The sequence below is a fragment of the Enterovibrio norvegicus FF-33 genome (assembly GCF_000286835.2).
GTDB classification, from domain to species: domain Bacteria; phylum Pseudomonadota; class Gammaproteobacteria; order Enterobacterales; family Vibrionaceae; genus Enterovibrio; species Enterovibrio norvegicus_A.
Window position 1 is genome coordinate 2,370,721 of the sequence record NZ_AJYD02000038.1, and the last position, 57,671, is coordinate 2,428,391.

At 47.0% G+C, this 57,671-nt stretch carries 52 protein-coding genes (1 of these 52 running past the window's edge); 29 read left to right on the top strand and 23 right to left on the bottom strand.

The genetic code is table 11. The features are described from left to right. Window positions 1–676 (bottom strand): LysR family transcriptional regulator (locus A1OO_RS18580; RefSeq protein ID WP_017004046.1); only part of this gene is annotated, 676 nt, incomplete at its 3' end. Window positions 677–789: 113 nt separating this feature from the next. Between A1OO_RS18580 and glyA the strand changes: the two genes are divergently transcribed. Further along, window positions 790–2,124, top strand: coding sequence for a serine hydroxymethyltransferase (gene glyA / locus A1OO_RS18585; RefSeq protein ID WP_017004047.1), 1,335 nt, complete (start codon window positions 790–792; stop codon window positions 2,122–2,124). A 208-nt stretch (window positions 2,125–2,332) separates the two neighbouring features. On the opposite strand, the gene punR is transcribed toward glyA, so the two are convergent. After that, complete coding sequence (gene punR / locus A1OO_RS18590) at window positions 2,333–3,235, bottom strand: DNA-binding transcriptional activator PunR (protein WP_017004048.1); 903 nt, start codon at window positions 3,233–3,235, stop codon at window positions 2,333–2,335. Window positions 3,236–3,272: 37 nt separating this feature from the next. On the opposite strand from punR, the gene punC reads away from it, so the two are divergent. Further along, the gene (punC, locus tag A1OO_RS18595; RefSeq protein ID WP_017004049.1) at window positions 3,273–4,613 is read left to right on the top strand and encodes a purine nucleoside transporter PunC; all 1,341 of its coding nucleotides are present in this window, start codon (window positions 3,273–3,275) and stop codon (window positions 4,611–4,613) included. 63 nt (window positions 4,614–4,676) lie between these two features. Here punC and A1OO_RS18600 read toward each other — a convergent pair whose 3' ends face one another. The 6 genes from A1OO_RS18600 to htpX all read right to left on the bottom strand — a co-directional run bounded on the left by A1OO_RS18600 (window position 4,677) and on the right by htpX (window position 12,615). Further along, window positions 4,677–5,249, bottom strand: a complete 573-nt coding sequence (locus tag A1OO_RS18600) for a class I SAM-dependent DNA methyltransferase (RefSeq protein ID WP_017004050.1) — start codon at window positions 5,247–5,249, stop codon at window positions 4,677–4,679. A gap of 195 nt (window positions 5,250–5,444) precedes the next feature. Further along, complete coding sequence (locus A1OO_RS18605; protein ID WP_017004051.1) at window positions 5,445–6,767, bottom strand: DUF1501 domain-containing protein; 1,323 nt, start codon at window positions 6,765–6,767, stop codon at window positions 5,445–5,447. Further along, the gene (locus tag A1OO_RS18610; protein WP_017004052.1) at window positions 6,764–8,290 is read right to left on the bottom strand and encodes a DUF1800 domain-containing protein; all 1,527 of its coding nucleotides are present in this window, start codon (window positions 8,288–8,290) and stop codon (window positions 6,764–6,766) included. The genes A1OO_RS18605 and A1OO_RS18610 overlap by 4 nt, the downstream gene beginning before the upstream one ends. Before the next feature lie 433 nt (window positions 8,291–8,723). Next, window positions 8,724–11,024 carry a penicillin acylase family protein gene (locus A1OO_RS18615; protein ID WP_017004053.1) on the bottom strand — a complete coding sequence of 767 codons (2,301 nt, stop codon included), beginning with the start codon at window positions 11,022–11,024 and terminating at the stop codon, window positions 8,724–8,726. 230 nt (window positions 11,025–11,254) lie between these two features. Continuing rightward, window positions 11,255–11,611 (bottom strand): VOC family protein, encoded by a 357-nt coding sequence (locus tag A1OO_RS18620; RefSeq protein WP_017004054.1) that lies wholly within the window; start codon window positions 11,609–11,611, stop codon window positions 11,255–11,257. 122 nt (window positions 11,612–11,733) lie between these two features. Further along, window positions 11,734–12,615 (bottom strand): protease HtpX, encoded by an 882-nt coding sequence (gene htpX / locus A1OO_RS18625; RefSeq protein ID WP_026023949.1) that lies wholly within the window; start codon window positions 12,613–12,615, stop codon window positions 11,734–11,736. Window positions 12,616–12,897: 282 nt separating this feature from the next. Here htpX and A1OO_RS23655 point away from each other — a divergent pair, with 282 nt between their 5' ends. Continuing rightward, window positions 12,898–13,071 (top strand): hypothetical protein, encoded by a 174-nt coding sequence (locus A1OO_RS23655; protein ID WP_016959598.1) that lies wholly within the window; start codon window positions 12,898–12,900, stop codon window positions 13,069–13,071. A gap of 104 nt (window positions 13,072–13,175) precedes the next feature. Here A1OO_RS23655 and bioD read toward each other — a convergent pair whose 3' ends face one another. From bioD to bioB, 4 genes are read right to left on the bottom strand one after another with little or no spacing between them, the layout of a single operon-like run. After that, the gene (bioD, locus tag A1OO_RS18630) at window positions 13,176–13,856 is read right to left on the bottom strand and encodes a dethiobiotin synthase (protein WP_016959599.1); all 681 of its coding nucleotides are present in this window, start codon (window positions 13,854–13,856) and stop codon (window positions 13,176–13,178) included. Continuing rightward, window positions 13,849–14,664 carry a malonyl-ACP O-methyltransferase BioC gene (gene bioC / locus A1OO_RS18635; RefSeq protein WP_017004055.1) on the bottom strand — a complete coding sequence of 272 codons (816 nt, stop codon included), beginning with the start codon at window positions 14,662–14,664 and terminating at the stop codon, window positions 13,849–13,851. Before bioC ends, bioD begins: the two co-directional genes overlap by 8 nt. Continuing rightward, window positions 14,661–15,863 carry an 8-amino-7-oxononanoate synthase gene (gene bioF / locus A1OO_RS18640; RefSeq protein WP_017004056.1) on the bottom strand — a complete coding sequence of 401 codons (1,203 nt, stop codon included), beginning with the start codon at window positions 15,861–15,863 and terminating at the stop codon, window positions 14,661–14,663. The genes bioC and bioF overlap by 4 nt, the downstream gene beginning before the upstream one ends. 15 nt (window positions 15,864–15,878) lie before the next feature. Continuing rightward, window positions 15,879–16,931, bottom strand: a complete 1,053-nt coding sequence (bioB, locus tag A1OO_RS18645; RefSeq protein WP_026023950.1) for a biotin synthase BioB — start codon at window positions 16,929–16,931, stop codon at window positions 15,879–15,881. A 127-nt stretch (window positions 16,932–17,058) separates the two neighbouring features. Here bioB and bioA point away from each other — a divergent pair, with 127 nt between their 5' ends. The 8 genes from bioA to A1OO_RS18685 all read left to right on the top strand — a co-directional run bounded on the left by bioA (window position 17,059) and on the right by A1OO_RS18685 (window position 25,285). Further along, the gene (gene bioA, locus A1OO_RS18650; RefSeq protein WP_017004057.1) at window positions 17,059–18,327 is read left to right on the top strand and encodes an adenosylmethionine--8-amino-7-oxononanoate transaminase; all 1,269 of its coding nucleotides are present in this window, start codon (window positions 17,059–17,061) and stop codon (window positions 18,325–18,327) included. Between the two features lie 73 nt (window positions 18,328–18,400). After that, a complete protein-coding gene (locus A1OO_RS18655; protein WP_017004058.1) occupies window positions 18,401–18,964 on the top strand; it encodes an LON peptidase substrate-binding domain-containing protein in 564 nt (187 codons plus the stop codon). A 67-nt stretch (window positions 18,965–19,031) separates the two neighbouring features. After that, on the top strand, window positions 19,032–19,664 hold the full coding sequence (locus A1OO_RS18660; protein ID WP_016959605.1) for a sigma-70 family RNA polymerase sigma factor: 633 nt from the start codon (window positions 19,032–19,034) through the stop codon (window positions 19,662–19,664). Beyond that, entirely contained in the window at window positions 19,657–20,331 is a 675-nt protein-coding gene (locus A1OO_RS18665; protein ID WP_016959606.1) for a ChrR family anti-sigma-E factor, read from the top strand. The genes A1OO_RS18660 and A1OO_RS18665 overlap by 8 nt, the downstream gene beginning before the upstream one ends. 334 nt (window positions 20,332–20,665) lie before the next feature. After that, window positions 20,666–21,904, top strand: coding sequence for a serine/threonine transporter SstT (gene sstT, locus A1OO_RS18670; RefSeq protein ID WP_017004059.1), 1,239 nt, complete (start codon window positions 20,666–20,668; stop codon window positions 21,902–21,904). A 293-nt stretch (window positions 21,905–22,197) separates the two neighbouring features. Further along, on the top strand, window positions 22,198–22,746 hold the full coding sequence (locus tag A1OO_RS18675) for an ECF-type riboflavin transporter substrate-binding protein (protein ID WP_017004060.1): 549 nt from the start codon (window positions 22,198–22,200) through the stop codon (window positions 22,744–22,746). Window positions 22,747–22,754: 8 nt separating this feature from the next. After that, window positions 22,755–24,449 (top strand): ABC transporter ATP-binding protein, encoded by a 1,695-nt coding sequence (locus A1OO_RS18680; RefSeq protein ID WP_017004061.1) that lies wholly within the window; start codon window positions 22,755–22,757, stop codon window positions 24,447–24,449. Continuing rightward, window positions 24,446–25,285, top strand: coding sequence for an energy-coupling factor transporter transmembrane component T family protein (locus A1OO_RS18685; RefSeq protein WP_017004062.1), 840 nt, complete (start codon window positions 24,446–24,448; stop codon window positions 25,283–25,285). The genes A1OO_RS18680 and A1OO_RS18685 overlap by 4 nt, the downstream gene beginning before the upstream one ends. Window positions 25,286–25,420: 135 nt before the next feature. Here the strand turns inward: A1OO_RS18685 and mlc are convergent, their stop codons facing one another. Then, the gene (gene mlc / locus A1OO_RS18690) at window positions 25,421–26,635 is read right to left on the bottom strand and encodes a sugar metabolism global transcriptional regulator Mlc (RefSeq protein WP_016959611.1); all 1,215 of its coding nucleotides are present in this window, start codon (window positions 26,633–26,635) and stop codon (window positions 25,421–25,423) included. A gap of 258 nt (window positions 26,636–26,893) precedes the next feature. Here mlc and queE point away from each other — a divergent pair, with 258 nt between their 5' ends. After that, window positions 26,894–27,556 carry a 7-carboxy-7-deazaguanine synthase QueE gene (gene queE, locus A1OO_RS18695; protein ID WP_016959612.1) on the top strand — a complete coding sequence of 221 codons (663 nt, stop codon included), beginning with the start codon at window positions 26,894–26,896 and terminating at the stop codon, window positions 27,554–27,556. A gap of 86 nt (window positions 27,557–27,642) precedes the next feature. Here the strand turns inward: queE and queD are convergent, their stop codons facing one another. Continuing rightward, complete coding sequence (queD, locus tag A1OO_RS18700) at window positions 27,643–28,005, bottom strand: 6-carboxytetrahydropterin synthase QueD (protein ID WP_017004063.1); 363 nt, start codon at window positions 28,003–28,005, stop codon at window positions 27,643–27,645. A 416-nt stretch (window positions 28,006–28,421) separates the two neighbouring features. Between queD and asnS the strand changes: the two genes are divergently transcribed. Next, window positions 28,422–29,822: an asparagine--tRNA ligase gene (gene asnS / locus A1OO_RS18705; RefSeq protein ID WP_026023951.1), complete on the top strand. Its 1,401-nt coding sequence runs from the start codon at window positions 28,422–28,424 to the stop codon at window positions 29,820–29,822. Between the two features lie 367 nt (window positions 29,823–30,189). Next, window positions 30,190–31,383: an amino acid aminotransferase gene (locus A1OO_RS18710; RefSeq protein ID WP_017004064.1), complete on the top strand. Its 1,194-nt coding sequence runs from the start codon at window positions 30,190–30,192 to the stop codon at window positions 31,381–31,383. Between the two features lie 118 nt (window positions 31,384–31,501). Here A1OO_RS18710 and folE read toward each other — a convergent pair whose 3' ends face one another. After that, the gene (folE, locus tag A1OO_RS18715) at window positions 31,502–32,158 is read right to left on the bottom strand and encodes a GTP cyclohydrolase I FolE (protein ID WP_017004065.1); all 657 of its coding nucleotides are present in this window, start codon (window positions 32,156–32,158) and stop codon (window positions 31,502–31,504) included. A 223-nt stretch (window positions 32,159–32,381) separates the two neighbouring features. Between folE and moeA the strand changes: the two genes are divergently transcribed. The 8 genes from moeA (at window position 32,382) to A1OO_RS18755 (ending at window position 40,618) form a co-directional block, all read left to right on the top strand. Beyond that, window positions 32,382–33,617, top strand: coding sequence for a molybdopterin molybdotransferase MoeA (moeA, locus tag A1OO_RS18720; RefSeq protein ID WP_017004066.1), 1,236 nt, complete (start codon window positions 32,382–32,384; stop codon window positions 33,615–33,617). A gap of 77 nt (window positions 33,618–33,694) precedes the next feature. Further along, entirely contained in the window at window positions 33,695–34,444 is a 750-nt protein-coding gene (moeB, locus tag A1OO_RS18725; RefSeq protein WP_017004067.1) for a molybdopterin-synthase adenylyltransferase MoeB, read from the top strand. 133 nt (window positions 34,445–34,577) lie between these two features. Then, the gene (locus A1OO_RS18730) at window positions 34,578–36,197 is read left to right on the top strand and encodes a putative bifunctional diguanylate cyclase/phosphodiesterase (RefSeq protein WP_017004068.1); all 1,620 of its coding nucleotides are present in this window, start codon (window positions 34,578–34,580) and stop codon (window positions 36,195–36,197) included. A gap of 220 nt (window positions 36,198–36,417) precedes the next feature. After that, window positions 36,418–37,239 (top strand): phosphate ABC transporter substrate-binding protein, encoded by an 822-nt coding sequence (locus A1OO_RS18735; RefSeq protein ID WP_017004069.1) that lies wholly within the window; start codon window positions 36,418–36,420, stop codon window positions 37,237–37,239. Between the two features lie 115 nt (window positions 37,240–37,354). Further along, complete coding sequence (gene pstC / locus A1OO_RS18740) at window positions 37,355–38,287, top strand: phosphate ABC transporter permease subunit PstC (protein ID WP_017004070.1); 933 nt, start codon at window positions 37,355–37,357, stop codon at window positions 38,285–38,287. Window positions 38,288–38,292: 5 nt separating this feature from the next. Continuing rightward, complete coding sequence (gene pstA, locus A1OO_RS18745; protein ID WP_016959624.1) at window positions 38,293–39,138, top strand: phosphate ABC transporter permease PstA; 846 nt, start codon at window positions 38,293–38,295, stop codon at window positions 39,136–39,138. A gap of 17 nt (window positions 39,139–39,155) precedes the next feature. Further along, window positions 39,156–39,911 (top strand): phosphate ABC transporter ATP-binding protein PstB, encoded by a 756-nt coding sequence (pstB, locus tag A1OO_RS18750; RefSeq protein WP_016959625.1) that lies wholly within the window; start codon window positions 39,156–39,158, stop codon window positions 39,909–39,911. 260 nt (window positions 39,912–40,171) lie between these two features. Beyond that, complete coding sequence (locus A1OO_RS18755) at window positions 40,172–40,618, top strand: META domain-containing protein (protein ID WP_016959626.1); 447 nt, start codon at window positions 40,172–40,174, stop codon at window positions 40,616–40,618. A 54-nt stretch (window positions 40,619–40,672) separates the two neighbouring features. Here A1OO_RS18755 and A1OO_RS18760 read toward each other — a convergent pair whose 3' ends face one another. Next, window positions 40,673–42,277, bottom strand: a complete 1,605-nt coding sequence (locus tag A1OO_RS18760; protein WP_016959627.1) for a CHASE domain-containing protein — start codon at window positions 42,275–42,277, stop codon at window positions 40,673–40,675. Between the two features lie 242 nt (window positions 42,278–42,519). Further along, complete coding sequence (gene metE / locus A1OO_RS18765) at window positions 42,520–44,790, bottom strand: 5-methyltetrahydropteroyltriglutamate--homocysteine S-methyltransferase (protein WP_017004071.1); 2,271 nt, start codon at window positions 44,788–44,790, stop codon at window positions 42,520–42,522. Window positions 44,791–44,894: 104 nt separating this feature from the next. On the opposite strand from metE, the gene metR reads away from it, so the two are divergent. Beyond that, on the top strand, window positions 44,895–45,806 hold the full coding sequence (gene metR / locus A1OO_RS18770) for an HTH-type transcriptional regulator MetR (protein WP_017004072.1): 912 nt from the start codon (window positions 44,895–44,897) through the stop codon (window positions 45,804–45,806). A 16-nt stretch (window positions 45,807–45,822) separates the two neighbouring features. Here the strand turns inward: metR and A1OO_RS18775 are convergent, their stop codons facing one another. Next, window positions 45,823–46,017: a DUF4250 domain-containing protein gene (locus A1OO_RS18775; protein ID WP_016961446.1), complete on the bottom strand. Its 195-nt coding sequence runs from the start codon at window positions 46,015–46,017 to the stop codon at window positions 45,823–45,825. A 159-nt stretch (window positions 46,018–46,176) separates the two neighbouring features. Then, window positions 46,177–46,851 carry a hypothetical protein gene (locus A1OO_RS18780; RefSeq protein ID WP_016961445.1) on the bottom strand — a complete coding sequence of 225 codons (675 nt, stop codon included), beginning with the start codon at window positions 46,849–46,851 and terminating at the stop codon, window positions 46,177–46,179. Window positions 46,852–47,149: 298 nt separating this feature from the next. Here A1OO_RS18780 and A1OO_RS18785 point away from each other — a divergent pair, with 298 nt between their 5' ends. Then, complete coding sequence (locus tag A1OO_RS18785; protein ID WP_017004073.1) at window positions 47,150–48,322, top strand: GGDEF domain-containing protein; 1,173 nt, start codon at window positions 47,150–47,152, stop codon at window positions 48,320–48,322. Between the two features lie 4 nt (window positions 48,323–48,326). On the opposite strand, the gene A1OO_RS18790 is transcribed toward A1OO_RS18785, so the two are convergent. Further along, a complete protein-coding gene (locus A1OO_RS18790) occupies window positions 48,327–49,541 on the bottom strand; it encodes an MFS transporter (RefSeq protein ID WP_017004074.1) in 1,215 nt (404 codons plus the stop codon). A 179-nt stretch (window positions 49,542–49,720) separates the two neighbouring features. On the opposite strand from A1OO_RS18790, the gene A1OO_RS18795 reads away from it, so the two are divergent. The 4 genes from A1OO_RS18795 to A1OO_RS18810 all read left to right on the top strand — a co-directional run bounded on the left by A1OO_RS18795 (window position 49,721) and on the right by A1OO_RS18810 (window position 54,719). Further along, the gene (locus A1OO_RS18795; RefSeq protein WP_017004075.1) at window positions 49,721–50,590 is read left to right on the top strand and encodes a LysR family transcriptional regulator; all 870 of its coding nucleotides are present in this window, start codon (window positions 49,721–49,723) and stop codon (window positions 50,588–50,590) included. 4 nt (window positions 50,591–50,594) lie between these two features. Beyond that, complete coding sequence (locus A1OO_RS18800; protein WP_017004076.1) at window positions 50,595–51,131, top strand: DUF6942 family protein; 537 nt, start codon at window positions 50,595–50,597, stop codon at window positions 51,129–51,131. 146 nt (window positions 51,132–51,277) lie between these two features. Then, window positions 51,278–52,264, top strand: a complete 987-nt coding sequence (locus A1OO_RS18805) for a DUF2860 domain-containing protein (RefSeq protein WP_017004077.1) — start codon at window positions 51,278–51,280, stop codon at window positions 52,262–52,264. Between the two features lie 133 nt (window positions 52,265–52,397). After that, complete coding sequence (locus A1OO_RS18810; protein ID WP_016961438.1) at window positions 52,398–54,719, top strand: YgiQ family radical SAM protein; 2,322 nt, start codon at window positions 52,398–52,400, stop codon at window positions 54,717–54,719. Window positions 54,720–54,780: 61 nt separating this feature from the next. On the opposite strand, the gene A1OO_RS23660 is transcribed toward A1OO_RS18810, so the two are convergent. Continuing rightward, entirely contained in the window at window positions 54,781–54,936 is a 156-nt protein-coding gene (locus A1OO_RS23660; RefSeq protein ID WP_016961436.1) for a hypothetical protein, read from the bottom strand. Between the two features lie 297 nt (window positions 54,937–55,233). Between A1OO_RS23660 and aqpZ the strand changes: the two genes are divergently transcribed. Next, window positions 55,234–55,926, top strand: a complete 693-nt coding sequence (gene aqpZ / locus A1OO_RS18815) for an aquaporin Z (protein ID WP_016961435.1) — start codon at window positions 55,234–55,236, stop codon at window positions 55,924–55,926. A gap of 114 nt (window positions 55,927–56,040) precedes the next feature. Here the strand turns inward: aqpZ and A1OO_RS18820 are convergent, their stop codons facing one another. Beyond that, window positions 56,041–56,466 carry a VOC family protein gene (locus tag A1OO_RS18820; RefSeq protein WP_016961434.1) on the bottom strand — a complete coding sequence of 142 codons (426 nt, stop codon included), beginning with the start codon at window positions 56,464–56,466 and terminating at the stop codon, window positions 56,041–56,043. Window positions 56,467–56,636: 170 nt separating this feature from the next. After that, window positions 56,637–57,671: the 3' portion of a D-2-hydroxyglutarate dehydrogenase YdiJ gene (ydiJ, locus tag A1OO_RS18825; protein WP_026023952.1), read on the bottom strand. Its footprint extends 2,019 nt past the window's final position; only the last 1,035 of its 3,054 coding nucleotides appear in the window; its start codon lies off the right edge, out of view; its stop codon occupies window positions 56,637–56,639.

Genomic DNA, 57,671 nt, shown 5'->3' on the forward strand with positions numbered 1-57,671 from the left:
CTCCATGTCCGTCTAGTACCGACTGTAAGATCAAACCATACAGACTTGAACGGCGCATTTTCGCTACCCCTTTGGCAATGACTTTCTCGTCTTGCCAGAATCGCCAATCATCATGCCAATTCATATCTTGATAAAGAACTGGCGTCACCGCTTTATAGGCTTTTGATGCCACAGGGATCAGCGTCTCTTTCCACAAGCATTGCCAGTTTTTACCTGGATCATGCTGAAAATAGCCAATGGCAATATCCGTGTCTTGGGGGTTGCCCGACACCGCAGAAACAGCCGTAATTTCGATCTCGTTATCTGGAAAATCATGCTGATAAACACCCAGCCTTTTTTGCAGCCAAAGCTGAGCAATAGCATGCTGCGTGATTAACTTTACTGGGGCTAATCGACCGTGCTTAATCCAATCCACATAGTTTTCTAACGACGAAAGTGATGTTTTAACAAGAAGTAAAAATTCTTGGCCTTTGGCGGTCAAGGTCACGCCTTTTCCATGCCTCGCGAAGAGTTGCACTCCGATGGTGCTTTCCAATTTTTTGACTTGATACGCAACGGCTGACGCTGTGAGAAAGAGCTCTTCACCCGCCCTGGCAAAGCTTTCATGTTCAGCGGCAGATTCAAAAGCCACGAGCGCATCAAGCGGCGGTAATTGCGGATAACGTTGAGATCGCATTGTACTTATGCCCAAATTCATTTTTGCCTTACACAAAAAATAATCCATTTGAGATAACTCTGCTGTCGCGTTTTGATAGAAGCATCAAAAAAACATGACAGGGGAGCAGCAGTATGACATTTCACGCAAAACCTTGGGTAAACGACACCTTGAATCAATTTGCTGATCAATCACTTCAAGAGTTTGATCTCAACAACGGCCAGGCGCTGGTCTCTGCCATCTATGCACTAGCAGACGAAAGCCGCACCATTCATGAAAAACAGTGCATTAACCTCAACCCTGCTACCAATATCATGAACCCTAAGGCTGAAGCACTATTGGCTTCTGGCATTGGCTCTCGCCCTTCTCTCGGTTATCCCGGTGACAAGTACGAGATGGGGTTAGAAGCCATTGAGCAAATTGAGCTGATTGCCGCGCAGCTTGCCTGCGATGTGTTTGAAGCCAAGTATGCTGAAATCCGTGTTGCTTCGGGTGCCATGTCGAATTTGTATACATTCATGGCGACCTGCAAAGCAGGCGATACCGTGTTAGTGCCACCCGCATCAATTGGCGGTCATGTTACGCATCACAACGCTGGAGCAGCGGGATTGTACGGCTTAAATATTGTGGAAATGGCGGCAGATGCTTCGCATTACACGGTAGATCTGGATGCGCTGCGAGAACAAGCTCATGTGCTTAAACCCAAGCTCATCACCATTGGCGGAAGCTTAAACTTGCTACCACACCCAATCACGGAAATTCGTGCGATTGCGGATGAAGTGGGCGCTTATGTGTTGTTTGATGCAGCGCACCAGTGCGGGATCATTGCGGGAAAAAGCTGGCCTAATCCACTCAACGAAGGCGCGCATGTGATGACAATGAGCACCTACAAAAGCCTTGGTGGACCACCAGGTGGTTTAATCGTTTCCAATGATATAGAACTGATGGAGAAAATTGATGCGATTGCGTTTCCGGGGCTAACGGCCAATTTTGATGCCGCGAAATCTGCGGCTCTGGCAGTGTCATTGTTGGATTGGAAAAGCTACGGCGAAACTTATTCTGAAGCCATGATCGACACCAACCAAGCACTAGCAAAAGCCTGCCAAGCGGAAGGTTTACCTGTGTTTCAAGTTGAAACACCAAATGGGCTGACACCTTCCCTTTCACATCAGTTTGCCATCATTTCAGCCCCCTTTGGTGGCGGGCAAACCATGGCGAAAAAACTGAGAAAGGCCAACATCCTAACCTGTGGCATTGGCCTTCCAATCGACGCTGTTGATGGTGATATGAATGGTCTGCGTTTTGGTACTCCCGAAATCGTGAGAGCCGGATTCACCGTCAATGACATGCCAGCAGTCGCTAAACTGATTGCCGATTGCTTGTTTGAAAGACGCCCTAATGAAGACATTGCAAACGATGTATCAGCGCTTCGAGAAACATATAGTGAGCTCGCTTATGTGTTGAATTAACATCTTATTACTCGAGCAATTATGTAACCATATCAACGTTAAAAGCGAAAAAAGAGCAACCAAAAGCAACGTCAATTCGATTATCTATGGCTAGATAATAAGCAAGCGACACCAAGCATTAGTCTACTAACGAGCTATCTTAATTTACGTTATAAGTACAACAAAGTTAGAAGACTAATGCTTGGCCGCTATTTCAAGTTATGCCAACTCACTCCAACCACTCTCTATGCGCTTTTTCAGCGTCACCCAAATAATCCAAGATCCAATTCACAGCAGGGTTTTCTTTATCTGTTCTCCATGCAATGCAGCACGGGCTTCTTGCTGGCGGCTCAACCAGTGTTTTTTCAACTAACTCCCCTGTTTTCAAATATAACTCTGCCATATGTGACGGCATGGCGCCGATACCTAAACCTGACCGGAAACATTGAATCGCACTATGCCAATTGGGAACGGTTAAACGACGTTGGTTATCCAGCAGCCAAGTGGCGCGTTTGGGTAGAATACGGGAAGTGTCTTCAAGACAAATGGCCGGATAGCCAAGAAGCTGTTCATTTCGTAACGGTTCGCTTTCTTTGGCTAAAGGGTGGTCTTTGGATACCACAAATCGCCAAGTCAGGATCCCCATATCGCGATAACTGAGGTTTCCGCTAACCGGCACCGCAGCCGTTGCGCCGATGGCGATATCTGCTCTGTCGTAGGCCAATGCATCCCACACGCCGTTAAACACTTCCATGGTAAGCAACAATTCCACGTCAGGGAACGCATCATAAAAATCACGCACCAATGAATCCACGCGATCTTCACGCACCACGTTATCCAACGCCAAGGAAACGCTTCGCGTCCAGCCATTAGCGACACGTTGAGTTTGATCTCGGATCTCGTCCATACGCTTCATCAAGTCACGCGCTTCAACAACGAAAAACTCGCCTGCTGGCGTTAAACGCACTGCACGGTGCAATCGCTCAAATAAATTCACAGCAAGTTTGTCTTCCATTTGTCGAATGGTATAGCTCACTGCGCTTGGCACCTTGTGCATTTCTTCAGCTGCCGCAGAGAAACTCCCTCGCCTTGCAACCGCGTCCACTACCTGAAGATCTTGATAAGAAAACATAAATTCTGCCTTTGAGCCTGCCACTGTTAATTATCAAATGTGCCACTCGACGCTTCACATCAAATATTTTGAAAGCAATGGCGAAATTTTAGCGTTTCACAGCGCTTTTCGCTACCGCTACACTCCACAACCAAGTAAATCCGAGAATAATGAACGGACAAGTGAAATGAAAAATTCTGTTCCAATGACAACGATGATTTGGTTCGCAGCGCTGAGCATGCTCGGCTTCCTCGCGACCGACATGTACCTGCCCGCTTTTGAAAACATCCGCCTTGAGATGGGTACATCGCAATCTATGATTGGCCTGTCGCTGACCGTATTCCTTTTGGGTATGGCGCTTGGACAGATTGTTTATGGCCCAATGTCTGACCGTATTGGCCGAATTAAAGTGCTCGTTGGCGGTATGGCGCTGTTTAGTGTGGCAACCATTGCCTGCTTTATGGCTAACAGCATTGAAGTTTTCCTTGCTGCCCGTTTTGTGCAAGCTCTGGGGGCGTGCAGTGCGTCTGTGATTTGGCAAGCCGTGGTGATTGACCGCTACGATAGCAAAACATCACAACGTGTATTTGCTACCATCATGCCGTTGGTTGCTTTGTCTCCGGCACTTGCGCCTCTGCTAGGTGCAGGCCTTGAAGCTCAGTTCGGCTGGCGCAGTATCTTTATTGTTCTGGTCGGCTTAGGTGCTTTGTTGGTTATGGCTACACTACGCCAACAAGAAAGTGCGCCCGTGATCAACAGCGATGAGAAAATTGGTGCGAAGCTGGTTAGCGATTACAAGCACATTATTAGCTCACGCAAGTTTATCGGTAACATGCTGGTATTTGCAGGCTGTTCAGCCGCATTCTTTGCATGGCTGACAGGCTCTCCGTTTGTCATGACTGAGATGGGTTACAGCGGTGCTGACATCGGCATGAGCTATGTGCCACAAACTATCGCGTTTATTGTCGGTGGTTACAGCTGTCGTGCGCTACTGAATAAATTCGACGGATCAGTACTTCTGCCTTGGTTTGTGGGTCTATTTATCGCCAGTGTTGCCGTTATCTTCGCGATTTCTTGGCAGACAGACGTGACTAACATTTGGCCTGTCCTGATCCCGTTCTGCTTCTTGGCAGCGGCAAACGGCGCTATCTACCCTATTGTGGTGAACAAAGCGCTAGAAGAGTTCAAACATTGCAGCGCAACGGCAGCAGGTTTGTTGAACTTCCTGCAAACCATGATTTGTTTCGTGGCAAGTGGCATTGTGTCGGCGTTGGCAGTGAGCGGTTTGCTTACCGTATCCGCCGTGATGATGGGTGCTGCTGCAAGTGTAGGTCTTGGTCTGGTATTAAGCTGGAATGGCAACCGTGTGCCGTTCGAGGACAACGCACAAACGGCGTAATTGTTCTCAAGGTTACCTTGCCTGTTTACATAAGAAACCGCCTTTTCGAGGCGGTTTCTTCGTTTAATCGATGCGTTGTCCTACTGCCATTAATACGCGCATGTCACCCATACTGAAGGGATGAGAAGTAGAAACAAGGTTAATGCCTGCGTGAATGTAAGCATCTTCAATCTCACTTGCCTTAAAGCCTACACCCGAACTTTCACTCTTTTCCCAATCCCATTGCACCAACAAACCTTTGTCTGCCAACAGCATCGCCAGCAGCGCGATGGTTTCGGGATAATCCGGCACAAAGGCCAATGATGACGACGCTACGATCAAATCAAAACGCTTACCCGCCTGTCGACACTCACGAACGAGCGCTTCATCAACTACACCTGCCACAGTGTTCACGTTTGGTAGCGCTTTCGCATCTAATACACCGATCATCTTTGAAGCGGGATCTATAGCAGTAATGAACGCCGCTTCTGGTGATAGCTTTTCGGTCAATAACCCCGTCCCGCAACCAAAATCCAGAATGGTGAGTTCTTTAATATTCACAACATCAGTTAATGAGCGGACAGCATTATCTGAATAGGCGATGACCGCTTGGTTGCCATCCCATCCTTCAGCCATATCATCCCAGCTTTCGCTCATTTCATTTTCCCTAATGCTTTGTGAATAAGCTGAAAATACTAAGGCAATTCGAGTCTTATCGCTATAAACGTGTATTTACTTAGTGCTTTACTGAGCGTTTTGTCCAATCTCACCCCCCTTTATGTCTCTATAAGTACAAATACATCGACAAAAAAGCCAGAGCACTTGGCTCTGGCTTTTTGTTTACGATAGACGTTACGACGCCACGGAGTCAGCTCGCATTGGCCCACCGAACTTAGTCAAGGTGGGGAAAACAGTGTTCAGTGCACTGTTATTTAGCCCCAGCCACTTAACCATATGTGCGGCGTATTGCTCATGGCTAATGGATGGAATAAGTCGTCCATCGCCATTGTCGTCTTGACCGTTTCGGGTGAAGTCAGGATATGTACCGAAACACTGCTTACCTGCAGTGTTTCCGCCAAAGATAAACTGACCGCCACCCCACCCATGATCAGAACCTTTACGTGCATTGTCGTGCATGCTGCGGCCAAACTCTGACATTGTGAAGGTCATAACGTTGTCGGTCAGCCCTTCTGCATCTAGCGCCGTATAGAAGCCTGCAATGGCCTCAGAAAACTCCTTCATCAGTTCGTCTTGGCGACGTACTTGATTATCATGGGTATCGAATCCACCAATAGAGACGTAAAACACCTGACGGTTATGTCCCAGCATTTGCGCCGCATCGATCATCTGTTTAATGGCGCGAAGTTGGCTTCCCAGATTTGACGCTGGAATGCGTTTATCTTGCGGAATTGACGCGATTATCGGTTCCATCTGCTGCTGGGCGTCAACGGCCTGTTTAACCATATCTGCATACCCAGCCACTAACGGTGAATCATAGTGTTGAGTTGCCATGGTTTCATAACTCGTGCGGATAACATCACTGGTCAATGCTTGAAGCTCTTCAAAGCCATTTTTATTCACAAACATTTTGTCAGAATTAAAGCTATCGAGCAGCGTATTTGGCCCAGTGTAAAAGCTGTTTGGAATACCAGACATATCACGCATCAGGACATCCATTGACATTCCTAGCCAACCTTGCCCACTGTAACGATCACCCTGCCAACTGTGCTGCCACACTTCTTGCTGTTTATTGTGCGCAAACAAATACGGTGGCAATTCTGCTTTCCCACTAACAATGTCTTCTTTTTGGGTGGGCTCTAGCAATGGCCCTACATTCATCGCCAGGCTCACCTTTCCCTTTTGGAATATCGGCATCAGCGGCTTTAAAGATTTGTGTAGACCAAACTCGACATCGTTTTTATCTCGGATATCGATAGGTAACAAACTTTGCCGAGAAACTGCGATACCCTTTCGAGATGAGGCGTATTTGTTGTAGTTGGTACTATCCATTGGAAGCACCTGATGGAAAAAGTCATTCCCCCCATTTAAGAACACACATACCAATGCTTTATAATCTTCTGCGTCTTCGGCAATAGCACTAAAACTCATGGGCGCAGATACTGTCGCGCTCACTGCCCCGATTGATTGAATAAAGTGGCGTCGTGTTAATTTCATGCGCGATTCTCCTGAACGTGAAAATACGGGGAAGCCAAAGCAATAAATAACAGGCGTTGCACCCATTTGCCGGGATGAATATCGATTCCGTTATAGTGCTCTCTTAACACGCGCTTAAGTGGTTCGGGCATGCTTCCATTGAAGAACCGTTCTGAAACCTCTTGTGTAAACCCTTCAATGTCTTTGTTTTGAATAAGTACTTTCAAGCTTTCAACATCAATATAAAGCTGTTTTTTTAATGGCTTATTAATGTCCTGAAGATTCAGTCTTAAAATGCCATAAATGAAATTATGCACGTAGATAACATGTGACCAATCAACGATTTGTAACTCTGGCGCGACCAAATTGTTATCAGCTACCACACCTTTAGGGGCATAGTCCGGTAAATAAAAATTAAATACCGATGGCGAGCCTAGCGGATACTGATTACAGGTTTTCAGATAAATCAGATCCGATTCTACTAATGCACTTCCGCCGCCAGGTAGCACATCCAGTGCACGATAAACGTACACCAGCGACAGCCAAGGCTCTCTGACCTTACTCATTGACTGTGGCGGTGCTGTGTAAACCTCATCATCAGTCAAAATTGCCCATACGACGGCTTTCAAATCGCCTGTTTCACCCTCGCCATTATCGTCAAATACCTCAGAAACACGACGGACATAATCTGATGATGGGTTAGAGCTAACCAGCTTTTGAATCAAATTTTTGCAGATATTTGGGGCGGTCGAAGGGTGGTGAAGCAACAGCTCCATCACTTGATCCATTTCCTGATCAGCGGGAACATTTTTGGCAAAGTGATGACCTAATATGTGTTTTTCACCACGGTCATGATCGCTTTCATTCGCTGCCATCGGTGTCATCAGATGCGAATCAGTATGGCTCCAGCCTGTGAACACACGGGCTAACTCTTGAATATCTTTTTCGTGATAGCAAGGCTTTGGCGAACCATTGGCATCCAAAATCAGGCTTCCATCGGAAGCGCGCTGATAAAGACCTACGGAGAAAAGTTGTAGGATTTCTCTGGCATAGTTTTCATCAGGACGACGACCTGTTTCTGGATCGCCTATTTGGTTCCCTACCATAGTCAGATAGTGACCCATGACGGGAGACAACGACACAGCCTTGAGCAAATCGCGATAATTGCCAAACGCATGCTCACACAGTAAGTCGTTATAGTTGGCAACGGCAGGAGTATGATTAATCAATGTCGCATCTTGATCTGAAGCGACAAAAATCTGAGTCAAAGCATAAGCAATACGTTGCCTTAATTGATCATCGGCGTAAAACGCGATATCTAACCAAGCACGGATACGTGTAGAGCGCGATGGCATCTTTCCATAGTCTTGTGCGTCGAACTGTTTTTCACATTGTGACAAATGAGAAGTGACAGGAAGGCTGACCTGTTCGTCAAACCATGCTTTAGCGCGTTTATCAATCATCGCATGTGCTTCGCCGCGCTTCGGACCAAATGTCGCCAGATCCAGCCAACGTGAGGCATGCTGAAAAGAATCAAATTGCATATCGAATACCCTTAATTTGGTCGGGCATTCCTGATACTTATTATTTTTATTAAGTATCAACTTCGAATCACCCGAATCGCAAACAAGAATATTCATATTTCTTACCCTAAAACATAGTAGTGACTAAATTATTAGTCACCACTCTAATTAAACGCCAAGGTATCAATATTAATACATTGATGATATTGATTATTTACACGCTTTTGTGAATGAAACCCAACAAAGTCTCGATAGTGCAACACTATCCGTTAATTTCTCTCATCAATTTGATTAATATAACAATAAATAAACTCACCATTTGTTAAGTAATCAGACAACTGCTCATCAGACAGCTATTTAATAGTGTAAGCACAAAGGGACGTTTAATCTTCAGGGAAAGGTTAAAACAAGAGGAGGCGGTAAATGACACGATATCCGATATACCCAAATAACCTTAGGAAGCTGGACTGAAAACGATTTGATAGTGCGGCTGGGCAGGCAGTAATGGCGTTGAGGCTTGCTCGATATACGCATCGAACCCTGAACGGTAAAAAGGAGAAAGCGGATGACCACTTTGCCCACCAGGTAGGGTCAGAATACCATTCACCTCGTCTCCGGGTTGGACAATTAAACGCTGTGAGGCACCAGATGCCTTCCCTTGAACGGCTGGCATATATCGATCGCCAAACGCTTCAGCTTTAGGCATATCTAGCAGCTTGCTCAATATGGGAATTTGGCGACTAAACGGGTGCTGAACATTGAGTGTGTTGATACTCCCCCAGCGCAGGGCCTGCAGTGAGCCATCAACATGCCCTGTTGTATCTACCATCAGATCATCACGCATCGTCACATACGCTGCAGTGAGGAAACGATTCCAATCTGCGTGTCCAGCGGGTAACCAACTTGCTGGTTTTTCATCGACCAATTGCCATAACGCTGGCTCTAATTGCCTTTCCAGCAAGCCCAAGCTGAGTCCATTTTCGGCAAGTTGTGTTTCTATTGGAGCGAACAAGATATCCATTAAAGTATCGCGGTACTTTCTCACTAACGTATAACCGACAGAATCAGCACATGCGCAGCGCTGCCAGTTTTCCAACGCGGTAATATCGTCGTTAAAGCGCGCTGGTTCTCGCTGTAAATTAGTGAGCAACACACGGTGCCATCGATCCAAGAAGAAGGCTTCATTGTCTAGCTGGATTCGATAGAAGTCCTCCGGATCAAATACGTCTTTTTCGAACAATCGCTGTTTTATTTGTACGCTTCTCGCGCCCAATGCATAGCCACCATTACCAAAACGGGCATCTTGCTTGGTGCTCACGACCCTACTGTTCCCTGTCCATACCATCGAACGTTTTGGGTTGATGATAAAGGGCACATCGCGCGCTTGTTGACCCCACGCTTTGTCATATAGAAACGAAGGAAGAGGTATTTGAGCGGGTTTTCGTCTGTCAGGCATTGCGCCTGTTGCTTGCCATCCGATGTTGCCATCTTTGTCGGCGACAACCATGTTCTGAACCGGAATGCCTGTTTCCTTGCTAACTTCAAAAGCAGATTCAACTGTTTGAGCAGTTTCTAAATTCAATAGGTTCAAATTCACAGCATAGTCTTGGTGTGCTACCCAAGAGAGTGCGAATTTTTCCCCATTAACAATTTTCACAGGCCCAAATTCGCTCATTTCGAGCAGGTATTTATGCTCCCCTTTTTGCGTGGGAATACTTTCTGACACCAAGGCCGTTTTGTCATCGTCAGCTAACCTGTACCAATCCGCGGTATCTATATAGCCATTCGTAAAACCCCAGGCTATATGGCCGTTTGAGCCAACCACTACCGCGGGGGCACCCGGTAAGGTGACACCCGTGATCTGGCGGTCATCACTGTCTTCTTTATAGTTAAGTTGAGCACGATACCAAATGATAGGAACTTGAATACCAAGATGCATATCATCCGATAGCATTGCGCGACCATCACGAGTTAATGCTCCCCCTACCGCCCAGTTGTTACTGCCAACAACCGCTGAATCATCGATGTCTCGCGTCATGGCTGCGGTAACAATTTCAGCAGAAAGGGAAGGTATCCGTACTTTTTTGAGAGGAAAACGGCTGCCATCCAGTGCCGCTTGATACTGGCTAGGCTGGGTCACAAACCCAACCATGTCTTCACCAAAGCTATCTTCGAGCGCACCCATAGTGAGGTCTCTATTTAGGCTTCGGCCTTGCAGGTCAAGATACATACTAAATATCGCAAGTAACGAGTCCTCAGGAAGCCAAGGCTTTCGCTCCGCTTGCGTCACCACATACTCAAACGATGGGAAAGTTGCTTGTGCAAGGGCATCATTCACGCCGTGGGCATAGGCATTAAGCTGCTGCTTTTGCGCCGAAGGCAACATAGCCACTATCTCGCGACTGCGTTTTCTGAATTGGTGAAATCGCGTACTTTCATCAAGAGACAATGCCGCATCGCCAAATAGCTCAGATAACTCCCCGGCAGCATTCCGTCGCAGTAAGTCCATTTGAAAGAAACGATCTTGTCCGTGCGCATAGCCTAATGCGTAAGAAGCATCTGTACGATTATCGGCAATGATGATCGCTGTACCAAGTTCATCGCGCTGCAGATAAGCCGTGTCGGATATTGTTGTGGCAGTGGAGACCCCCGACAGCGCAGGCAGGCTCAATGCGAGACCGCCATAAACGATAGCAGTGGCAAGCAGCGCTATTAGAATCGCAGCAATAAACAGAAATCTAATTACTTTAAACATGCCCCTTCCCTGGCTGTTTTACGTTTTCATCTATGCAACGTCTCGGAAGTGTTCGCCAATACACGGAAATCAATATGGTAAATAAAACGCTCTGAAAGACTTTTAATAATGCTATCGCGTGTTGCCTATGGATTGTTTAAAAAATAAACACCTTTGCAACAGAGATCGACAAAAGAAAGCGGTTGCAAATACAACCGCCAATAACATTCACCAATACTCATATCTACCCTTTAATGACTGTGAAGGCCAACCCTATTCCCTTCACTATCTTCGATATGGGCATAGACACCAAAATCACCAATCGGGGTTTTTGCTTTTAAAATGGCACTGTCGGATATACGTGCCAAGACTTCATCTATGTTTGCGACGCTGAAATAAATCATGGTTGATGATGCTCCAGGCGTATTTTCTTCACAGGCTATAAGCGTTCCTGTCGCACCATAGCCTCCTTCTTCAACAGGAAACCACGCCATATGGACACCACTGACTTCCTGCCGCTTCAATGTCATACCCAACGTCTTCTCATAGAAGCCAATCGCTCGCTCCATATCTGTCACTGCAATTTCAAACCATCCAACCGGATTCATATCTACCTCTATGTTTTCTTCCTAGCGTCCTATCAAACTAGCTGAAGAAACACGATCCCGAACTAAAAACAAAAACGCCTCCAATAAATGGAGGCGTTTTAGCAAGGTTAAGACAGGGGTGATTACAAATGATCACCACGACGCAATGCGTCAATACGCTTATCAAGTGGTGGATGCGTCATGAAGAATTCGCTCAATGATTTTTTACCATTGATGCCAAACGCCATCATTGACCCTTCCAAACGGCTTTCGTGGCTCACTTTTAGCCTTTCCAGTGCCGCGATCATTTTCTCTTTGCCAACCAGTTTGGCAGAACCTGCGTCGGCTTTGAATTCGCGATGACGGCTAAACCACATGGTCAAGATGCTCGCCAACATGCCAAATACAATTTCAAGCACCGAGGACACGATGAAATACACCATGAAGCTGCCACCACCTTCACCTTCTTCGCTGTTGTTGTTCATGCCACTGATGGCACCAGCAATTAAGCGAGAGATGAAGATAACAAAGGTGTTAACCACACCTTGCATCAGCGTCATCGTGATCATATCACCATTGGCAACATGACTAATTTCATGAGCCAATACGGCTTCGGCTTCGTCACGAGTCATGTTTTGTAGCAGACCACTTGATACCGCAACCAATGACGCATCACGTTTTGCGCCAGTGGCAAATGCGTTAATGTCGTCAGAGTAGTAAATAGCCACGGTTGGCATGCCGATACCGACTTGCTGAGCCTGACGACTCACTGTGTTCATCAACCAATGTTCAGTTTCATTGCGTGGGTGTTCAATCACTTCGCCACCCACCGAACGCAGCGCCATTGATTTTGACATCAACAATGACACCAGTGACCCACCAAAACCGAACAATGCGGCCATCAGCAGCAAGCCAGACAAACTGCCCGGTTGCATGCCTGTTACGGCATAAACGATGTTTAACACGATGCTGAATACAAACAGCACCGCTAGGTTGGTCATTAAAAATAAAGCTATGCGTTTCATTACTAGTTTTGTCTCCGAAAAATTGAAGCGCTATGGATGAGATAGTAGGGTCAAACCGCGGAAAAACAACCCTATGTAGCAATTTGTAACGTAAATTATTGCAACGCTATAATTGGTGCTACTTTTTAACAGCACGCTGAACGGCTTCTTCATTTGTCTAAATTAGACTTTGGTCGAGTTGAAAAGAAGCCGTATCAGGAATAGTGTGTCGTAAAGGGTGAGCGTGTTATTGAACACGCTTAAGTACTCCACAGTGGAATGCGGTTCTAAGGAGAGGAAACCATGGCTGATAAAGAAAATTATCGTGTTGCAATCGATATCCTTTGCTGTCACTTAGGCATGAGCTTTGATGAGGCGTGTACAGAGTTGGGGCTTGCTGACGACGAGAACCAAAAACTGAAACAGGTATCTGATGTTCAGCAATCGCTGATGGGTCTGCTTGAAGACAATAAATAAGCTATTGTTGCAGTAGCAAGCTAGCCATTTGTGGCAAAACGAATATTAAAAGCCAGCATTGCGCTGGCTTTTTTCATTATTCTGGCACTCGCAGATTTTGACGTTTACAGCCCCAAGGGTGCAATGTCGATGTAGCCGCTCAAATCTCTGGATTTGATGGATGGCATGTAAGGGATCTCTCCCAGCTTTGGCACTTTCAGGTGATGTTCTAGCGTTTTGACGATATCACTGTAATGCTCCGTGCCAGGATTAATGCGGTTAGCCACCCACCCCACAACTTCCAGCCCATCACGACGAATCGCTTCAGCGGTTAAGTAAGCGTGATTTAAACACCCTAATTTAATTCCAACGACCAAGATAACAGGGAGCTTTTCCTCTCCAACCCAATCTGCCAATGTGCTGTCATAACTTACAGGTACGCGCCAACCGCCCGCGCCTTCGACTAACGTAACATCTGCTTTGGTTTGAATATTCCTTAAACCGTCACTCAGTAACGCAAAATCAACACTGCTATTTTCAATCTCAGCGGCAATATGAGGAGAGCACGCGGCTTCTAGTAGACATGGGTTTACATCTTGATAGCGAACGTCAACAGTCGAGCATTCACGAAGACGTATAGCGTCCGAATTCATTGGGCCTTGCTCTGTCTCTTCGCTGCCTGCGGCAACAGGTTTATAGCCAACGACACTGTAACCCGCTTTAGACACGGCTTGCATGATCGCCATCGAGGCGACCGTTTTACCTACTTCTGTGTCTGTGCCTGTCACGAAATAGCTTTTAGTCATTATTTATCGCTCCGAAGCAAACTTGATATGTTGCGGGGACGAAACCATCTTCTAACTGAAATTCCCGATAGGTGTTTTCCAATTGAATAAATGTTCGCTTGCCAACGAGTCCCGCTTCTCTTCCCTCAGATAGATGTGTCGCGCCAATACCTTTTAGGTCTTTCATCAGTGCGAGTGCTGAGGGGTATCTTTCTATTAACGTCTGGCATTCTAAGTGGTGATTCGCACTTCCAGCTTGCGCAAGCGCAAGGTTTACCTGCTTTAGCGTCAGAAATGTGTTCACGTGTTGACGTGAATCAACTTGGCTCCATGCCTGTTTTAATTCATACAGCGAACCATCGAGTAACGTGGAGAACAAAATCGTCCCCCCAGGCCTCACAACTCGCTTCATTTCTTGCAAAGGCACCGACAGATCGTTGCACCATTGCAGCGCCAAGGATGTAAATACAACATCAACACTGTTATCGGCAAATGGCAGTGACTCTGCATCTCCAGACACATACTGCAACGCGTCTCCACAACGTGCTCTCGCGTGCTCTAGCATTTGTTCGGACAGATCCAGCGCGATAACCTGCGCGCCGTGCTTCGCGATTTGCTCACTAAAATATCCGGTCCCACAGCCTAGATCGAGCACGGTTTTTTCTTGCCAATCCGGCAGCAGTGACATCAATTCATGACCAACACGTCGCTGAAACGCAGCACTTTGGTCGTATGTTGCAGCGGCGCGGCTGAATGCGTCTTTTATGGCGTTTTTTTCCTCGCACAAAGCGAGTGAGGCGTCGAGATGTAACGATACGGCTTGGCTCATGCGCCCTCCTCTATACAACGACGGAGTGAAGCGGCGAGATCGCTGACCTGCGCTTCTGATTGGTTAACGGATAGCGTAATGCGAAGACGCGCTGTATTGGCTGGCACGGTGGGCGGACGAATCGCTCCCGTCAAAAAACCGGTTTGTTTCAGACTCTGCGCGACGGTTTGCATCCGTTCAACCGAACCTAATACGACAGGTTTAATCGGTGTGATGGTATTGATAACTTCAGAGCAATCAGAAAGCGCTGAATGAAAACACGCCGACAACACCGCGAGCTTCTCCCTGCGCCATGACTGTGATTTCACCATAGAAAGGGCGTGAGACAAGGCATAGGCCTGTGCAGGCGGCATAGCTGTGGAGTAAACATAGTGACGAGCAAACTGCGTAAGGTACTGATGCACAGACTCGCTACACATGACCGCTGCCCCCATCATGCCAAACGCTTTACCAAAGGTGACAATCAGGATATCTGGCTTCACATTAGCAATGTGCGCGCTTCCCTGTCCTGCATCACCCAGCACACCAATGCCATGTGCATCGTCAACCATCAGCCATGCGTCGTGCGCTTCACAACGAAATTTGATGTCAGCCAATGGCGAGAGATCGCCATCCATACTGAATACGCCTTCCGTGACCACAAAACGCGCTGGTGCATTGGCATTCGAACGCAATAACGCATCCAGCTTTTCAATGCTGTTGTGGGTAAAACGCTGCATTTTAGCTCCTGACAACATACCCGCCTCCATTAAGGATGCGTGGTTCAGTTTGTCTTGCAGCAATACATCGCTTTTCTCAAGCAGCGAAAAAATCACGGCTTGATTAGCTGAAAAACCGCTGTTGAAAAGAATTGCCTGATCAAATCCTAACCAGTCACAAAGCGCTTGTTCGAGGTCTTGGTGAGCATAGGTAAACCCCGTCACCAAAGGCGAAGCTGTACTTCCTGCACCATATTTCGTCAACCCTTCTTGCCACGCCGCAATTACGCTAGGGTCTTGCGCCAGCCCCAAATAGTCGTTGCCGGAAAAGTTGAGATACGACAGGTTATCGCCATCAACGAGCTTTGCACCTTGATGATGGAAAGCACTCACCTTTCGTAAAAGATGTTGCTCTCGACGCGCATCGAGTTTTTTCTCAATACGACGTTGAAGCTGACTAGATGGACGCTGACTTTTTTCAGGCCTTGATTCTACGGGCATGGTTTAGACGCGCCTTTAAACGTTAGCTTCGTAGAACAGATCGTCCTTACCCGGACGCGAAGCAACGCGCTCTGCCACTTGTGACAACAAGGTTTCTTCTTGAATTTCATCGGGTTTTTGAACAGCTTGCTCTCGGTTTACACCCAGCTTCTTGAAAAGCTGCATATCAGCATCTTCGTCAGGATTTGGGGTTGTGAGCAACTTGCAGCCATAAAAGATAGAATTTGCACCTGCCATAAAGCACAGCGTTTGCATCTGCTCGTTCATGTTCTCACGACCCGCAGAGAGACGAACTGCCGACTGCGGCATGATGATCCGAGCGACTGCGATAATACGGACAAAATCGAACGGATCCACATCTTCAACTTCTTCGAGTGGCGTGCCTTTCACTTTAACCAACATGTTAATCGGCACACTTTCTGGGTGATGCGGTAAGTTGGCTAACTCCACCAGCAGCCCCGCACGATCACGTGCATTTTCACCTAAACCAATGATGCCACCAGAACAGACTTTCATACCTGCGCCACGCACATGAGAAAGTGTATCTAAGCGATCTTGGTAAGTACGAGTCGTAATGACATTACCGTAATACTCAGGAGAGGTATCAAGGTTGTGGTTGTAATAATCCAAACCAGCACCCGCCAGCTCTCCCGCTTGATCTGGCGTCAACATGCCCAGCGTCATACAGGTTTCAAGTCCCAAGCCCTTCACGCCTTGGATCATTTCTTTCAAGTAAGGCATATCTCGCGCTTTAGGATTTTTCCACGCCGCGCCCATGCAAAAACGTGTTGCGCCTGAATGCTTCGCTTTTTCGGCGGCTTCAAGAACACGTTCAACTTCCAATAAGCGTTCTTTTTCGACGTCCGTACGATAATGCGCGCTTTGCGGGCAATATTTACAATCTTCTGGACACGCACCCGTTTTGATTGAGAGCAGTGTACTCACTTGTACCTGGTTTGCCGCTTGATACTGTCGATGAACCTGCTGTGCTTCAAACATCAGATCCATAAAAGGTTTTTCAAAAAGGGCCTGCACTTCCTTGACAGTCCAGTTATGGCGTACTTCCACCTGTAATACCTCAAAATGATTAATCGAAAACTTGTTCAGTCTAAAGTCGACCTTTACAATGTCAACAGTAGTTGAAGCTCATGGTTTACATGTGGGCGTTTTTTATACAGATGGATATCGTTAAAACATGGATATAGCTTTTGACCGTGACCATATTTGGCACCCGTACACGTCAACCCTGAATCCCTTGACCTGTTACCCCGTATCTCGTGCAGAGGGCATGCATTTATATTTGGAAGACGGTACTGCTCTGTTAGATGGTATGTCTTCATGGTGGGCAGCGATTCACGGCTACAACCATCCAGCGCTCAACCAAGCGGTGACGGATCAGCTTGGCAAAATGTCGCACGTGATGTTTGGCGGGATCACGCATGATCCCGCCATCAATTTGTGCAAGAAGTTGGTGGCAATGACCCCTGCACCGCTTGAAAAAGTCTTCCTTTGTGATTCAGGCTCTATTTCGGTAGAAGTCGCACTCAAGATGGCGTTGCAATATTGGCACGCTAAAGGCCAACCAAAATCTACCTTCCTTACTTTGCGCCATGGATATCACGGGGACAGCTTTGCGGCCATGTCGGTGACCGACCCAGATAATTCGATGCACAAACTCTATAAAGGCTTTCTTCCCGAGCACATTTTCGCCGACTCCCCTGAGTGCGGATTTTACGATGAGTGGAACGAAGCAGACATCAGCGATTTCAAACACAAGCTGGAGACCAATCTCGACAAAATCGCCGCGGTTATCTTAGAGCCTATCGTGCAAGGCGCAGGCGGAATGCGAATTTACCACCCCATTTACCTCAAGCGCGTACGTGAACTGTGCGATGAACATAGCGTTTTGTTGATCTGTGATGAAATTGCGACGGGGTTTGGGCGCACCGGAAAATTGTTTGCCTGCGAGCACGCTGGTATTTCGCCTGACATCATGTGTTTAGGAAAAGCACTAACCGGCGGTTACATGACCATGGCAGCTACCATTGCCACTAAGCATGTTGCCGATACCGTGTGCAGCGGCGAAGCAGGCTGTTTTATGCATGGTCCAACATTTATGGGTAACCCACTTGCCAGCGCAGTTGCTAACGCCAGCCTGCAACTGCTAATCGACACGCCATGGCAGGATAAAGTGTTAGGGATCGAGAAGCATCTGTCAGACATGCTACCTGAACTCAATGATTTAGATTGTGTCAAAGATGTACGTTGGTTAGGCGCTATCGGTGTCGTTGAAACGCACCAAAGTGTAAACGTCGAAACCATTCAAAAACACTTTGTTGAAGCTGGGGTTTGGATTCGTCCCTTCGGACGATTGGTTTACATCATGCCGCCATATGACATGAGCAACGTTCAATTGAAACAACTTGTTGATGCGATTAAAAACGCCCTAATGGCACAAATGTAGTCGACTGCGTTAGGCAGTGTGATCGGCAACGCTAATCGCCCCGTAAGTTTAAGTACGATTTATGGAGGTACAAATGCAATTAGGTCTATTCCCACTGCCACTCTTTCTCCTGCCTGGAGGCGTAACCCAGTTACGCATATTTGAGCCTCGCTATGTCAGATTGGTCAAAGAGTCCATGGCAGACAATCGTGGCTTCATTTTGGCGATGAAAGAAGGCGATGCCGTTTGTACCTTTGGCACACACGTCAGTATCATTGATTTTGAAACCCTACCCGATGGCTTACTGGGCGTGACAATCAAAGGGATGGCTCGCGTAAAACTGTCCGACATTGTTCAGGAAAAAGATGGCCTTTGGGTTGGTGAGGCTGAATCACTCCCAGATTGGCGAAGCAGCCAACACCAACCCGGTTTCCTAGGTGAAGCACTAGCGGCGCTTTTTGACGCCCATCCTGAACATGCCAACCAATATAGCGAGGATCGCCATTTCGACGACCTCAATTGGGTCTGTCAACGCTGGCTTGAAGTCTTGCCTCTTGCGAACAACCAGAAGCAATGGTTTATTGCCCAAAATGACCTTGAAGAAGCCAAACAATTTATTGATGTTCTCCTTAATGAAGAAAATTCCGTAGAAGAGTGATCCAAATTGAATTGCGGTTCGTTTCTTAAATAATGACTTTATTTGGCAATTTTGGGATTGAATCGTCATGGAATTGGTCGAAGACACATATACTACGAAATCTTTAAACCGTCCGAGTAGTCCAACAAGCATGTCAGCACTCTCACCGGAAAATTTGGCGGAGTTACTTCGTCGCGTCGCTCATGACAGGGATCAGTCTGCATATGCAGCATTGTTTAAACATTTTGCGCCCAAGGTGAAATCTTACGGTTTGCGACACTTGAGAGCTGATGGCCAGGCGTTGGAGTTAGTGCAGGAAACCATGTTGTTGGTTTGGCGCAAAGCGCACCTATACAACGGTGAAAAAGGCGCAGCGTCAACGTGGATTTTCACGATTATGCGTAATGTCAGTTTCGACATGTTGCGCAAAGTGAAAAGCAATCGCGAAGATTGTTTAAGTGGCGATATTTGGCCTCTTATTGAAGGCGAATCTGGCGATCAAGAAGAAGATGCGCTTCATGACCAACTTCAAGCACAGCTGTTTTCGTACATCGATCTCTTGCCTGATCTCCAAAAGCAGGTTGTGCAAGGGGTGTATATTAAGCAGCTGACACACCAAGAATTAGCCGATCAGCTCAATGTGCCACTCGGCACCATTAAATCTCGCTTACGTTTAGGTTTACAAAAGCTGCGTACCCATTTGGAGGTAAACGATGATTAAGTATCATCCGGCAGACGATCTTCTCTATGCCCACGCCGCTGGAACTCTTCCTGCGTCCATGTCTATTGCTGTTTCCGCTCACAGTGAAATGTGTGATTTTTGCGCTAAGAAAGTCGCTCTATTCGAAAATCAGATTGCAGATGAAACATTTAATCTCGCTGATAATAGTGAAGCTTCTTCGAATGCGAGTGACAGTGATGAATTTGCAGGCATGCTTTCAGCGATATTGAGTGACGAGCAGCTGCCAAGCACGCCTATCTCGCCTTCACCCGAGTCTAAGATTGATGTCGCCGGTGAGAGATATACGCTACCAACGGCACTTCGTCGCTACCATCACCTCGGTTGGAGCAGTGTGGGTTCGTTGAGCCGTGCTCGTTTACCTTTAAATGAAGGCGACACACGTGCAAGTTTGCTTCATATCGGGATGAATAGTGGTGTTCCAAGCCACACGCACAAAGGCACGGAAGTGACTCTGTTGTTGAGTGGACATTTCGAAGATGAGCATGATAGCTATGTGCCCGGAGACTTTATTATTCTAGACAGCAGCAATCACCATACCCCGCAAACTCATGATGGTTGCTTATGTTACACAATCGCTGACGCACCGCTTCACTTTACCAAAGGTGTGAGTCAGTTGCTAAACGCGGTAGGACACGTGATTTACTGATGTCTTGCAAAGGTTGAAGCTCTTGTGCAGACGGAGCACCCATACATCAAGCCAATATTAAGCGCCTCAATCGAGGCGCTTTTCTTTTGCATTTCACACCAGCAACACACTTCTTTATCCGATATTTTACATTGCTGATTATAAATTGGTCACTACAAAATCAGGCATCTTAGATCTATAAGTATATTATGTGTTAATTATCACTTTACAGACCACTCATTCACCTGATTTAATCCAGTCGCTAACTAAGCGTTAACAGCTTTTACTCAATACGCCATCGCTAATTTTCAGCTCTGGGGCAGTTTGGGTTATACACACAGTGAAGTGAGATAAAATGAAGCAAGCACAATCCCCACTTACTCGCGTAACCAACTCAAGTCTGGTCGTTCAGATCTTGATCGGTATTATCGCGGGTGTTGCTCTGGCCAGCTTTTCGCCAGACAGTGCCAAGGCCGTCGGTTTTCTTGGTAGTCTTTTCGTCAGCGCACTTAAAGCTGTCGCTCCTATTTTGGTTTTTGTCTTGGTTGCCGCGTCAATTGCGAACCAACGTAAAGGCCAACATACGCACTTGCGTCCTATCGTTACTCTGTACCTCGTGGGTACCTTTGCCGCGTCCATTACCGCGGTGACCATGAGTTTCTTATTCCCAACGATGCTGACATTAACTGCGTCGGACGCTGCCATTGCACCGCCAGAAGGCATTGCTCAAGTGATTACCACACTGCTTTTCAATGTGGTCGATAATCCTATCAATGCATTGATGACAGGTAACTTCATTGGCATTCTCGCGTGGGCCATTGGTCTGGGTATTGCCTTGCATCATGCCTCAGACACAACCAAAACTGTGTTTGGAGATATAGCTGAAAGCGTGTCGTTCATCGTGCGCTTTATCATCAAACTGGCCCCAATTGGTATCTTTGGTCTGGTTGCCAATACCTTTGCAGAAACAGGTTTCAATGCATTGATGGGCTACGCCCACTTGTTAGGTGTACTTTTGGGTAGCATGGCATTCATTGCCTTGGTGGTTAACCCGATCATTGTTTACGTGAAAACGCGCACTAACCCTTATCCATTGGTTTTCCAGTGCCTACGTGAAAGCGGTGTGACAGCATTCTTCACGCGCAGTTCAGCGGCAAATATTCCCGTGAACATGCAACTGTGTAACAAGCTAAAACTGGATGAAGACACGTATTCTGTTTCCATTCCGTTGGGTGCGACGATCAACATGGGTGGCGCAGCCATCACGATTACCGTATTGACGCTGGCAGCCGTTCACACGTTGGGCATTCAAATTGATTTGGCTACGGCGATTCTGTTGAGCATTGTTGCTGCTGTATCAGCATGTGGAGCGTCAGGTGTTGCAGGTGGATCGCTATTGCTGATCCCACTGGCGTGTAACCTGTTTGGCATTCCAAACGATATTGCCATGCAAGTCGTCGCCGTAGGCTTCATCATCGGTGTGGTTCAAGATTCCGCTGAAACGGCATTGAACAGCTCGACGGATGTGGTGTTTACTGCCGCGGCATGTCGCGCCGCTGAACGCGAAGCGATGGAAGCGAAAATCGCCAAATAAGCATTTTCACATGCTCAAAAACAAAGGCGCTTCGGCGCCTTTTTCGTTTACCTTTTCTCCATCTCCTCATCTAACACCATGATAAATTCCCGCAATCCCATTTTTGGTCGCCCAAGCATTAACCAATCTGTCTATTCTGGTTTACACAGCGTTGTAGACGTCTAGACTGATAGCTTTCTTTTAGTGAACGTTATCCTATATAATCCCGCCTCATTTTTGCGAGCCACCTCAACAAAAGCATTCAAATGTGTGCCGGGCTCTGAACTTAGACATTCCGACACCAAGGGTTATCTATGAATTTTTCTGCGAAAACTGTCGTCATCATTGCTATTGGTGCGGCACTTTATGGTATTGGCGGCTTACCCATGTTTGGTATTCCCGTGTTTGCCAATACAACGCTAAAACCAGCAATGGCTATACTCGCGCTCTTCTCTGTCCTTTTTGGCCCTGTCGTTGGTTTTTTCGTGGGTTTCATTGGCCACTGGGTCACTGACCTATTTGCGGGTTGGGGGGTGTGGCTAACGTGGGTGTTAGGCTCAGGTATTGTCGGTATGGTAATAGGCTTTTTCCCAATTCTGACCAAAAGGCGCCTAAAGTACGGACGGTTTCCGACTTTTGATATCGTCCTATTCTCACTGCTCGCCTTGCTCGGCAATGTTGTGGGGTATGGCTGCTCCGCGTTTCTTGACACCGTGTTATACGCCGAACCCTTTACCAAGGTATTCATTCAGCTATGCATTATCGCCGCAGGCAACGCCCTGCTGGTGACTGTTGTTGGTTATTTCATTCTGCAGTCCGTTGCCAAGCGCAACAGCCAGTATCGTAACCTGACCGAGGCCTGATCTGCACCATGACCATTGAATTCAAAAACGTTAGCTTTCGTTATGATGCGCTGGTAAACCCGACGCTGAAAGGCATCAACCTCCGCATCGAAAAAGGCGAGAAAGTACTGATTATCGGGCCAAGTGGCAGCGGAAAATCTACGCTAGGCCAGTGTATTAACGGTTTGATTCCTCATGCTATTGAAGGCGAAATTTCAGGTTCGCTTAACCTCAATGGCACTGAAATTACCGACATGAAACTCACGCAATACACCGAGTTGGTTGGCACGGTATTGCAAGACACCGACAGCCAATTTGTCGGTTTAACTGTGGGTGAAGACATTGCTTTCGCGTTAGAAAACCAATGCGTATCCGTCGCCGACATGCACCCAGTGGTTAAGGCCACCGCCAAAATGGTGGATTTGGATGCCCTACTGAATCACGCGCCTCACGATCTCTCTGGCGGTCAGAAGCAGCGCGTCTCTCTGGCTGGTATATTGGTTGACGATGTCGACGTGCTCCTGTTCGATGAACCGCTGGCGGCGCTGGACCCAAAAACGGGCAAACGTACCATTGAGATCATCGATCAATTACACCGTGATACCGGTAAAACAATCATCATCATCGAGCATCGACTCGAAGATGTGCTGACCCATGCGGTTGACCGCGTGATCTTGATGGATAACGGGACTATCGTTGCCGATACCACGCCGAATGCACTCATGATGTCAGGATTACTTGAACGACATGGCATTCGCCAACCTCTGTATTTCTCTGCGCTTAAACACGCAGGGTGCGCCTTAAGCGAAACAGATAATCCTGCATATCTCTCGACGCTGCCTGTTGAACAATTCGCTTCTCAATTGCAGCGATGGGCTGGCGATTATGTACCATCGATACCCACTCGCGACACCACGCCGCTGTTGAGTATTGAAGGATTAACCTATTCGTACGATGGCGATAAGAACGCGCTTGAAGACGTCACCTTTTCCGTTGATCGTGGCGAAATAGTCTCTGTTCTCGGTAAAAATGGTTCAGGGAAATCGACCATTACCAAACTGGTGATGGGCGTACTCGAACCAGATGCTGGCATGATTCGTTTTAAGGGTGAAGATTTCAGTGATCTGTCGATTTTTGAGCGCAGCAAGAAAGTCGGCGTGGTCATGCAAAACCCAAATCATATGATTTCTCACCATATGATCATGGAAGAAGTGACCTTTGGCCTCAGAAACCTCGGCCTTAGTGAAGCCGAAATCGAGAAACGCGCACTAGACGTCCTCGAGCTTTGCGGCCTGAGCAAATACCGTCACTGGCCTGTTGATGCATTGAGTTATGGCCAGAAAAAACGCGTCACCATTGCATCAATATTGGTGATGGAACCGGAACTGCTGATCTTAGATGAGCCGACAGCAGGTCAAGATTACCGTAACTACAGCAACATGTTGTCTTTCATCCAGCGTTTAAACAAAGAACGCGGCATCACCGTGATGATCATCTCTCACGATATGCATTTGGTGCTTGAATACACCACTCGTTCTATCGTGATTGCCGACAGCAAGCTGATTGCTGACGCGCCAATGACATCGGTATTCAGCCAACCGCAGTTACTGGACGAGGCCAACCTCGCCACCACCAGCCTGTACCAACTCGCAGACCGTGCCGGTATTCGCGACATTGACGGATTTATGCAGCAATTCATTCAAACAGAGAGCAACGCCAAATGAAAGCCTCGAAGATGAAGTTTGGTATCAACTACATCGATACGAAATCACCCCTTCACGCGCTGAATGGCATCACCAAGTTTGCTTTGTTCATGGCGTGGGTGACTGTTGTTCTCACCACTTTTGACCTGCGTATCATTGTTGGCATGGTGGCCATCGGGTTGGCATTGCTGAAGATGACAGGCGTGGCTTTTCGTGTCTACAAACCGCTTTTATTGGGCACGTTGAGTGTTCTAAGCATGAATGCGGTATTCATGTTTCTGGTCGCCCCACAGCAGGGGGCTGAGTGGATAGGCACAACGACTGAACTATTGAAGTTACCGGGTAACTATTCGTTAACACAAGAAACCCTTTTTTACTTGATAACAGTGACACTGAAGTATTTCAGCATGTTCCCCATCGCACTGGTGTTTGTGTTTACCACGCACCCAACAGAGTTTGCATCTAGCCTCAACCGCATTGGTGTGCCGTACAAAATTGCCTATGCCGTTAGCCTAACACTGCGCTATCTGCCTGAAGTGAAGAATGATTTCGTGAACATCATGCATGCACAACAAGCACGTGGTGTGGATTTCTCAAAGAACGCCCCACTCATGGCGCGTTTTAAAGGTGTGGCGAAAATTTTGATCCCGCTTATTTTCTCTAGCCTTGACCGTGCAGATGAAATTTCCAACGCGATGACATTGCGTGGCTTTGGACGCAATAAGTCGCGCACTTGGTACAATTATCGTCCATTGGCGAACAAAGACTGGCTCGCACTGGCTGCGATCACTGTTGTGGTGGGATTGGCGATTTACAAACGATCTGTTGAAACAGCCACCATCTGGTATCCGTTCTAACGCACGATGTAAAACGCGCGGCGTTTGATACAAAAGTGGTTGATACTAAAGTGATTGATACTAAAAAGGAGCGTTCACACGCTCCTTTTCTGTTTCTGTTTCTGTATTTTTTGGCTATTTCCGCACTTCTCAGCTTTAGCCTTCCAACACCTTCATCAGCAAGTAGCCGTCATACATGGCTCGCTTAACCAAAGCAGCCCCTGGCATCGTTGCTTGCGTATAAAAATAACTCTCTTCTAACATGAGGTTTTCACAGTAATGTGGAAGTGATTGGTTAAGCACTCTTTCCATAATCGCAGGATAAAGAACTGATTTGGCGCGATTAAATTCGCCGCCAATCAACACTCGCTGCGGATTAAACAGATTCACCACAATCGCGATGGCTTGCCCTAGGTTATGACCCAGTTCAGTAATCACATTTACCGCCACACCATCACCTGCAACCGCGGCGTCGCAGATACTATCAATGGTCAGTGGTTTATCATGCAAAACACTTGGATGCCCCTGATCTAGCATTACCTGCGTGTCTTCCAGCACGGCTTGTAAACTGGCGACGGTTTCCAAACACCCGTTATTGCCACAAAAGCAACGCTTTCCAAACGGTTTAATCTGAATATGGCCCAGTTCGCCGATGTTACCTACCTGCCCTTCCAGCACTTTTCCATCGATCATGATGCCCGCACCGACGCCATGATGAATCGAAATGAGTACGGCATTTTCTACATCACGCGCGTTACCAAACAGCTTTTCAGCCAACGCCCACGATCGCGTGTCATTGCCAATAAAAACAGGTAAACCTGTCGCCCGATGAATGGCCGCGCCCAAAGGCATATTATGAACATCGTAATGCGGCATTTGAATAACAATGCCTTGAGTACTGTTTACTAGACCAGGAAGAGAAACCGCAATCGATGTGACGCGATCAACGATGTTCGAATGCGTAGAAAAGAACTGGTTAATATGCTGTTGAATGAGTTCAATCAACAAATCCTGATCCCGTACATGGATGTCATGGCGCTCTTCAACCAGAATGTCGCCACCCAATGAATGCAATGCAAGTGTCAGGTAGCCACGCCCAAGGCGTATAGAAAGAAACTGCCACCCTTCATTGTCCAACACCAATCCGATCGCGGGACGACCACGACTTGCAGGTTCGCCATATTGGGCTTCTTTGACCAAGTGAGCATCGATTAGCTCACGAGTAATTTTAGTGATACTTGCAGGGGCTAACTGACTGCGTTTAGAAAGCTCAATTCGGGAGATAGGCCCAAGTTGGTCGATCAGCTTATATACCGCTCCAGCGTTGTTACGCTTAATGTGATCTATGTGTCCTGGCTGGGCGAGAATCATCCCAATTTCCCTTTAAAATTCATTAACAGTGAATTTTTTTACTTTGCGAAGTAATTGTGAAGCGCCATGGTTGGATGTCGTGATACACGTCACGACCTATTTGATTTATCGCAATGACATTTATATCAAATGCCGAAAATCAACAAGTTAATGGTATTTCATTCTGTAACTGATGTGTCAATTTGTATCTCCCCAAGACAGTGGCGAGCGAAACTGCCATAATCTCGCCCCTCACAAAATTCTGACTGTAAAAGCCGTATGTACAACGTCAACGAAATATTTGAAACCATTCAAGGAGAGGGCACGTTCACAGGTGTACCTTCGGTCTTTGTTCGCCTTCAAGGCTGCCCTGTCGGTTGTCCATGGTGCGATACGCGCCAGACGTGGGACACACTCCCGAACGATGAACGTGATTTCGGCACAGTGATCGCCAAAACAGGCGACAGCCCAACATGGACCTCAGTTTCAGCCGAACATATTCTTGCGCACCTTACGCAAAGTTACACGGCAAAGCATGTTGTGATCACTGGTGGGGAGCCTTGCATATTTGATTTATTTCCCCTAACAACGCTTCTTGAATCAGCGGGTTATCGCTGTCAAATCGAGACCAGTGGTACGTATAAAGTGAAAGCGACAGTCAATACGTGGGTAACGGTATCTCCGAAAATTAATATGCGCGGCAAACTGCCCGTGTTAAATGAAGCGCTGAAACGCGCCAATGAGATCAAACATCCCGTTGGAACCGAGTCAGATATTGAAAAACTCGATGCACTGCTCGAAGGGATTGATTTATCAAATAAAGAAGTCGCATTACAACCCATAAGCCAAAAACCGCGGGCTACCGAGTTGTGCATTAAAACCTGTATCCGTCGCAACTGGCGCTTGTCCATTCAAACACATAAGTATTTAGATATCGCTTAAGCATTTATCGCTTAGTTTGCACCCAATCTGGCAAACTTAGACACAAAAAAAGGGCCGTAGGCCCTTTTTTTTCGTGCAATGAAATATTACTCACCCGTATAGATGCAGCCAGCCGTACAGGTTTCTTTAATCATCACTTTACTCAAACAAGGCAGTGACGGCTTAAGTTGATCCCAAATCCATTTCGCCAACACTTCGCTCGTTGGGTTTTCTAACCCTTCAATATCATTCAGATAGTAATGGTCCAAGCGATCGTAGATAGGCTTAAACGCTTCTTTGATTTCAGAAAAATCAATCACCCATCCCGTATACGGATCCACTTCACCGGCCACATAGAGACGCACGAGGAAAGAGTGACCATGTAGGCGACCACACTTATGACCTTCTGGTACGTGTGGCAGCAGATGCGCCGCTTCAAACATGAATTCTTTAAACAGTTCAGTGTGCATTTTATGCGTTCCCGTGTTCATTTGTAGTTTCTAGCGCGGCGATGCTACTGAATATTCGCGCCAAGCTCAAATTGAATCGCCCTCAATTCGTTTCGCAAGGTTTGCGATCAACTGAAGGTTAGCGAGAAGCAAAAAGACATCAGCAAAGCGACAGTTGAAAATGCCACCGTCAGATAGCGATCAAGACCTCCAGCCACAGAAAATGATCAGTATCGTATGTTTCTTTGCCACGCCAACTTGAATTCGGTCGTGTTTTCCCGTTGATTTCCCAAGAATTGCATGCGTGAACAGTCCATGTAAACCAAGTGTCTTGAGGTAGTTTAGGGTTAGAGGTAAACTTGCCGGCTTAAGTTTGAATTATCCTAGCCTGATGACTCGATTCCTCAGGCATTCTTCAACGGAGTTAGATGCAAATTATGAACTATATGCCTGTAGCAGACGTCCTGCGCGGCAAAACGGCAGTAGACACAGAAGTCACTGTCCGTGGTTGGATCCGCACCCGTCGTGATTCAAAAGCCGGTATCTCTTTCCTCGCCATTTATGACGGCTCTTGTTTTGATCCAATTCAGGCAGTTGTTTCTAATGAGCTGAATAATTACAAAGAAGATGTACTGCGCCTTACCACAGGCTGCTCTGTCGAAGTTACTGGTAAAGTTGTTGAAAGCCCAGGACAAGGTCAAGCATTTGAGCTTCAAGCGACTGACGTGAAAGTGGTGGGTTGGGTTGAAGATGCAGACACCTATCCAATGGCTAAAACACGCCACTCTATCGAATACTTGCGAGAAGTTGCTCACCTGCGTCCACGCACCAACGTGATTGGTTCAGTTGCACGCGTGCGTAACTGCTTGTCTCAAGCGATTCACCGCTTCTACCATGAGCAAGGTTACTTCTGGGTTTCTGCTCCGCTGATCACCGCTTCTGATGCAGAAGGTGCGGGTGAAATGTTCCGTGTTTCTACATTGGACATGGAAAACCTGCCACGCACAGACGAAGGTAAAGTTGATTTCAACGAAGATTTCTTCGGTAAAGAGACTTTCCTGACCGTATCAGGTCAGCTGAATGCTGAAGCGTACGCGTGTGCATTGAGCAAGGTTTACACCTTTGGCCCAACGTTCCGCGCTGAAAACTCAAACACCAGCCGCCACCTTGCGGAGTTCTGGATGGTTGAGCCAGAAGTTGCGTTTGCAGATCTGGATGATGTTGCCAAGCTCGCGGAAGACATGCTGAAGTATGTGTTCAAAGCCGTGCTTGAAGAGCGTCGTGATGACCTTGAGTTCTTTGCTCAACGTATCGACAAAGAAGCCATCACTCGCCTTGAGAAGTTTGTTGATTCTGATTTTGCTCAGATCGACTACACCGACGCGATTGAGATCTTGCTTAAATCAGGCCAAACGTTTGAGAACCCTGTTGAATGGGGCATCGACTTGGCGTCTGAGCACGAGCGATATCTTGCAGAGAAACACTTCGAAGCACCTGTGGTTGTTAAGAACTACCCGAAAGACATCAAAGCGTTCTACATGCGTATGAATGATGATGGCAAGACCGTTGCGGCAATGGACGTTCTAGCACCAGGTATCGGTGAAATTATCGGTGGTGCACAGCGTGAAGAACGTTTAGACGTACTTGACGAACGCATGCGTTCAATGAACATCGACCCAGAACACATGAACTGGTACCGCGATCTTCGTCGTTACGGCACCGTTCCACATGCTGGTTTCGGCCTCGGTTTCGAACGTTTAGTGTCTTACGTGACGGGCATGGGCAACATCCGCGATGTTATCCCATTCCCACGCGCACCACGCAGTGCAAACTTCTAATCGCACCATAGCGCGCGGTTTGAATAAAATGACAAAGGTCGCCTACGGCGGCCTTTTTTCTTGTTTATTTTCATCAGTATAATCGTGCCTTTATGTCCGTGTGGAAATGCCCCTCCATCAATAGCAACGTTAATTGCGCGTTGCCCTCTCCTAACCCTCTTTCATTTGCAGTACCCGTCACCAATATTCCCTCTGATTAAGCCCGTATTTAATATTAAATTCATGGCGCTGAAATCGGGGGTTAACGACAACAAAGATGCGAAGAGACAAGGAAGTCAGGGAAATCACCAAATTTCCGTTTTATTACCACTAATCAAAATGGTATAAACAAAGACAGTTTCCTTTAACAACGCCATGGATGAAGAAGATGTTTGAAAAAATTGCTGCAGCGCCCGCTGACCCTATTTTGGGCCTTACTGAAGAATTCAAAGCCGATGCTCGTGCTGAGAAAATCAACTTAGGTGTAGGTATCTACAAAGACGAAGCCGGTAACACGCCAGTATTGGCCACTGTTAAAAAAGCCGAAGCTATTCTTTTAGAGAAAGAAACCACCAAATCATACCTAAGCATTCCGGGTACACCAGAATATGGTTTGGCTGTGCAAAAGCTTTTATTTGGTCACGATGCAACCATCATTGCAGATAAACGTGCACAGACAGCTCAAGCTCCAGGCGGTACTGGCGCCCTTCGCGTTGCTGCTGAATTTATTAAACGTCAACTTGGCGATGTGAAAGTATGGGTAAGTAACCCTACATGGGCGAATCATAACGGTGTGTTCGCTGCCGCAGGCCTTGAAGTCGCGTCGTACGGTTACTACAACGCAGAAACCAAAGACATGGATTTCCCAGCAATGCTGGCCGATCTTGAAACCGCAAATGCAGGTGATGTCGTACTTCTGCACGGTTGCTGTCATAACCCAACGGGTATCGACCCAGACGCTACACAGTGGCAGCAACTTGCAGCACTGTGTAACGAGAAAAAACTGCTTCCAATGTTTGACTTTGCTTACCAAGGTTTTGCAACTGGCGTTGAAGAAGATGCTGCTGGTCTGCGCATTTTTGCAGATTCATGCGAAGAGCTTTTGGTTGCGAGCTCATTTTCTAAGAACTTCGGTCTCTACAACGAGCGTGTTGGTGCATTTACCATCGTCGGCAAAAACGCCACTGAAACCGCCACCGCATTCAGCCAAGTTAAGAGCATCGCTCGCGTGATTTACTCTAACCCACCTGCTCACGGCGCTGCTGTTGTTACCATTATTCTGAATGACGCTACATTGCGTGCAGAATGGGAAGAAGAAGTGGCAGCCATGCGCGTTCGTATTAAAGAAATGCGAGAGCTCTTTGTTGCGACACTCGCAGAAGAAGGCGTGCAGGGCGATTTCAGCTTCATTCAACGTCAAAACGGCATGTTCTCTTTCTCTGGCTTGAACAAAGATCAAGTTGCTCGTTTGAAAGACGAATTTGGCGTATACATCGTTGGCTCTGGTCGCATCGCCGTTGCAGCTATGATGCACACGAACATGCGTCCACTCTGTAAAGCTATCGCTGCTGTGTTGAAATAATCAACCGCACCTAGCACGAATAAATCAGCCAATAAAAAAGCGCCTTTCGGCGCTTTTTTCATGTTCTTCGCTTTAACATCGAGCGCTGAATGAGCAGCCCTTTGTCAATCAAGCTGGCTTACTGAACGCCGTGCAAGAACTCAGCACGAGTTGCAGGGTTTTGCTTAAAATTACCACCTAACGCTGTCGTCGTCGTCACGCTGGTTGCATCCATCACACCACGTGCTTTCACGCAGTAATGTGTCGCATTCATGTGCACGGCCACATTGTCCGTTTCCAGCAACGTTTGCAGCGCCACGAGGATTTGGCGAGTTAAACGCTCTTGAACTTGCGGACGCTGGGCAAAAAATCGAACAATGCGGTTAATTTTCGACAAGCCGATAATTTTGCTCTTTGGCAAATAGGCTACTGTGCATTTACCGTCAATTGTGACCAAGTGGTGCTCACAAGTACTCGTCAATGTAATGTCTTTGACCCTAACCATCTCGTCACAGCCCATCTTGTTTTCGATAACTGTGATTTTTGGAAAGTTCGCGTAATCTAATCCCGAAAACACCTCATCCACGTACATTTTTGCAATGCGCGCTGGCGTTTCAGTCAAACTGTCATCTTCGAGATCTAGGTCGATAACAGTCAAGATTTCCCGCATATGATATTCAATACGCTCTTTTTTCTCTTCTGCGGTCATCGAAGTGCCCGACTGCATTGGTGTCTCAATGCCACGTGCTATAAGCGCTTCGCGGACGCGCTTGGCTGAATCGCTTAATGCTGTCATAGAAAAATCCTTGGGTCGTTGCAATTGTTGTTATCTAATTTATTACTCGTCTTTTAAAGACAAGGATCAAATAGTGTCAGATTTTTGAAGCATAGCGTTTATAGTAAAATAATTACACCTCGAAATGCGTGTGGGCATTAGTTTCAACTCTCAAAGTTTGCGATAATGCTCGCTTTCATCTATGCGCTGAGCATGTTTCGCTCACAACGACTGAGAGTTATATATGGGTTGCTGCGACACTCCTGGTTTGATGCCAGTTTCATCGGCTATCGACATTCTATTAGACAACACGTCGCCACTGACACAAACCGAAATCGTGTCACTGGTTGACGCACAAAATCGCATCACGTCCGAAGATATTCGCTCTCCAATCAATGTGCCCCCTTTTGCTAACTCTGCAATGGATGGTTATGCGCTTCGCTGCGCAGATCTCAACAACAATATGACACTTCGCCTCGCGGGTAAGTCCTTCGCGGGCATCCCGTTTGAAGGCGAATGGCCCGCTGGCTCATGCATTCGTATTATGACAGGCGCTGAAGTCCCAGTTGGTGCAGATGCCGTCATCATGCAAGAGCAAACCACGGTAAACGGCGACGACATTACCTTTGCCCACACCGCCGAGTTGCAGCAAAACATTCGCCCTATCGGCAACGATGTAGAAGCCGGTGATGTCGTTATTCCCAAAGGCACACTGCTAACGCCCCGTGAAGTTCCGATGTTGGCAACACTGGGCATAGGCACTGTCACCGTCATGCGCAGACCCAAAGTGGCGTTCTTTTCTACCGGAGACGAGCTTCGTCAAGTGGGTGAGCCACTAGGAAAAGGTGAAATCTACGACAGCAACCGCTACACCATTCGCGCCATGCTTGAAAAAATGCATTGTGAGGCGATTGATCTTGGTGTCGTGCCCGATTGTCCAGAGCAACTACGTGATGCCTTTTTGAAAGCCGCCAGCGAAGCTGATGTTATCGTCACCTCGGGTGGCGTTAGCGTGGGCGAAGCGGATTACACCAAAGACATTTTGGATCAAGAAGGCGAAGTTGGATTTTGGAAGATTGCCATCAAGCCAGGTAAGCCCTTTGCGTTTGGCAAAGTCAAAGGCGCACTATTTTGCGGATTACCCGGTAACCCAGTTTCAGTACTCGTGACCTTACATGTGTTAGTCCAGCCGCTGCTTGCCAAACTTGCAGGCCATACACAGTGGCAACCGACCATCACTTTAAGCGCTAAAGCTGAAACGCGATTCAGGAAATCTCCGGGGCGTGCTGATTACCAACGCGCTGTTTATCGCATTAACGAGCAAGGCGAATTGGTTGTTGCGACCACAGGCAACCAAGGTTCTGGCGCGTTTAGCTCCCTATCGATAGCGAACTGCTTTGCAGTCTTAGAGCAAGATCGCGGGCATATTGATGTAGGTGAAAACGTCACGATTGAACCGTTTGGCACTGTTTTAAACTAATGCCTGATTACGTTTATCAAAGACGTTTTCTAACAAGCCATTTTTGCAACGTAATCTTATAAAAGCATAGGAATACCGTGGACATTCTCTCTCCGGAAGAAGAGCTCAGATACAACCGCCAGATCATACTTCGACAGTTTGATTTTGATGGTCAGGAAGCGTTGAAGCAAAGCCGCGTTCTCGTTTTGGGTGCTGGCGGCTTGGGCTGTGCTGCCACTCAGTACCTTGCGGCGGCTGGCGTTGGCACGCTCACATTGATTGACGACGACCGAGTGGAGCTGTCCAACTTACAGCGTCAGGTGCTGCACAACGACAGCACGGTTGGCAAATTAAAAGTCGAGTCAGCAGCAAAAGCACTGCGTCTACTTAACCCTCACGTCGTGGTGAAAACGGTAGCAAAGCGCCTCAACGATAACGCCTTACAGACGCTCATAGAACAGCACAGCATTGTGATTGACTGTTCTGACAATGTCGCGACACGCAATCAACTCAATCAACTTTGCTTTCTCACTAAAAAGCCCTTAGTCAGTGGCGCAGCGATTCGCTTGGAAGGACAAGTGGCCGTATTCACCTACAGTGAAAACGAGCCTTGCTACCAGTGCCTGAGTGCACTGTTTGGTGAACAAGCACTCAGTTGTGTCGAAGCGGGCATCCTCTCTCCTGTTGTCGGGATCATTGGTGCCACGCAAGCTCTTGAAGCAATAAAGGTTTTATCCAATTTCGCGCCTGCGCCAACCGGTAAAATTATGCTTTATGATGCGTTAAGCAGTGAGTGGCGCATTTTCATCCTGCCCAAGAACCCAAACTGCAGTGTCTGCAATCATTAACAACACCGTCTTGACTAGGTGACACTACTCTCAAAATCGCGTATTTCTACTACAATAAGGAAGGCCTCTGCTGATCGAGCGTTTCGCCATCGCAGAGTGAACTTCCTTATTCAGTGGGCGTATTGCAGCTACGATGATAAAAACGCTTTCTATTGTCCTTGTCATCCTTGGCATGCTCGCCCTCATCTCGGCGCTGAAATCGTCGATCTCTCTGTATCGCCGCGATAGGCGCCCTTCAACATTTAGCTTTGTGCCTGTCATGCTTGGATTTGTTCTGGGCTACATGATTTATGCTAGCTTTCTCGCATTAAAATCCGAAATAATCATTATCGAATTTATTGTTTCTGTTGTGTTTTTTGGTGGTGGGATCTTTTGCGTCATGATTTTTAGCGTTGTATCCCAAAGCATGGAACGTATTGCGTTTGCTGAGTTTCAGCAACGCCACAATGAAGCACACGACCCATTGACAGGGTTACCCAACCGTCGATTCCTCATTAGTACCATCAGCCAACATATTGTTGATTACAACGCCAATCTGCAGCGATTTGCGGTTTTTATCATTGATATTAATAACTTCAACAACCTCAACGAGGTTTTTAGTCATCAAAAGGGCGACGTATTACTCGCACAGTTCTCAGCACGCCTTAAAGAATTCGTTGATGAAGATGTGTTTTTAGCGAGGTGCAGCGGAAACCGCTTTACCCTCTTGCTCACCAACCCTGAAAATACAAATATTTCCGCTTATATCGAAAATATTCAGTCTTACCTTGACCATCCATTGACCATTAACGATCACGACATGAACCTAACCAACACTGTCGGGGTCGCCTTTTACCCTGAACATGGCTCGAATGCAGAAGAAATCCTCAAACGCGCAGAAATCTCTATGTACAGTGCCAAACGCATTCAAGCCCCATACGCTATCTATGAACCGTCCGCATCTACACATTTTTACGACCAGTCAGAATTGGCCGCGATGCTGCACAATGCCATTGCAACAATGGATTTTGAGCTCTACTTTCAGCCCGTTATGAATGTACATACCCCACATCAGACAACCTTTGAAGCACTTATCCGATGGACTCTCGGGGACGGATATTCCGTACGACCTGATGATTTCATTCCGATTGCGGAGCAGACGAACGCTATCAAGCAAATCTCCCACTGGGTGCTTGAAACGACCGTTGCTCAACTAGCGGTGTGGCAAAAACAATCCATCACGCCGCAAGTTCAGGTGAACATTTCAGTCAAAGATCTAGAAGACGAAAACCTCGAGCCCTACTTGGCAGGTTTGATCAAAAAATACGCCATTAACCCCGCGCAGCTCACCCTTGAATTGACCGAAACCAGCATGATGCTGAATCCAGCGAAAGCGAGAGTCGTCTTAGATAAAATCAAAAAGCTGGGCGTGTATTTAAGCATCGATGACTTTGGTACAGGGTTCTCATCCCTGTCTATTTTGAGCAATATGCCCATTGATGAGATTAAAATAGATCGCAGCTTTGTCACTGACCTACTCTATAGCAGTAACCATGAAGCTATTGTGAGATCCACTATCTACCTCGCTCACAGTTTGGATTGCCGTGTGGTTGCAGAAGGCGTTGAAACTGAAGCGCTAGGACAATATTTGATGTCTATCGGCTGCGATAAAATTCAAGGCTATTGGTATGGCCGCCCAATGAATCTGGCCCAAACTGATGCTTGGCTCAATGAATCTCACCAAATCAGCTCCAAAGTCGCCAACCAAAACTAACTGCCACACTCTGCATTAACCCTCTTCTCCGAAGCACCGCCCTCCCTACTTTGTTCGTATTTTCATCAATCGCTTATAAAACACTCGAATCTATAGTGATATTTTTGTCTCGTCATTAATGCTTCAATTAAGTGAAACATAGTTGTCATAAAACTTTCCTAAAGTTGCCACTGTTGACACAAACAAAGCCTTTTAAGAGGCACGACTAAGGAAAGCTCGAATGAGATCAAACGTTTTTACTGCATTGTGTGTCGCTGGCGCATTAATGGCTAACACGGCTTCTGCGCAAGAAACAATTACAGTGTCAGGCTCTACATCTGTTACCGAAGTGATGGAAGTGCTGGCAGAAACGTATCAAACCCAAAATGGCAATACCTTCATTGAAGTGCAAGGAACGGGTTCTTCAGCAGGCGTTAAAGCCGCCAAAAATGGCACTTCCATGTTTGGCATGGCATCACGTTCACTGAAAGATTCCGAGAAAGAACCAACATTAAAAGAAACGGTGATTGCACGAGACGGTATCGCTGTTGTAGTCAACAATGCCAACCCTCTTGTTGATCTGACTATTGAGCAAATCGCAAAAATCTACCGCGGTGATGTGAAAAATTGGGCCGAAGTGGGTGGCGAAAACAAACCTATCGTTGTCGTTACCCGAGACACAGCATCAGGTACTCGCGGTGCATTTGAAGACATCATGAGCTTGAAGCGCGATATCAACGGAATGAAAGTCTCGGCAATTTCTCAACGTGCACAAGTCGGCAATGGCAATGGCGTGGTCAAAACCATCGTGGCTAACAATCCCTTCGCTATCGGCTACATCTCTCTAGGTTCAATCGATGCGTCGTTGAAAGCAGTCAAAGTTGACGGCGTAGAAGCGACATCTGATGCAGTTGCAGCAGGCAAGTATAAAGTTGCACGTCCATTTTTGGTGTTAAGCAAAGCTGGCAAGCCGTCACCTGCCGCTGAAGACTTCATGACATGGGTGACTTCAGTCGAAGGCCAAAAAATCGTCTCAAGCCAAGGCTATGTGCCCGTTCAGTAAATCCTTAATTGTTTAGGTGTGTTGATTCCGCCTAAACCCACTATCGGCCTGACGCGCTTGTCAGGCCGCTTTAAAAAGACTTCCTAACTGCCATGATTGGCATCACGGAGTGAGCATGAACATCGCAAATCAACATGTTATCGACATTCAACCCACCAGCACGCCAAGCAACGTGGGCAAACTGGGTAAACGAAAGAACCGAGACTGGCGCGAAGCGTTTTTCCGTGCATTGTTCCTAACCGCCGCTATCTTGGGCGTGTTGTCTCTCGCCACCATTGGTTACTTTATTTTCCGCGAAGGTATTCCAGCTATTCAACAAGCTGGCTTAGTCAACATGGTGACAGGCGTTGAATGGCTACCTCCAGCGCTTTATGGCATCGCGCCTATGATTGTCGCGTCGTTAGTATCGACGGCTGGCGCTGTTATTCTGGGTGTTCCTGTAGCGGTACTGACCGCTATCTTCATTGCCGAAGTCGCACCAAAATGGCTGGCAAACATCATACGACCTGCCGTCGAGTTACTCGCAGGCATCCCATCAGTGGTATACGGCTTCTTTGGCCTTGTCATTATCGTTCCCTTGATTCAAGACGTGTTTAACGTTCCTGCTGGTAACACAGTGCTGGCTGGCATTGTTGTGCTGGCAGTAATGATTCTACCTACGGTTATTGCGGTATCAGAAACCTCTTTACGTGCTGTACCAAAAACCTACAAAGAAGGCTCACTGGCGCTTGGCGCTTCGCCCATGTTCACCACGTTTAAACTGCTTATCCCAGCAGCACGTTCGGGCATTATGACGGGGGTTATTCTCGGTATCGCTCGTGCATTGGGAGAAACCATGGCAATCATCATGGTCATGGGTAACGCACCAGCTATGCCAGAAGGCATTTTGGAATCTGCACGCACATTAACCGCCAATATCGCACTGGAAATGTCTTATGCCTCCGGTATTCATGCCAGTGCTCTGTACGCCACAGGTATCGTTCTTCTGGTCTTTATCATGATGCTAAACGCGACACTGCTTTTCCTTAACCGTGAAAAAGCGAGGTAATTGAAATGCTTACACGTCAACTAAAAGACAATATCTTGATGGTCACGGTTTGGCTGGCTGCAGGCATGACAGTCGGATTTCTGTTTTGGATTATTTGGTACATATTGAGCAATGGCCTGCAGTACGTTGACTGGTCATTCATTACCAGCGATTACACCCGTATTGGTGAACAATCAGGCATATGGCCAATGATTGTCTCAACCATTTATATGGTCATCGCTTCTATTTCCATTGCTGCGCCTATCGGCATCATGACGGCGATCTACCTCACTGAGTATGCAAAGCTCGGCAGCAAACTGGTTAAAGTGATTCGTTTTTGTACCGAATCATTAGCGGGCATTCCCTCAATTATTTTTGGTCTGTTCGGCATGACGTTTTTTGTCGGCGTATTGGGTCTTGGTTTTTCGATACTTTCTGGCGCATTAACGCTAAGTATCTTGATTCTGCCCGTGATTATTCGCACCACTGAAGAAGCTTTAATGGCAGTACCACAAACCTACCGTGAAGGCTCATATGGTTTGGGCGCATCGAAAATCTATACCATTTGGAAGCTGATTCTGCCAAGTGCGATGCCAGGTATTGTTACCTCCATCATTTTGAGTGTCGGCCGCGTTATTGGCGAATCTGCACCGGTTTTTCTTACTGCTGGCATGGTCGCACGCATTCCAGAAAGCGTGTTGGACTCTGGCCGCACGCTTACCGTCCATCTTTACAAGTTAACTCAGGAGCTCTACACAGTGCACGAGTGGAATCAAGCCTATGCCACTGCCACCGTGCTAATTGTCGTCGTACTGCTTATGAACATGCTGACAAAAATTATCGCCAGCAAATTTAGCAAAGCTTCTTACTGAGTTTGAGAGAAAAAATCATGAACAAATTCGATATTGAAAATCTGAACCTTTACTACAACAACGGTGCCAATCACGCGCTGAAAAACATCAGCCTACCCATCCCGCACAAAAAAGTGACGGCATTGATTGGCCCATCTGGCTGCGGAAAATCGACACTGCTACGTTGCCTTAATCGCATGAATGATCTCATCGAAGGCGTAAAAATTGATGGCCGTTTGGCGATGGATAGCGAGAATGTGTATGGCAACATTGATGTTGCGAATCTTCGTATCAAGGTCGGCATGGTGTTCCAAAAAGCCAACCCATTCCCAATGAGCATTTATGACAACGTGGCTTATGGACTGCGTGCACAAGGCATGAAAGATAAGAAAAAACTCGATGCTGTGGTTGAACAAAGCCTAAGAAGTGCTGCACTTTGGGATGAAGTGAAAGATCGTTTAAAATCTCATGCTTTTGGGTTATCTGGCGGCCAGCAACAGCGCCTTTGTATTGCTCGCACTATCGCCATGGAGCCCGAAGTGATTCTGATGGACGAACCGACATCGGCACTCGACCCTATTGCGACGAAGAAAATTGAAGACTTAATGGAAGAGTTAAAAAAGAACTACACCATCGTTATTGTGACCCACTCCATGCAGCAAGCTCGTCGCATTTCAGATCGCACTGCATTCTTCCTAATGGGAGAATTGGTTGAGCATGATGAGACGCAACTATTGTTTGCCAATCCTCGCGACGATCGTACTCGAGGTTACGTGAATGGTGACTTTGGCTAAAACGCTGCACTGCCCGTAACAAATTGATCAACAAACCGCTTGAACATATTAACATCGAGCAGCGTAATGCTAATTGTCAGACTAAATTTCAAGTTTTAACAGAGTTCTGACTTGATAAGCGGTTCAGAAAGCGAATAATGAAGTCAGTCATATAGTGGAAAATGCATTGCATTCGAGGAAACTAAACCTCAAAGACACTGTCTTTAACCCTGTATCGAACTCTATAATTGACGCATTCAGTAATATTTCTGGAGTAACGAATGAAAAAGATGGCAATCGCAATGCTGGTTGCGCCAGCAATTTTGGCGGGTTGTGCAACAAGCACTTCCGGTAAAACCGACGCATTAGACGTTTCTACCGTGAACATGCAGCACCACAACTGGGTACTGGAAAGTGTTGATGGTCAGCCATTGAGCCTTCCTGAAGGTTTTGCCGCCCCAAGCCTAGAAATTGGTGAGTCTTTCACTGCCAATGGTCACGCAGGTTGTAACCGCTATTTCGGACAAGGCGAGCTGAAGGGCGAGCAATTCCGCATTGATAAAATGGCGAGCACCATGATGGCATGTCCAGAGCCAGCAATGGCTATCGAAGGCGTGATGACTAATGTGCTGGGGGATTGGAGCGACGTGACACTGACTAAACAAACGCTGCAACTGAAAAACGGTGAGCACGTTCTGTCATTTCAACTTCGTGATTGGGTAAATTAATTACCTGTTGTACGAACGAGCTTTGTCGCTTGTTACGCTAACACGCTATCGCTTTCAGCCTCCGATTGGGGGCTGTTTGCTTTCTTCGGTATAGATCCAACTACATTGATCTCGCCCTGCGTTAATGGCTTTGCCCAATGCGATCTCAGCATACGCAATCACTTTTGTTGCATCTATTTCATCTGAATTTAGGACCGACACACCACCAATCGAAATCGTCATTATCTGAGAACCCGCCTCTTTGTCGAACGGCAATTTCAGCGTCTTAACAGCATCAATACACAACTGAGCGATAGGGGCACCATCTTTGGTATTCGGTAGCAATATCGCAAAGGTTTCTCCTCCATAACGCGCCAACAAATCACCCGGACGCTTTAATGTATCGGATACAGCCTGGCCAATCAGTCGAATCGCTTTATCGCCAACAACACGGCCATGTTTTGTGTTGTAACGAGACATATTGTCTATTTCAATCACAATCAAACTAATCGCCAGATTATCTCGTTGAGTTCGTTTCACTTCGGCTTGAATACATTCTTCGAAATAATCACGGTTGCAATACCCCGTTAATCCATCGCTTTTCGACATTTTCTCCAATTTTTTATTGGCTTCTCGGAGTTCACGGGTTTTCGCATCAACATGCTTTTGCACTGTCAGCGCACGATGTTGCAGCATATAAAGCAGGTATGCCAACAAGGTAAAGATCAACACACCAATAAAGAAAATCAAATGCGGGTAGATGCTCATGCGGCTATTCACATAGCTTGGCGATGGCGTGCCTTTTAAGAGCCATTCTCTGCCAGCAAAGTAAATGGGGGTGGATGTATAGCTCAATGCCGTCACAGGCGGCTCGGACAAATCGACAACATTTTGATAAATAACATCACCTTGCGTGTTAAGGCCGACATCTAACAATTCGAGATTGATAGACTCTTTCACTGTACTGTTTATTGCCAGTTCAAAAATATCCTCAACGTCAAACAAGGCGAGTAGGAACCCACGCAATGCGGATTGTCGGTCGGCATCCGTTTCAGGATCACCATAAAACACGGGTAACAACATCAAAAATCCACTGTTGTCTTCAAATTCCCGTTTCAAGCGCATCGCCGGTGTTGCAATCGGCACACCGCGGTACCAGCTCATTTCCAATGCTTCTTCCATTGACTGTCGAGAAGCCAAATCAAACCCTAAAATCCGTTGGTTTACGTCATAAGGTGTGATGTAACGAACAGGGAAATATCGATCCCGTGATGTCGCCTTAACAAGATCGCCATTGGCACTCAGTTCCACAATTTCAAAGAGCGCAAATTCTAGCGCAGCTTCGGATTCGTAGAGCTCCCGTTCATCACCGAGAACAAATTCAGCCCACTCCATGGCACGTATATTAGGATGTCGATCCATCACACTATCAGCCAATCGGCCAAAGCTGGTTTCATCAATGTCTTGATGCATGATGAGCTGAGTACGAAGCGCATATAGCAACTCAATACTAATGTTGAGTTCCCTTCCTAGAGAAAGTGCTGCGTTTTCAACATCCTTTTGAATTTCATGTTTAATGGATTGCTGTTCAGATTGATGCAAAGACATGGCTGCGAGGAACGAAAAAAACAGCCCAACTAAGACTGTGATAATCGTTGAATACAAAACCTTCTTTGCCATCCTCAATACGCCCTCCAATAGATGTTAACTAATTGTTGGTCATATTTCGTGATCACGCCAACATTGAGCTGACTAACCGTTTGTATTCTTTGGTTCGTTAATTCATTGAGAATGATGATTACGGGCAAAAAAACCCTGATGGAACATGTCCGATCAGGGCTAAATAACATTTCAAGTTGCTCTGCGACACAATGACGAAATGATGATGACTCTCACGCCTTTCGCTGAGGCTAAAACAATGATTAAGCCACTTCTTCTCGCAATATTTGAGCCGCTTTCACTAAACTCAACAGCGCCGCTTCCACTTCGTTCCAGTTACGTGTTTTCAAACCACAATCAGGGTTCACCCAAAGACGCTCGTCAGGAATGGTTTTACGTGCCTTTTCGAGCAACGCCACGATGCCATCCACGTCTGGAATATTTGGAGAGTGAATGTCATACACACCCGGGCCAATCTCATTCGGATACGCGAAGTCTTCAAACGCTTGCAACAACTCCATGTCTGAACGTGAGGTTTCGATGGTAATCACATCGGCATCTAGCGCCGCAACTGCATCAATAATGTCGTTGAATTCGCTGTAACACATGTGGGTATGAATTTGCGTTTCTGGTGTCGCACTGGCGGCTGAAATTTTGAACGCATTAACAGCCCAATCCAGATAGCTTTTCCAATCACCGGTTTTTAAAGGCATGCCTTCACGAATCGCTGGCTCATCAATTTGAATCACTTTGATACCGGCATCTTGCAAATCCGACACTTCATCACGCAATGCCAACGCAATTTGTTCTGCAATTTGCTGACGAGAAATATCTTCACGCGGGAATGTCCAACCAAGAATCGTCACAGGGCCGGTCAACATGCCTTTGACTGGTTTGTCTGTCAGGCTTTGTGCAAATGCCGTCCACTCAACCGAGATAGGTGCAGGGCGAGAAATATCCCCCACTATCACTGCAGGCTTCACGCATCGAGAACCATAGCTCTGCACCCAGCCAAATCGCGTCACCGCAAAACCGTCCAAATGCTCTGCGAAGTATTCCACCATGTCATTGCGCTCTGGCTCACCGTGAACCAACACGTCTAAACCTAGCTTTTCCTGACGTTCAATTGCATCTTGAATATGCCCCTGGATCACAGCGGTGTAATCAGACTCTGACAGTTGACCCGTTTTGAAAGCGCGACGCTGCTGACGGATCTCGCCAGTTTGCGGGAATGAACCAATCGTTGTGGTTGGGAATAAAGGTAGCGACAAAGACGCATGTTGTGCTTCAGCACGTTGTTGATATGGCAAGGCGCGTTCCGCCAGCGCCGTGGTAATGCCATTCACACGCGCCTGTACTTCCGGCTTATTGACACGAAGGCTAGTTGCACGCGCCTCAATAGCCTCACTGTAAGCCTTAGTCTCGCTAATTGCTTTACTGTTCCCGTTAAGTGCATTCGCCAATAACACCACTTCATCCACTTTTTGCTTAGCAAATGCCAACCAACTCTTCACTTCTGGCTCGAGATTGGTTTCTTGCTCAACATCAATCGGTGAATGCAGGAGAGAACAACTGCTAGAGATCCAAAGTCGGTCTCCCAATTTGTCCGCTGTTGGCTGCAGCGCCGTTAGCCACTTGTTGAGGTTCGCCTTCCAAATGTTTCGGCCATTCACCACACCAAGAGACACCACCCAGTGATCTGGTATGCTATCGACAATGGTATCGACATGCTGTGGCGCAACATTCGCATCAAGGTGCAGACCGTTGACATTAAGCGCTGAAATCACATCAAGTTGATGCTCAACAGACTCAAAATAGGTAGTCAGAAGCAATTTCACATCACCGCCAATCACTTGATACGAAAGCTTGTAGGCATTGCGCCACTCGTCTGGCAATTCCAGCGCGAGAATAGGCTCATCAATTTGTACCCATTCCACACCTTGTGATTTCAATTTGGCGAGAATTTGCTGATAAACCGCTAACAATCGTGGCAACAGTTCCAAACGATTAAAATCGTCGTCTTTTTCTTTACCTAGATAAAGGTAAGAAATCGGACCCAAAATGGTAGGTTTCACCTTGTATCCGGATTTTTGCGCTTCGCTCACTTCATCAAACAGCTGGTTCCAGCTGAGGGAAAACTCGTCATCTTTAGTGAACTCAGGAACGATGTAATGATAATTGGTATTAAACCACTTGGTCATATCTGACGCGGCGCAGCTGCAACCCGTTGGCGCTTTGCCTCGAGCAATACGGAACAAGGTATCCAGATCAGGATGACCGTGACGATGGCGTTTAGGAATGTGGCCTAACGTCAGGCTCGTTTGAAGCACTTGGTCGTACCATGCGAAATCACCCACAGTGACAAACGATAAGCCAGCATCTTTTTGCACTTGCCAGTTATGATGACGAATGGTTGCGCCAACATCCAACAGTCCTTGTTGATTGATTTCACCGTTCCAATATTGCTCCAATGCAAATTTCAATTCTCGTTTGTTGCCGATGCGCGGGTAACCCAAAATATGTGTCGTGGTCATGCTATCTCTCCTTTTTAGCCGTCCAGATGTTTACATGTCCACCTTGATTGATTAGAGTGCATAAAACAAACTCAAATTACTCAAACGGATGTTGAGATAAATTCATGTTAGAAGTAAAGCACCTACGCACCCTCTTCGTTCTCCGCGACACAGGCTCGCTGACGGCGACAGCAACACAGCTTTGCCTGACACAATCGGCGCTCTCACATCAGCTTAAGGATTTGGAGCTGCGTATTGGTTCGCCACTGTTCATGAGAAAGACGCGTCCGGTGAGATTTACCGCAGAAGGACAAGTGTTGTTGGCGTTGGCCGATGATGTATTGCCTCGCCTCGCTCGGGCTGAAACAGAATTGGCAGCCTTGAAAGAAGATGCGCAGGGACGGCTTCATATGGCCATTGAATGCCACTCGTGCTTTCAATGGCTTATGCCAGCATTAAAAGAATACAGAATGAGTTGGCCGTTGGTGAAGTTAGACTTTTCTTCTGGGTTTGGCTTTGAACCACTACCAGCATTGGCAGGAGGCGAGTTAGATGTGGTGATTACCTCAGACATTAGCCCACGTAGCGAAATTCACTATGAGGCACTGTTTGATTTTGAAATGCGCCTTGTTCTTGCCGACACGCATCCACTCGCGAAAAAAAGTGTGATTGAACCTGAAGACCTTGCCGGAGAAACCCTACTGACCTATCCGGTGCAACGACAACGTATGGATGTGGTTAAGCACTTTTTGCATCCTGCAGGTGTTGAGCCAGTTCAATTTAAATCTGCAGATAACACCTTGATGTTAATACAAATGGTGACGGCAGGATTAGGCGTAGCTGCCTTACCTAATTGGGCCATTAGTGAATTTTCAAGACAGGGTTTGGTGGTTGATAGGCCTCTCGGCAAAGGGCTTTGGCGTCGACTGTATGCCGCGGTAAGAAGCCAGGAGTCGCAACGGCCCTATCTTAAAGCGTTCTTTGCTACCGCTCGCAATCAATGCCATACCCATTTGGATGGGATTAAGAAGGTATAGCTAACCTTCTTGAGCTCTATTTTTGCCTCAACTGATTCACAACGGGATCGTAGTAACATCCCATTTCATCGAGTTTATGTTGGAAAGATTGGTGGTCCAATTCAAATTGCGCCAAGAGGTCGTCGAGGCTATCGCACTCTAAGCGCAACTTCTCATTGACGATGCCGTACATGATCGCACCTTCGAGATGCTCAAGGTTGTGGATTTCCATACACGTACTCCCGTTTTCAGTGGGTCACTTTTGACCTATTCGAAAGTATTTTAGATGCGATACGTCATATTCGCGTTGACGCCTAAGGTGAACAGCCCCAAAAAAGGCACTTCACGTGCCTTTTATTGTGCCTGAGACAACCCGTTGCCATGCAAATGCTCAGATGAGTGCTGACATGGCAACGCCAGATGCCCCCCCAATGACGATCAGCGCACAACAAAGTTGCAGTAAATGCGGTGGTGTTTGACGAAGCAAATGAAATGCCCAAATTATCACGCCCACCAGCACCAAGCCCAAACTGGTCAACACGGATGTCACTAACGCATTGGCTGACGCCTCCGGCATAGATGTGCTGGCAACTGCAATAACCAACGCCATCAACATTGCAGCGACAATGCCCGCAACCGGAAGAATACGGTGAAATGCCTGTAAACGAGATCGCGCCCGAACCAGCAAGCAATGTCCCGTGATAGCGCCCACCAGAGCAACTTGGGAAATCATCAGCAACCCTACAAACATGCCTTGATGCCATGCTGAAATTAGCACTGCCAACGCACCAAAGCCATTGGCCAAAAGCAACACAGGAATAGGTCCAGACAGTCGAGTTTTCCCTGATTTCGAACGCAATGAAAAAATGCCTAACGCAATAAATGGCAACGCTGAAAATGGAGAGAATGGAACAACCAATGCCCAAGCGGCGACCAGAAACCAAAACGCTTTGTGCAGACGTCCGCGCTGCCCCGGACAGATATCACCTTTCAGCAATACCAACGTCAAAACAAACTGGGCGCCTAACGCACCCGACATCACCACCGAACTCAATAATTCGTACATTGTTTACTACCTGTTGGATACTTGCGGGCAATTATACCCAAGCAACCGTGAGTTACCCAATTTATACTACCGCCTGAAAATCCACTTTTTATCGCAAATACCGCCGTGAGGCATCAGGCCACTTTATATCTATAACAATGTAGATACCCTCACAGTTATTGATGATAACTTTGCATTCACTCGCATTCATATGTAACTGTTTTACTATAAGTATTAATATTGTGAATGCGCTTCAAAAAATTGCGTAATACCCATCACAATATCACTGGCTCGTGCGGAAATGAAAACCAGGGGAAACATGGAGTTATCCTACCGTCATTTTAAACTTTCGCTTCAGGAACTCTGGAGCGCAAAGCGTCATGCTGCCAGTTTCAACACAACACGTGCGACATACCTGCGATCACGCATTATTGCACTTAGTTATGTTTGGGCGGCGCTAACACTCGTATGGATACCCGTTGATAACCTGACACTTGATACCAGCAGTTACTCGCTGACCATTCTTAGAATTTGTCTCGCCGCCACGCTTTTTACCATTGCCCATATCGTTCGTTCACGTCACTCTCTTCGCGACTGCCGCATTGCATTAGTCGCCTTGGTCATGAGCTTCAATGTCTTTTATTTGTTGGCTAATCATGTGTTAGGTTACCCACACACCATCAATACGTTCGTTTATTGCTACACATTACTGCCATTTCTGCATGTCATTATGCTGACGATATTTCCCTTATCTATTCGAGAGTCTTTCTCACTGATCCTTGCCACAGCACTGACACAGATCTACGTTGATTTTCAGAGCGGATTTCTTCTCTCTTTAGATATTTTTGCGATCTATTGGCTACAAACGGTCGTAGGTTTTCTCGTGATTTGGGCTCAAACATCCAAACTGCATATGATGCTTCGCTTATACCGTCACGCGACGCTTGATCCTCTTACTGGGGTATACAATCGCCGCATGTTGCTCACCCTCGCGAAACGCGACATTGAGAATACGCGCACACGATCACGCCCCTATTCTGTTCTGTTGATGGACCTTGATAAATTTAAGCGAATCAACGATCAATATGGCCATTTCGCTGGCGACATGGTGCTGCAAGCATTCACCAAAACCGTGCAAGAAACGTTACGGAAATCGGATATATTTGGCCGTTATGGTGGCGAAGAATTCATTCTCTTTTTACCGCAATGCAGTGCAGAAAACGCTCAATTGGTAGCCACGAGGATCATGAGTAATATTCGCGATCTGGCAATCGATGTAGAAGGTGTGTCTGAGCCAATCAGAGTGACAACATCCATCGGCATTAGTACCAGTCTTTCGACACAAGATAGCCTTCACCAGTTACTTGAAAAAGCGGATCTTGCTTTGTACCACGCAAAGCATAACGGCCGCGATTGCAGCCGTCTGTTTGACCACTGCGGTGCAGATCTACAAGAAAAACATAAGCGCCCTTGGCTTGAGGCTGCCAACTAATTACTCACCCTTTTGCCTCAATGACCGATGCCTTCATGAGCAACTTCTTTTCCAGCGAGCCCAATATCTGAATCAAAACAAGATTGAGTGCCGCCAATGATACGGCACCAAGCGTGACAGCGAACCACCCAGCATATTCCCAGCACCCTATCAAATAGAAACCACCCAGACTGCCACCCACATAGTAGTGAACAAGATAGAGAGCCGTTGCAGTGGCTTTACCTTTCGTTGTACGTCGACTCACCCACCCATAAGCCAATGAGTGTGTAAAAAACGCGCCGCCACTCACAATGAGTAAGCCAATGACCACGGTCGCTTGAGTTTCTACGCTGGCTATCAATACCCCAAACAATGTCACCACGGTGCCAAAAGTCATGCCTGAAATCGGTGAATACCGGTTCGCCCAGCGCCCGCTTAGCCGAGAGGTCAGCGTGCCAGCGAGATAACAAATGAAAATAGCCGATGCAATACCGACAGGAAGGTTAAAAGGTGCTGCTAACAGTCTAAATGTTGTCACTGAGTAGAAGTTCACGAAAAGGGCAAAATTCACACCACCAATAATCATGGCAACCCACAATATGGGGGTTTTAACGTGCTCACCAATCACTTTTGTTTGCTCAATAAGCGAGGTATTAGTTGATACGAACCGTGTTTGAGCAGGCAATAGACTCCAGACCAACAAAATGCCAATGGCCGTAAATATTGCCATTGCCATCACAGCGCCCTGCCACCCGAAAAAATCCGAGAACAAACCACCGAATAAGCGACCGAATATTCCACCTAACGAGTTAGCACTGATGTAGCCACCTACCGCGACCACAAGCGCGGTCGGGCTAAACTCGTCCGCCATATACGCCACCGCGACCGCCGCATAGCCAGCCAACGCAATACCCATTAGCGCTCTGAGCACCACCAGCCCCCAAAACGCGTCCACGTACAGTGACGCAAAACCGACGATTGGCATCAAAAATAGGCTCGCAAGCATCACCGGGCGACGGCCAACTCTCTCAGACAGTAACGCCCAAGGTAACAAGCTAATCGATAAGCCCAGCGTGGACGCGGCGAGAAGCCAATTCGCTTTCGTTGCGGTGACGACAAAGGCATCTGAAAACACAGGAAGCATTGGCTGGAACAAATACAGGTTACAGAACACCAGAAAGGAGCCAAAAGATAAGGCAAATGCGGCTTTACGGTAAGCGGGTGTTTGTAATTCGATCATGCTCTACATTACTGATTTCACAATATACTGTGAAATTAGCAACCTATCAGTAATATATAAAGTATATTAATTATATTGGAGTGAGATCTTTTTTTTATACCTATACCCAAACAACCTCAAGATACTTGGGTATAAGCCATCTCTGACACTCACATCGACTATCAAAAGGCACATAAAGCATGGATCTAAGACAGCTTCGATATTTTGTCAGTGTCGCCGAGCAGAAAAATTTCACTCGCGCTGCCAGAAAGCTGAATATTGCCCAGCCTGCGTTGAGTATTGCGATAAAGAAATTAGAAACCAATATCGGCCTCAATCTATTTGACCGCAACGAACGCCAAGTGCACCTCACGCAAGAAGGCCAAACTCTCCTTCCCCACGCTTACCGCATATTAAGAATGGTTGAAGACGCCAACACCGAAATGGCAGAACTTAGAGGCTTACAAAAAGGCGAAGTTCGTGTAGGCGTGCCTGGCATGCTGGGTTCTTACTTCTTCCCTTCCATTTTGATGGGCTTTAAAAGCAAATACCCAGATCTTAAACTCAGTGTGGTAGAAGCAGGGACACAGTCAATCCGACAAATGCTACTCGATGGCGAACTCGACATTGGGGTGATTCACAGTCAGGATGTCCCTGCCGCATTGGACACAACTCATTTGATTTCTTCGCAAATGGTTGCCGTCACCAGTGCCGATCATCCACTGGCGGAACAAACCTCAATGAGTTTTCAAGCCTTCTTTGATGAAGAGTTGGTGATGTTCAAAAAAGGCTATTTTCACCGCGAATTCATTGACCGTATCTGTGCAAGCCATAAAATCACACCCAACCTTTCTTTTGAAACCAACCTGTTGGCGATGATCTTAAACATTGTTCGTCATGGCTTTGCTATTACCGCTTTGCTTGAATTGGTGACACAGCACGAGCCTGGACTCATTGCCATTCCATTTGAAGAACCCGTGACATTAGATATTTCCATGGCGTGGCGAAAACACGGTTACTTATCATTGGCAGACCGTGCGTTTATCGATTTCGTACAACAGAACAAATAGCAGGATGAACACAGTGCACGCTTTTTCGCTCGGCTCAGGTAACCCTTCTATCAATGTCTATGTAGAGAAAGCACCGCCTCTGCACGCACTATGGGGTGAAATGCCTCTAACTGGGAGCCACACGCCCCTCATCAATGGCGACATAAACGCCATTGGACAAGCCGGAGGTAATGGCTGGCGCAAAGTGTTTAATGTCTATGCAAAGTTATTGTTCGCGCTCCCTGAGGATTCAACACTTCGTCCACTAGGCTTTTCTACATGGCAGAGATTCCGAGATGAAGCATTGCTTCAACAAGCCTCCAACGCAGCGTTGTATTTTGGCCGCCATGATCTGCTCACATTGGCCGACAGCGGCGGTATCCACATTATCGCTGGGAAAACTCATGCTCAAAAACTGGGTATCGCAGAACAATGTGTATGGCTAGACAAGGACTTTGCCCGACACCCGACGCTACCCATCGTTATTTGCCCCTATTTTGACTATCGCCAACTGTCGAATCAAAAAATTGATGTATTGACAAAATTAATGGCCAAACTGTGATGATCGATTCCCAATGTTCTGTTCGTAGTAATAAAACGCATTGAATAGATTTTTAACTTATCGATTTTCATGACTATTTTTCTAGCCATCCTCTTTGCTATGATGGCAGACTCTTTACATCGTCAGAGCAAAAGGACATTGCGCGCATGAATGTTAAACACACTCTTTTAACCAGTCTCATTGTACTGCCCTTTTTTGCTAACGCTGGGCTGGCAGAAAGAGGCGGACTCAGCGGCGAAATATCACTGCTAGGCGGTGTGGTATCCACGGATTCCAATTTATCTACCAGTGGCGAAGCCATAAAAAACGCGCCGCTAAACAGCAGTGGAAATCGTGAGACGAACCCAATCTTTGGGCCTCTGGGTAGTTTGGCGTTCACCTGGGGGGAAGGGCTAAGTCAGCAGATTTTCGTCGGTACGACCCGTGAAGATATTGCCGTCGGTACGGTTGCTTTGGAAATTGGCTACAAGCAAGAATTGGCCTCTGGCACTAAAGTTACGGTGGCGTATTTACCCACCGTGTTGTCAGAAGAAGTATGGTCAAATCCTTACTTAACAGATACCGCGCGATCTGAAACCGACAAATCTGGCAATGCTTACCGTTTACAGTTGAATAGTATTGGTGGCTCTCCGCTGTCTATTGACATCGCCTACGCACAAACCGAGATCGACGACGAGCAAAGCGGGACTGCAGGGTTCACACTCAGTGAACAAAGCCAGTTAAACCGTGAAGGTGACACCTTATATTCAAAGGTCAGCTACCGTCAGTTCCTCGGTCGCGGATTGGGTATCGCCCCCGCGTTTGTTTACTACGATCATGAAGCCGAAGGCGATGCAATGTCTTATCAATCGCTAGGGGGTGAGCTTTCCTATTTCAGCCTTGCTGGCCGAAATAAAATTGTACTGACGGGTAAATATCATGCTCGAGACTACGATGCGAATCATCCCGTTTTTGGTACCACACGTGCTGACAAAGAATACGGCGTCTTCCTCGCGTATGAATACGGTGAGCTTTTTGATGTCACGCCTTTGTCCCTCATTTCATTGGCAGGCTACAACAACATTGACTCAAATATTGATTTCTATACCGCCAGCCAGTATCTATTTTCACTGGGTGTGAACTACAAATTCTAATGCAAATGGGCTGCATTTTCGGGTAGTGCAGCCCAATACCGCCAAAAACCCTGCAAAACTACGGGTTTAAACCTTCTGGCTCTCCTCTCTACAAGCCGCTATAATTGCCGCCTTGCGAGAAAGAGGTCAAAAAATGCGCAATTCCGTCACTCCCATCTTTGAATACCCTAAATACTGGGCTGAGTGTTATGACACTTCACCTTTTCTGCCAACCAGCAGAGAGGAAATGGATCAGCTAGGTTGGGACAGCTGTGACATTATTATTGTTACAGGCGATGCTTATGTCGATCACCCGAGTTTTGGTATGGCTGTTATTGGTCGTACGCTAGAAGCTCAAGGTTTCCGTGTCGGCATCATTGCGCAACCCGATTGGCAAGACAAAAAAGCGTTCATGGCGCTAGGTCAGCCAAACCTCTTCTTCGGTATCACCGCGGGCAACATGGATTCCATGATAAACCGCTATACCGCAGACAAAAAAATTCGTCACGACGATGCCTACACGCCTGATAACAAAGGCGGCATGCGTCCCGATCGCGCAGTATTGATATATACCCAACGCTGTAAAGAAGCCTATAAAGAGACGCCTATTGTTCTGGGTGGCATCGAAGCAAGTCTTCGCCGCTTGTCGCATTATGACTATTGGTCAGATAAAGTCCGTCGCTCGGTTTTGTGCGATTCGAAAGCTGACATCCTTCTGTTTGGTAATGCTGAACGCGCATTGGTTGAAGTTGCCCATCGCTTTGCAAAAGGCGAAAACGCAGCGAGCATGAGCCGCATCGCCGGCACAGCCGTGATGCTGAAAAATGCACCAGAAGAAATGACGGAAGTTGATAGCTCACGCATCGACAAGCCGGGCAAGTCTATGGTTCTGCCTAACCCGTATGCCACTGAAACGGCCTGCGAGACCAAAAAAGACGACGAACCGAAACCCATCATGGTTCGCCCGCCACGTCATGATGCAGAAAACAGTTATGTTCGTTTGCCTTCTTTTGAGAAACTGGTCAACGACAAAGTCCTTTATGCACACGCAAGCCGCGTCATGCATTTGGAAGCCAACCCATATTCGGCACGCGCACTCATCCAGAAACACGGCGAACGTGAACTTTGGGTCAACACTCCACCGATTCCTCTTACGACTGAAGAAATGGATTATGTGTTCGGCCTGCCTTTCGCACGTGTCCCTCACCCTAAATACGGCGACGCAAAAATTCCTGCGTATGAAATGATCAAAACCTCGGTCAACATCATGCGTGGCTGTTTTGGTGGTTGTTCATTCTGTTCGATTACCGAACACGAAGGTCGCATTATTCAAAACCGTTCTAAGGAATCTATCCTGAACGAAATTGAAGACATTCGTGAAAAGGTACCTGGGTTTACTGGCGTGATTTCCGACCTTGGTGGCCCAACGGCGAACATGTATCGCCTTGGCTGTTCTGATCCTCGTGCAGAGCAAAACTGCCGTCGACCGTCGTGTGTGTTTCCAAAAATCTGTGAGAAATTAAACACAGACCATAAACACACCGTTGATCTCTACCGCTCTGCGCGTGAGTTGCCTGGCGTGAAGAAAGTGGTTATCGCTTCAGGTGTTCGTTATGACCTTGCGATTGAGTCACCAGAGTACGTAAAAGAATTGGTCACTCACCATGTAGGGGGTTATCTGAAGATCGCTCCAGAGCATACCGAAAAAGGTACGCTGGATCTGATGATGAAACCCGGCATGGGCGCTTATGATCGCTTTAAAGAGTTGTTCGAGAAATATTCTAAAGAAGCGGGTAAAAAGCAGTATTTAATCCCGTACTTCATCGCGGCACACCCTGGCTGTACCGATGATGACATGCTGAATCTTGCACTGTGGCTCAAAGAGAACGATTTCCAGTGCGATCAGGTGCAGAATTTCTATCCATCGCCAATGTGTAACGCAACGTCGATGTATCACTCTGAGACGAATCCTCTGAAACGCGTGAAGTACAAGAAGCGTGAAGAGTTGTTTGTTGCTAAGGGTGAAATTCAGCGCCGTCTGCACAAAGCGCTGTTGCGTTATCATGATCCAGCCAACTGGCCAATCATTCGTGAAGCCCTCACCAGCATGGGCAAGCGACACCTGATCGGAGATCGTGAAGGGTGTTTGATCCCGCGTGAAGGTAGCGAAGCAGAAATGGCTGCCTTACAGCGTCGTGGTTCGAACCGTCCTGGCACGAAGCGCTTTGCCACTAAGCACCCTAACCAACCTGATATTCGTAAACCTCAGGGTCAAGGCAAGGGAGCAAAAGGTAAGCCAGTTGGAAACGGTCAACGACCGGTTTCAGGCAAGCCAAAGGCTCAAGGCGCTAGCAAGCCGCAAAATGGCTCTAGACCAGCAGGTTCGAAGCCTGGAGCTTCTAAACCAACGAGCTCAAGACCAAGTGGTGCTAAAAATCGCCCATCCGGCAACAGAAGCCGCTCGGCAGCCCGATAAAGAAACACAAAAAAGCGAACCTTATGGTTCGCTTTTTTTTCTACTCCGATGGGCTTGACCATCATCGTATTAGTTCAGAGATCACCAAACTCAGCGCTGCAACCGCCACGAGAACACACAATCCAATGACGACTTTTTTCTGTGCCTTTTCATCAAGAAATTTCGCAGCCAATATGCCAACAATGATTAATCCACCAATAATCGCAACTTTAATCATTTTAATCGCCTCTTTAGCCAACTCTCTGATTTTTCAAAAGTAACACATATACCCTCCCACAGCGATGACTAGTTCAATCGCTGCGACATTGACACCCTACTCACTCACTTGTGACACAAGACCTTGGCGCTAAGTCATAAGTGCTTTTGGCGGGTGTAAACATGTGGGAAGACGGCTTTCACTGCACACTTAGAATAATGTGCTAGGTTTAAATCACTTACTAGGTGCAAGCTCTAGCGCACCTTGGGTGATTAACATTCCGCCGTTCCATAACATTGAGTAAAAGAAGGTTGTGATATGTTGAAAAAACTTACAGCAGAGTTCATTGGTACATTCTGGTTAGTGCTCGGTGGCTGCGGAAGCGCCGTCTTTGCAGCGGCTTTTCCAGACCTCGGTATTGGCTTCTTGGGCGTAGCGCTCGCTTTCGGCTTAACTGTGGTCACCATGGCTTACGCCATTGGTCACATCTCAGGGTGTCATTTAAATCCCGCGGTATCTGTTGGCTTATGGGCTGGTGGTCGCTTCCCCACCAGCGAACTTCTCCCTTATATTGTAGTACAGGTTGCTGGTGGCATCGTGGGCGCATTCACCGTGTACATCATTGCTAGCGGTCAACCCGGCTTCGATCTCGCGGGTGGACTGGCTTCTAATGGCTATGGCGCACACTCTCCAGGTGGCTTTGACATGATGTCAGGCTTTATTACCGAAGTGCTAATGACCTTTATGTTCTTGATTGTCATTATGGGCGCGACACACAAACTCGCTAACCCAGGTTTTGCTGGCTTGGCCATTGGTTTGTCACTGACCCTTATTCACTTAATCAGTATTCCAGTGACCAACACCTCGGTAAACCCGGCGCGCAGTACTGGGCCTGCTCTGATTGTGGGTGATTGGGCACTCGATCAGCTTTGGATGTTCTGGGTCGCACCGATGATTGGCGCTGTGATTGCAGGTGTTGTTTATCGCTGGCTTAGCCCTAACGAAGATTAAACCATGAATCTTTAATATTCTGCTCGATATAAAAATGGACACATCGAGATAAAACAGAAGCCCCAGCGAGACTGGGGCTTCTGTTATCTGTTATCTGTTATCTGTTATCTGCAATTATGTTGGAAAATCGCTGCTGTCTGCAGGGCAACTCAACATCCACCGAACACCATATTTGTCGATGATGATGCCAAACCGCACATCCCAGAAGGTATAATCCAGTGGCATGATAATTTGCCCCATCTCTGACAGAGACAGAAACACTTCGCTCTGTCGCCTTTCATCGTCAAACGACACATGAAACGCTACATCGCCTGATCCTTGGGCCAATGAGTCATCCAACCCATCCGATGCGAGAAAGCGAATTTCTGGTGAAACGAATTCGGCATGCATAATTCGACTTAGAATATGCGACGGGAATTCAACCGGAGAGTCATTGAACGTGGTCAATGTGGTGATTTTTCCGTTCCAAGCATCCTCATAAAACGACAATGCATCGCGGCAAACACCATGAAACGTGATGTGTGGCTGAAGCTTACTCATAGCAACTCCTTTCCTAGAGAGGAAATTGTTATTGCTAAGACTATCAGTTGGAAGGATAAGCCTCGCCCAACTATTAAGACGTGCTCACTATTGTTCAAAACACAGCCGAAAAAAAGGGAGCAATGCTCCCTTCGATTATCAATCGTTATGATGACTTAAGTTATGACGATTTAAACGAGCTTTAACAGCACCTGCACGGGATGAAACAGCTTTTTGTGTTCAAATCGTTTCACCTGACTTCGGCACGAATAGCCTGTCGCCATGCATCGTGAATGCGGTAATGACTCAAGACGAGGCTTCCAGCTTAAATCATAAATGCCCTTAGAATTTTCTAGCTTATCCGACTCATGCCCATAGGTGCCAGCCATGCCGCAACAACCCACTGGTACTGCTTCTAACTTACCGCCAAAGTGCGCAAAAATACGTCCCCATTCTGCTTCTGCATTCGGCAGTTTGGTTTTTTCGGTACAGTGGGCCAGCAAATACCACGCGTCATTGTCGGCATGTTCTTTTGCTGGCAGATGTGTGATTTCATCCAACAGCCACTCATGGGCTGTCAGCACTGAAAAATCACCACGCTTGTCACCGAGCACTTCGTTGTATTCATCGCGATAACAAAGCACAAGAGCAGGATCAACGCCCACCATTGGGATAGAAAGCCCTGCTACCTGATTAAGAAACTCAGACGTATTCGACGCGGTTTTGGCAAACTTCTTCAGGAATCCCTTGATATGCTGTGCTTTGCCGTTAGGTTTGAATGGCAACAGCATCGGCTTTTTACCTAGCTTCTCAACCAAGCTCACCAAGTCACGGATCACATCCGCTTCATAGAACGTGGTAAATGGGTCTTGAACAATAAGTACATAACGCGAACGCTCTTCATCGCTCAATGCCTGCAACCATTGCAAATCAAACTTGGTGGCATGGTGACCATCCAAAGATTCCATCAGCGTAGGCACTGACAAAGCAGGGGCATCGACATAACCCACCACTTTTTTGGTTACAGCCTGCGCCCATTTTGGTTGGGTAAACGTGTTTACAATCACTGGCGCCTTCGCCATCCAAGGCAACATAGATTCGATGTTTGCGACCAAGTAGTCTTTGGCTGGGCGTTGATAACGGCTGTAATACAGATTGATAAAGCGAGAGCGGAAACTTGGAACATCCACTTTTATCGGACATTGCGTCGCACAGGCTTTACACGC

Coding starts and splice junctions, on each gene's coding strand:
- A1OO_RS18760 (WP_016959627.1), bottom strand. CDS start 42,277: ATGGCAAAGAAGGTTTTGTATTCAACGATTATCACAGTCTTAGTTGGG.
- A1OO_RS18805 (WP_017004077.1), top strand. CDS start 51,278: ATGAATGTTAAACACACTCTTTTAACCAGTCTCATTGTACTGCCCTTT.
- A1OO_RS18785 (WP_017004073.1), top strand. CDS start 47,150: ATGGAGTTATCCTACCGTCATTTTAAACTTTCGCTTCAGGAACTCTGG.
- metR (WP_017004072.1), top strand. CDS start 44,895: ATGTTAGAAGTAAAGCACCTACGCACCCTCTTCGTTCTCCGCGACACA.
- A1OO_RS18610 (WP_017004052.1), bottom strand. CDS start 8,290: ATGCAATTTGATTCTTTTCAGCATGCCTCACGTTGGCTGGATCTGGCG.
- pstB (WP_016959625.1), top strand. CDS start 39,156: ATGAACAAATTCGATATTGAAAATCTGAACCTTTACTACAACAACGGT.
- A1OO_RS18780 (WP_016961445.1), bottom strand. CDS start 46,851: ATGTACGAATTATTGAGTTCGGTGGTGATGTCGGGTGCGTTAGGCGCC.
- A1OO_RS18675 (WP_017004060.1), top strand. CDS start 22,198: ATGAATTTTTCTGCGAAAACTGTCGTCATCATTGCTATTGGTGCGGCA.
- A1OO_RS23655 (WP_016959598.1), top strand. CDS start 12,898: ATGGCTGATAAAGAAAATTATCGTGTTGCAATCGATATCCTTTGCTGT.
- mlc (WP_016959611.1), bottom strand. CDS start 26,635: ATGATTCTCGCCCAGCCAGGACACATAGATCACATTAAGCGTAACAAC.
- A1OO_RS18710 (WP_017004064.1), top strand. CDS start 30,190: ATGTTTGAAAAAATTGCTGCAGCGCCCGCTGACCCTATTTTGGGCCTT.
- bioA (WP_017004057.1), top strand. CDS start 17,059: ATGGATATAGCTTTTGACCGTGACCATATTTGGCACCCGTACACGTCA.
- queD (WP_017004063.1), bottom strand. CDS start 28,005: ATGCACACTGAACTGTTTAAAGAATTCATGTTTGAAGCGGCGCATCTG.
- A1OO_RS18615 (WP_017004053.1), bottom strand. CDS start 11,024: ATGTTTAAAGTAATTAGATTTCTGTTTATTGCTGCGATTCTAATAGCG.
- aqpZ (WP_016961435.1), top strand. CDS start 55,234: ATGTTGAAAAAACTTACAGCAGAGTTCATTGGTACATTCTGGTTAGTG.
- glyA (WP_017004047.1), top strand. CDS start 790: ATGACATTTCACGCAAAACCTTGGGTAAACGACACCTTGAATCAATTT.
- A1OO_RS18790 (WP_017004074.1), bottom strand. CDS start 49,541: ATGATCGAATTACAAACACCCGCTTACCGTAAAGCCGCATTTGCCTTA.
- A1OO_RS18820 (WP_016961434.1), bottom strand. CDS start 56,466: ATGAGTAAGCTTCAGCCACACATCACGTTTCATGGTGTTTGCCGCGAT.
- A1OO_RS18665 (WP_016959606.1), top strand. CDS start 19,657: ATGATTAAGTATCATCCGGCAGACGATCTTCTCTATGCCCACGCCGCT.
- moeA (WP_017004066.1), top strand. CDS start 32,382: ATGGGTTGCTGCGACACTCCTGGTTTGATGCCAGTTTCATCGGCTATC.
- A1OO_RS18605 (WP_017004051.1), bottom strand. CDS start 6,767: ATGAAATTAACACGACGCCACTTTATTCAATCAATCGGGGCAGTGAGC.
- metE (WP_017004071.1), bottom strand. CDS start 44,790: ATGACCACGACACATATTTTGGGTTACCCGCGCATCGGCAACAAACGA.
- A1OO_RS18800 (WP_017004076.1), top strand. CDS start 50,595: ATGAACACAGTGCACGCTTTTTCGCTCGGCTCAGGTAACCCTTCTATC.
- bioC (WP_017004055.1), bottom strand. CDS start 14,664: ATGAGCCAAGCCGTATCGTTACATCTCGACGCCTCACTCGCTTTGTGC.
- pstA (WP_016959624.1), top strand. CDS start 38,293: ATGCTTACACGTCAACTAAAAGACAATATCTTGATGGTCACGGTTTGG.
- A1OO_RS23660 (WP_016961436.1), bottom strand. CDS start 54,936: ATGATTAAAGTTGCGATTATTGGTGGATTAATCATTGTTGGCATATTG.
- A1OO_RS18810 (WP_016961438.1), top strand. CDS start 52,398: ATGCGCAATTCCGTCACTCCCATCTTTGAATACCCTAAATACTGGGCT.
- asnS (WP_026023951.1), top strand. CDS start 28,422: ATGAACTATATGCCTGTAGCAGACGTCCTGCGCGGCAAAACGGCAGTA.
- A1OO_RS18735 (WP_017004069.1), top strand. CDS start 36,418: ATGAGATCAAACGTTTTTACTGCATTGTGTGTCGCTGGCGCATTAATG.
- A1OO_RS18795 (WP_017004075.1), top strand. CDS start 49,721: ATGGATCTAAGACAGCTTCGATATTTTGTCAGTGTCGCCGAGCAGAAA.
- A1OO_RS18755 (WP_016959626.1), top strand. CDS start 40,172: ATGAAAAAGATGGCAATCGCAATGCTGGTTGCGCCAGCAATTTTGGCG.
- folE (WP_017004065.1), bottom strand. CDS start 32,158: ATGACAGCATTAAGCGATTCAGCCAAGCGCGTCCGCGAAGCGCTTATA.
- A1OO_RS18655 (WP_017004058.1), top strand. CDS start 18,401: ATGCAATTAGGTCTATTCCCACTGCCACTCTTTCTCCTGCCTGGAGGC.
- A1OO_RS18680 (WP_017004061.1), top strand. CDS start 22,755: ATGACCATTGAATTCAAAAACGTTAGCTTTCGTTATGATGCGCTGGTA.
- A1OO_RS18775 (WP_016961446.1), bottom strand. CDS start 46,017: ATGGAAATCCACAACCTTGAGCATCTCGAAGGTGCGATCATGTACGGC.
- A1OO_RS18730 (WP_017004068.1), top strand. CDS start 34,578: ATGATAAAAACGCTTTCTATTGTCCTTGTCATCCTTGGCATGCTCGCC.
- queE (WP_016959612.1), top strand. CDS start 26,894: ATGTACAACGTCAACGAAATATTTGAAACCATTCAAGGAGAGGGCACG.
- bioF (WP_017004056.1), bottom strand. CDS start 15,863: ATGCCCGTAGAATCAAGGCCTGAAAAAAGTCAGCGTCCATCTAGTCAG.
- A1OO_RS18685 (WP_017004062.1), top strand. CDS start 24,446: ATGAAAGCCTCGAAGATGAAGTTTGGTATCAACTACATCGATACGAAA.
- A1OO_RS18600 (WP_017004050.1), bottom strand. CDS start 5,249: ATGAGCGAAAGCTGGGATGATATGGCTGAAGGATGGGATGGCAACCAA.
- htpX (WP_026023949.1), bottom strand. CDS start 12,615: ATGAAACGCATAGCTTTATTTTTAATGACCAACCTAGCGGTGCTGTTT.
- bioD (WP_016959599.1), bottom strand. CDS start 13,856: ATGACTAAAAGCTATTTCGTGACAGGCACAGACACAGAAGTAGGTAAA.
- sstT (WP_017004059.1), top strand. CDS start 20,666: ATGAAGCAAGCACAATCCCCACTTACTCGCGTAACCAACTCAAGTCTG.
- punR (WP_017004048.1), bottom strand. CDS start 3,235: ATGTTTTCTTATCAAGATCTTCAGGTAGTGGACGCGGTTGCAAGGCGA.
- A1OO_RS18620 (WP_017004054.1), bottom strand. CDS start 11,611: ATGAATCCGGTTGGATGGTTTGAAATTGCAGTGACAGATATGGAGCGA.
- pstC (WP_017004070.1), top strand. CDS start 37,355: ATGAACATCGCAAATCAACATGTTATCGACATTCAACCCACCAGCACG.
- punC (WP_017004049.1), top strand. CDS start 3,273: ATGTGCCACTCGACGCTTCACATCAAATATTTTGAAAGCAATGGCGAA.
- A1OO_RS18660 (WP_016959605.1), top strand. CDS start 19,032: ATGGAATTGGTCGAAGACACATATACTACGAAATCTTTAAACCGTCCG.